The organism is Devosia sp. 63-57 (genome assembly GCF_001899045.1).
GTDB lineage: Bacteria > Pseudomonadota > Alphaproteobacteria > Rhizobiales > Devosiaceae > Devosia > Devosia equisanguinis.
Genome location: NZ_MKUY01000005.1, coordinates 2,216,086 through 2,272,790 on the forward strand (window position 1 = coordinate 2,216,086; position 56,705 = coordinate 2,272,790).

55 protein-coding genes (2 of these 55 only partly in view) are annotated in these 56,705 nt (G+C 61.3%); 33 read left to right on the forward strand and 22 right to left on the reverse strand.

The features are described from left to right. Positions 1 to 447: the 5' end (the start) of a DNA polymerase IV gene (locus tag BGO80_RS18920; RefSeq protein WP_286722932.1), read on the reverse strand. It extends 882 nt beyond the left edge of the window; only the first 447 of its 1,329 coding nucleotides appear in the window; it begins with the start codon at positions 445 to 447; its stop codon lies beyond the left edge, outside the window. A gap of 1 nt (position 448) precedes the next feature. Further along, a complete protein-coding gene (locus BGO80_RS18925) occupies positions 449 to 727 on the reverse strand; it encodes a DUF3572 family protein (RefSeq protein WP_286722933.1) in 279 nt (92 codons plus the stop codon). Between the two features lie 171 nt (positions 728 to 898). Between BGO80_RS18925 and BGO80_RS18930 the strand changes: the two genes are divergently transcribed. Both BGO80_RS18930 and BGO80_RS18935 read left to right on the forward strand, forming a co-directional pair. Next, positions 899 to 1,270, forward strand: a complete 372-nt coding sequence (locus BGO80_RS18930) for a response regulator (protein ID WP_126151563.1) — start codon at positions 899 to 901, stop codon at positions 1,268 to 1,270. Between the two features lie 87 nt (positions 1,271 to 1,357). Then, entirely contained in the window at positions 1,358 to 2,728 is a 1,371-nt protein-coding gene (locus tag BGO80_RS18935; protein ID WP_286722934.1) for a PleD family two-component system response regulator, read from the forward strand. 381 nt (positions 2,729 to 3,109) lie between these two features. On the opposite strand, the gene rpmG is transcribed toward BGO80_RS18935, so the two are convergent. The 4 genes from rpmG to BGO80_RS18955 all read right to left on the reverse strand — a co-directional run bounded on the left by rpmG (position 3,110) and on the right by BGO80_RS18955 (position 6,787). Then, positions 3,110 to 3,277: a 50S ribosomal protein L33 gene (gene rpmG / locus BGO80_RS18940; protein ID WP_046104197.1), complete on the reverse strand. Its 168-nt coding sequence runs from the start codon at positions 3,275 to 3,277 to the stop codon at positions 3,110 to 3,112. Positions 3,278 to 3,373: 96 nt separating this feature from the next. Next, a complete protein-coding gene (locus BGO80_RS18945) occupies positions 3,374 to 3,769 on the reverse strand; it encodes a DUF983 domain-containing protein (protein WP_286722935.1) in 396 nt (131 codons plus the stop codon). Positions 3,770 to 3,772: 3 nt separating this feature from the next. Beyond that, positions 3,773 to 6,052, reverse strand: coding sequence for a ribonuclease R (gene rnr / locus BGO80_RS18950; RefSeq protein WP_286722936.1), 2,280 nt, complete (start codon positions 6,050 to 6,052; stop codon positions 3,773 to 3,775). Between the two features lie 63 nt (positions 6,053 to 6,115). Continuing rightward, positions 6,116 to 6,787, reverse strand: coding sequence for a hypothetical protein (locus BGO80_RS18955; protein ID WP_286722937.1), 672 nt, complete (start codon positions 6,785 to 6,787; stop codon positions 6,116 to 6,118). A 119-nt stretch (positions 6,788 to 6,906) separates the two neighbouring features. Here BGO80_RS18955 and BGO80_RS18960 point away from each other — a divergent pair, with 119 nt between their 5' ends. Next, a complete protein-coding gene (locus BGO80_RS18960; RefSeq protein ID WP_286722938.1) occupies positions 6,907 to 7,950 on the forward strand; it encodes a dipeptidase in 1,044 nt (347 codons plus the stop codon). A 36-nt stretch (positions 7,951 to 7,986) separates the two neighbouring features. Here BGO80_RS18960 and BGO80_RS18965 read toward each other — a convergent pair whose 3' ends face one another. The 7 genes from BGO80_RS18965 to ruvX all read right to left on the reverse strand — a co-directional run bounded on the left by BGO80_RS18965 (position 7,987) and on the right by ruvX (position 16,151). Further along, on the reverse strand, positions 7,987 to 8,688 hold the full coding sequence (locus BGO80_RS18965) for a polysaccharide deacetylase family protein (RefSeq protein WP_126151557.1): 702 nt from the start codon (positions 8,686 to 8,688) through the stop codon (positions 7,987 to 7,989). Positions 8,689 to 8,831: 143 nt separating this feature from the next. Then, a complete protein-coding gene (topA, locus tag BGO80_RS18970) occupies positions 8,832 to 11,468 on the reverse strand; it encodes a type I DNA topoisomerase (RefSeq protein WP_286722939.1) in 2,637 nt (878 codons plus the stop codon). Positions 11,469 to 11,577: 109 nt separating this feature from the next. Next, entirely contained in the window at positions 11,578 to 12,708 is a 1,131-nt protein-coding gene (dprA, locus tag BGO80_RS18975) for a DNA-processing protein DprA (protein WP_502686567.1), read from the reverse strand. Positions 12,709 to 12,710: 2 nt separating this feature from the next. Further along, a complete protein-coding gene (gene plsY / locus BGO80_RS18980) occupies positions 12,711 to 13,319 on the reverse strand; it encodes a glycerol-3-phosphate 1-O-acyltransferase PlsY (protein ID WP_286722941.1) in 609 nt (202 codons plus the stop codon). Positions 13,320 to 13,416: 97 nt separating this feature from the next. Next, positions 13,417 to 14,709: a dihydroorotase gene (gene pyrC / locus BGO80_RS18985; RefSeq protein WP_286722942.1), complete on the reverse strand. Its 1,293-nt coding sequence runs from the start codon at positions 14,707 to 14,709 to the stop codon at positions 13,417 to 13,419. Beyond that, the gene (locus BGO80_RS18990; protein ID WP_286722943.1) at positions 14,706 to 15,677 is read right to left on the reverse strand and encodes an aspartate carbamoyltransferase catalytic subunit; all 972 of its coding nucleotides are present in this window, start codon (positions 15,675 to 15,677) and stop codon (positions 14,706 to 14,708) included. Before BGO80_RS18990 ends, pyrC begins: the two co-directional genes overlap by 4 nt. A gap of 66 nt (positions 15,678 to 15,743) precedes the next feature. Beyond that, positions 15,744 to 16,151 carry a Holliday junction resolvase RuvX gene (gene ruvX / locus BGO80_RS18995; RefSeq protein WP_286723092.1) on the reverse strand — a complete coding sequence of 136 codons (408 nt, stop codon included), beginning with the start codon at positions 16,149 to 16,151 and terminating at the stop codon, positions 15,744 to 15,746. A 119-nt stretch (positions 16,152 to 16,270) separates the two neighbouring features. On the opposite strand from ruvX, the gene BGO80_RS19000 reads away from it, so the two are divergent. From BGO80_RS19000 to BGO80_RS19025, 6 genes are all read left to right on the forward strand, one after another. After that, positions 16,271 to 16,795: a hypothetical protein gene (locus BGO80_RS19000; protein ID WP_286722944.1), complete on the forward strand. Its 525-nt coding sequence runs from the start codon at positions 16,271 to 16,273 to the stop codon at positions 16,793 to 16,795. An 89-nt stretch (positions 16,796 to 16,884) separates the two neighbouring features. Then, positions 16,885 to 17,172 carry an Asp-tRNA(Asn)/Glu-tRNA(Gln) amidotransferase subunit GatC gene (gatC, locus tag BGO80_RS19005; RefSeq protein WP_286722945.1) on the forward strand — a complete coding sequence of 96 codons (288 nt, stop codon included), beginning with the start codon at positions 16,885 to 16,887 and terminating at the stop codon, positions 17,170 to 17,172. Between the two features lie 2 nt (positions 17,173 to 17,174). After that, positions 17,175 to 17,657, forward strand: coding sequence for a GNAT family N-acetyltransferase (locus BGO80_RS19010; protein ID WP_286722946.1), 483 nt, complete (start codon positions 17,175 to 17,177; stop codon positions 17,655 to 17,657). Beyond that, positions 17,654 to 18,112, forward strand: a complete 459-nt coding sequence (locus BGO80_RS19015; protein ID WP_286722947.1) for a hypothetical protein — start codon at positions 17,654 to 17,656, stop codon at positions 18,110 to 18,112. Before BGO80_RS19010 ends, BGO80_RS19015 begins: the two co-directional genes overlap by 4 nt. Further along, entirely contained in the window at positions 18,105 to 19,589 is a 1,485-nt protein-coding gene (gene gatA / locus BGO80_RS19020) for an Asp-tRNA(Asn)/Glu-tRNA(Gln) amidotransferase subunit GatA (RefSeq protein ID WP_286722948.1), read from the forward strand. The genes BGO80_RS19015 and gatA overlap by 8 nt, the downstream gene beginning before the upstream one ends. 120 nt (positions 19,590 to 19,709) lie before the next feature. Then, positions 19,710 to 20,027 carry a hypothetical protein gene (locus tag BGO80_RS19025; RefSeq protein WP_126151545.1) on the forward strand — a complete coding sequence of 106 codons (318 nt, stop codon included), beginning with the start codon at positions 19,710 to 19,712 and terminating at the stop codon, positions 20,025 to 20,027. 7 nt (positions 20,028 to 20,034) lie between these two features. Here BGO80_RS19025 and BGO80_RS19030 read toward each other — a convergent pair whose 3' ends face one another. Both BGO80_RS19030 and BGO80_RS19035 read right to left on the reverse strand, forming a co-directional pair. Next, positions 20,035 to 20,646, reverse strand: a complete 612-nt coding sequence (locus BGO80_RS19030; protein ID WP_286722950.1) for a DUF998 domain-containing protein — start codon at positions 20,644 to 20,646, stop codon at positions 20,035 to 20,037. Positions 20,647 to 20,725: 79 nt separating this feature from the next. Further along, positions 20,726 to 20,983 carry a YjhX family toxin gene (locus BGO80_RS19035; protein WP_286723094.1) on the reverse strand — a complete coding sequence of 86 codons (258 nt, stop codon included), beginning with the start codon at positions 20,981 to 20,983 and terminating at the stop codon, positions 20,726 to 20,728. Between the two features lie 259 nt (positions 20,984 to 21,242). Between BGO80_RS19035 and BGO80_RS19040 the strand changes: the two genes are divergently transcribed. The 3 genes from BGO80_RS19040 to gatB all read left to right on the forward strand — a co-directional run bounded on the left by BGO80_RS19040 (position 21,243) and on the right by gatB (position 23,726). Further along, positions 21,243 to 21,557, forward strand: a complete 315-nt coding sequence (locus BGO80_RS19040; protein ID WP_126151543.1) for a chorismate mutase — start codon at positions 21,243 to 21,245, stop codon at positions 21,555 to 21,557. Positions 21,558 to 21,650: 93 nt separating this feature from the next. Continuing rightward, on the forward strand, positions 21,651 to 22,109 hold the full coding sequence (locus tag BGO80_RS19045) for a GNAT family N-acetyltransferase (RefSeq protein ID WP_286722951.1): 459 nt from the start codon (positions 21,651 to 21,653) through the stop codon (positions 22,107 to 22,109). A gap of 117 nt (positions 22,110 to 22,226) precedes the next feature. Beyond that, positions 22,227 to 23,726, forward strand: a complete 1,500-nt coding sequence (gene gatB, locus BGO80_RS19050; RefSeq protein WP_126151541.1) for an Asp-tRNA(Asn)/Glu-tRNA(Gln) amidotransferase subunit GatB — start codon at positions 22,227 to 22,229, stop codon at positions 23,724 to 23,726. Positions 23,727 to 23,758: 32 nt separating this feature from the next. Here gatB and BGO80_RS19055 read toward each other — a convergent pair whose 3' ends face one another. The 4 genes from BGO80_RS19055 to purM form a co-directional block, all read right to left on the reverse strand. Then, a complete protein-coding gene (locus BGO80_RS19055; RefSeq protein ID WP_126151540.1) occupies positions 23,759 to 23,947 on the reverse strand; it encodes a hypothetical protein in 189 nt (62 codons plus the stop codon). Between the two features lie 93 nt (positions 23,948 to 24,040). Then, the gene (locus tag BGO80_RS19060) at positions 24,041 to 24,934 is read right to left on the reverse strand and encodes a DMT family transporter (protein WP_286722952.1); all 894 of its coding nucleotides are present in this window, start codon (positions 24,932 to 24,934) and stop codon (positions 24,041 to 24,043) included. A 142-nt stretch (positions 24,935 to 25,076) separates the two neighbouring features. Beyond that, positions 25,077 to 25,613: a phosphoribosylglycinamide formyltransferase gene (gene purN / locus BGO80_RS19065; RefSeq protein ID WP_230405486.1), complete on the reverse strand. Its 537-nt coding sequence runs from the start codon at positions 25,611 to 25,613 to the stop codon at positions 25,077 to 25,079. Between the two features lie 44 nt (positions 25,614 to 25,657). Continuing rightward, entirely contained in the window at positions 25,658 to 26,734 is a 1,077-nt protein-coding gene (gene purM / locus BGO80_RS19070; RefSeq protein ID WP_286723095.1) for a phosphoribosylformylglycinamidine cyclo-ligase, read from the reverse strand. Positions 26,735 to 26,868: 134 nt separating this feature from the next. On the opposite strand from purM, the gene BGO80_RS19075 reads away from it, so the two are divergent. The 4 genes from BGO80_RS19075 to BGO80_RS19090 are packed head-to-tail and all read left to right on the forward strand — an operon-like array spanning position 26,869 to position 32,372. Then, positions 26,869 to 27,963, forward strand: coding sequence for an AI-2E family transporter (locus tag BGO80_RS19075; protein WP_126151537.1), 1,095 nt, complete (start codon positions 26,869 to 26,871; stop codon positions 27,961 to 27,963). Then, the gene (locus BGO80_RS19080) at positions 27,947 to 28,672 is read left to right on the forward strand and encodes a P-loop NTPase family protein (protein WP_286722953.1); all 726 of its coding nucleotides are present in this window, start codon (positions 27,947 to 27,949) and stop codon (positions 28,670 to 28,672) included. The genes BGO80_RS19075 and BGO80_RS19080 overlap by 17 nt, the downstream gene beginning before the upstream one ends. Further along, entirely contained in the window at positions 28,669 to 30,834 is a 2,166-nt protein-coding gene (locus tag BGO80_RS19085) for an RNA degradosome polyphosphate kinase (protein ID WP_126151535.1), read from the forward strand. Before BGO80_RS19080 ends, BGO80_RS19085 begins: the two co-directional genes overlap by 4 nt. Before the next feature lie 2 nt (positions 30,835 to 30,836). Next, positions 30,837 to 32,372, forward strand: a complete 1,536-nt coding sequence (locus BGO80_RS19090) for a Ppx/GppA phosphatase family protein (RefSeq protein ID WP_286722954.1) — start codon at positions 30,837 to 30,839, stop codon at positions 32,370 to 32,372. Between the two features lie 6 nt (positions 32,373 to 32,378). Here the strand turns inward: BGO80_RS19090 and rnd are convergent, their stop codons facing one another. Beyond that, positions 32,379 to 33,548, reverse strand: a complete 1,170-nt coding sequence (gene rnd / locus BGO80_RS19095; protein WP_286722955.1) for a ribonuclease D — start codon at positions 33,546 to 33,548, stop codon at positions 32,379 to 32,381. Positions 33,549 to 33,744: 196 nt separating this feature from the next. Between rnd and aspS the strand changes: the two genes are divergently transcribed. From aspS to BGO80_RS19160, 13 genes are all read left to right on the forward strand, one after another. Continuing rightward, positions 33,745 to 35,535 (forward strand): aspartate--tRNA ligase, encoded by a 1,791-nt coding sequence (aspS, locus tag BGO80_RS19100; protein WP_126151532.1) that lies wholly within the window; start codon positions 33,745 to 33,747, stop codon positions 35,533 to 35,535. 131 nt (positions 35,536 to 35,666) lie between these two features. Continuing rightward, positions 35,667 to 37,268 (forward strand): EAL domain-containing protein, encoded by a 1,602-nt coding sequence (locus tag BGO80_RS19105; protein WP_286722956.1) that lies wholly within the window; start codon positions 35,667 to 35,669, stop codon positions 37,266 to 37,268. Between the two features lie 115 nt (positions 37,269 to 37,383). Then, the gene (locus tag BGO80_RS19110; protein WP_286722957.1) at positions 37,384 to 39,669 is read left to right on the forward strand and encodes an NADP-dependent malic enzyme; all 2,286 of its coding nucleotides are present in this window, start codon (positions 37,384 to 37,386) and stop codon (positions 39,667 to 39,669) included. A 109-nt stretch (positions 39,670 to 39,778) separates the two neighbouring features. Then, the gene (locus BGO80_RS19115; protein WP_126151529.1) at positions 39,779 to 40,177 is read left to right on the forward strand and encodes an FtsB family cell division protein; all 399 of its coding nucleotides are present in this window, start codon (positions 39,779 to 39,781) and stop codon (positions 40,175 to 40,177) included. Positions 40,178 to 40,290: 113 nt separating this feature from the next. Then, positions 40,291 to 41,310: a pyruvate dehydrogenase (acetyl-transferring) E1 component subunit alpha gene (gene pdhA / locus BGO80_RS19120; protein ID WP_126151528.1), complete on the forward strand. Its 1,020-nt coding sequence runs from the start codon at positions 40,291 to 40,293 to the stop codon at positions 41,308 to 41,310. A gap of 95 nt (positions 41,311 to 41,405) precedes the next feature. Next, the gene (locus BGO80_RS19125; protein WP_126151527.1) at positions 41,406 to 42,791 is read left to right on the forward strand and encodes a pyruvate dehydrogenase complex E1 component subunit beta; all 1,386 of its coding nucleotides are present in this window, start codon (positions 41,406 to 41,408) and stop codon (positions 42,789 to 42,791) included. Between the two features lie 11 nt (positions 42,792 to 42,802). Then, a complete protein-coding gene (locus BGO80_RS19130) occupies positions 42,803 to 44,200 on the forward strand; it encodes a pyruvate dehydrogenase complex dihydrolipoamide acetyltransferase (protein WP_286722958.1) in 1,398 nt (465 codons plus the stop codon). 11 nt (positions 44,201 to 44,211) lie between these two features. Continuing rightward, a complete protein-coding gene (locus BGO80_RS19135) occupies positions 44,212 to 44,862 on the forward strand; it encodes an SGNH/GDSL hydrolase family protein (protein ID WP_286722959.1) in 651 nt (216 codons plus the stop codon). Between the two features lie 23 nt (positions 44,863 to 44,885). Then, positions 44,886 to 46,325, forward strand: a complete 1,440-nt coding sequence (gene lpdA, locus BGO80_RS19140) for a dihydrolipoyl dehydrogenase (RefSeq protein ID WP_286722960.1) — start codon at positions 44,886 to 44,888, stop codon at positions 46,323 to 46,325. 86 nt (positions 46,326 to 46,411) lie between these two features. Beyond that, positions 46,412 to 47,452, forward strand: coding sequence for a Gfo/Idh/MocA family protein (locus BGO80_RS19145; RefSeq protein ID WP_286722961.1), 1,041 nt, complete (start codon positions 46,412 to 46,414; stop codon positions 47,450 to 47,452). A 77-nt stretch (positions 47,453 to 47,529) separates the two neighbouring features. After that, positions 47,530 to 48,480 carry a lipoyl synthase gene (gene lipA / locus BGO80_RS19150; protein ID WP_126151522.1) on the forward strand — a complete coding sequence of 317 codons (951 nt, stop codon included), beginning with the start codon at positions 47,530 to 47,532 and terminating at the stop codon, positions 48,478 to 48,480. Next, a complete protein-coding gene (locus tag BGO80_RS19155) occupies positions 48,481 to 48,927 on the forward strand; it encodes a type II toxin-antitoxin system RatA family toxin (protein ID WP_286722962.1) in 447 nt (148 codons plus the stop codon). 58 nt (positions 48,928 to 48,985) lie between these two features. Next, on the forward strand, positions 48,986 to 49,234 hold the full coding sequence (locus BGO80_RS19160; RefSeq protein WP_353744220.1) for a putative quinol monooxygenase: 249 nt from the start codon (positions 48,986 to 48,988) through the stop codon (positions 49,232 to 49,234). 13 nt (positions 49,235 to 49,247) lie between these two features. Here BGO80_RS19160 and BGO80_RS19165 read toward each other — a convergent pair whose 3' ends face one another. Continuing rightward, on the reverse strand, positions 49,248 to 49,751 hold the full coding sequence (locus BGO80_RS19165; RefSeq protein ID WP_126151519.1) for a CinA family protein: 504 nt from the start codon (positions 49,749 to 49,751) through the stop codon (positions 49,248 to 49,250). After that, positions 49,752 to 50,948, reverse strand: coding sequence for a bifunctional 2-C-methyl-D-erythritol 4-phosphate cytidylyltransferase/2-C-methyl-D-erythritol 2,4-cyclodiphosphate synthase (locus BGO80_RS19170; RefSeq protein WP_286722963.1), 1,197 nt, complete (start codon positions 50,946 to 50,948; stop codon positions 49,752 to 49,754). Between the two features lie 169 nt (positions 50,949 to 51,117). Between BGO80_RS19170 and dusB the strand changes: the two genes are divergently transcribed. From dusB to BGO80_RS19190, 4 genes are all read left to right on the forward strand, one after another. Then, the gene (gene dusB, locus BGO80_RS19175; protein ID WP_286722964.1) at positions 51,118 to 52,119 is read left to right on the forward strand and encodes a tRNA dihydrouridine synthase DusB; all 1,002 of its coding nucleotides are present in this window, start codon (positions 51,118 to 51,120) and stop codon (positions 52,117 to 52,119) included. Then, positions 52,116 to 53,255, forward strand: coding sequence for a two-component system sensor histidine kinase NtrB (locus BGO80_RS19180; protein WP_126151517.1), 1,140 nt, complete (start codon positions 52,116 to 52,118; stop codon positions 53,253 to 53,255). Before dusB ends, BGO80_RS19180 begins: the two co-directional genes overlap by 4 nt. Further along, positions 53,252 to 54,700: a nitrogen regulation protein NR(I) gene (gene ntrC / locus BGO80_RS19185; protein ID WP_126151516.1), complete on the forward strand. Its 1,449-nt coding sequence runs from the start codon at positions 53,252 to 53,254 to the stop codon at positions 54,698 to 54,700. The genes BGO80_RS19180 and ntrC overlap by 4 nt, the downstream gene beginning before the upstream one ends. A gap of 374 nt (positions 54,701 to 55,074) precedes the next feature. Then, on the forward strand, positions 55,075 to 56,705 hold the 5' portion of the coding sequence (locus tag BGO80_RS19190) for a sensor histidine kinase (protein WP_164550440.1). Its footprint extends 559 nt past the window's final position; 1,631 of the gene's 2,190 nt are visible here — the first part of the coding sequence; it begins with the start codon at positions 55,075 to 55,077; its stop codon lies beyond the right edge, outside the window.

Below are 56,705 nucleotides of genomic sequence, written 5' to 3' on the forward strand. Positions count from 1 at the left end.
CTCCGTACCGGTGAGGTCGAGAAAGGCTTCGTCGATCGAGAGCGGCTCGACCAGCGGCGTCAGCGTTTCCATATGGCGCCTGATCTGCCGGCTCACCTCCACATATTTGCTCATATTGGGCTTGATGATCACGGCCTGGGGACAAAGCTCGCGTGCCTTGAACATCGGCATGGCCGAGCGCACGCCAGATTGCCTGGCAATATAGCAGCAGGTGGACACCACGCCGCGTACCCCGCCGCCAATGATCAGCGGCTTGTTCGCGAGGGAGGGATCATCGCGCTTCTCGACAGATGCGTAAAAGGCGTCGCAGTCCACATGGGCAATGGACAGAGCGAAAAGTTCGGCATGCCAGCGGACACGTGGCGATCCGCAGGATGGACAGCGCGTGGGCGCCGCCGCCGCCGGCGCCGATGAAAGGCAATCGCGGCAGAGCCAGGCCACCTGCATGTCAGCCGGCCGGATTGAGCTTGTGCCAGACGCGCATGAAGGTCTCTGGCGTTAGGCCGCTATTGGCACAAAGAGCGAGTAGAATCCCCTCATTGGCGGCAAAGTGGTCGATGAGGCCCTGCTGCAGCCGACGCGAGCCCAGCGAGGCCCGCAAGGTGTGCGGGTCGAAGCCGGCCTGCTCCATGAAGGCCAGCAATTCTTCAGGATGCTCTGCCAGGTAAGACAGGCAGAGATCCGCAAGTTCGGTAATGTCTGGTGCGGCACGGCTGGACAACGGCAAGACCCGCCCCCATTTGGTGTTTTGTAACGGTTTGAATGCTAAAGCATCGGCAGGAGAATGCGAACTGGTTTCCGGTTCGTTCCGGTGCGAAAAACGCGGAACAGGGTGTTTGACGGCAGGCGTTCGAATCGAACGTCTCGCCGATCTTTCCCGGCGCCGAAGTGAGGAATGATGCCCAAGTCGGTCATGATCGTGGAAGACAACGAGCTGAACATGAAGCTCTTCAACGATCTGCTGGAATCGCGTGGCTATCGCGTCATCCAGACGCGCAATGGCATGGAGGCACTGGATTTGGCCCGGGCGCACATGCCCGACCTGATCCTGATGGATATCCAACTGCCTGAAGTTTCCGGCCTTGTGGTCACCAAGTGGCTCAAGGACGATGACCAGCTTGCCCATATTCCCGTCATCGCCGTCACCGCCTTCGCCATGAAAGGTGATGAGGAGCGGATTTTGCAGGGCGGTTGCGAAGGGTACATCTCCAAGCCGATTTCCGTGTCTCACTTTCTGGAAACCATTGCCCACTATATTGGGCCCGCCTGACCTATCCGGCGCGCCCCGTGGCGCCACAGGCATGCTCGACGCCGGCGATGAGACGCCCGGCGGGCCCACACGTGTCGAGGTATTGGCGTGACCGCCCGCGTATTGATCGTAGACGACATCCCCACCAATATCCGCCTGCTCGAGGTTCGCCTGACCGCGGAATATTTCGAGGTGGTCACTGCCACCTCCGGGCAACAGGCGCTTGAGATATGCCAGACGCAGGACATCGACATCGTCTTGCTCGATGTGATGATGCCGGAAATGGACGGCTTCGAGGTCTGCCGCCGCCTCAAGGCCGATCCGCGCACCCATCACGTGCCGGTGTTGATGGTGACGGCGCTCGATCAGCCCTCCGACCGGGTCAAGGGCCTGGAGGTTGGTGCCGACGACTTCCTGACCAAGCCCGTCGACGACATGCAGCTGATGGCGCGTGTCAAAAGCCTCATCCGCCTCAAGTCGCTCACCGACGAGCTGCGCGCCCGCGCGCTCACCGGCCAGCAAATCGCCATTGAGGATGCATTGCGCGCCATGGACCAGATTTCCGCCAGTGGCGGCTCGGTCCTGATTATTGATACGGATGCGCGCCATGCCGACCGCATCAAGGGCCACCTTGCACCGGAACATCAGGTCGATGTGTTGACCCAACCCGCCGATGCGGTTTTTCAGGTTTCTGGCGCCTCCTACGAGCTGGCCCTGGTCAGCATGAGTCTGACGGATTTCGATCCCCTGCGCGTCTGCTCGCAGATCCGCACACTTGAGCATGCGCGCAACCTGCCCATCATTCTGATGGCCGACGAGGCCGACAAGCCGCGTGTGGTGCGGGCGCTTGACCTGGGCGTCAACGACTTCATCAGCCGTCCGGTCGAGCGCAACGAGCTTGCCGCGCGGGTACGCACGCAGATCCGCCGCTATCGCTATGCCATGGAGTTGCGCGAAAGCGTCAACCACACCATGGCGCTGGCCGTTACCGACGAGCTGACGGGGCTTTACAACCGTCGCTATTTTGATCGTCATCTCAACGTCATGCTCGGCAAGGCGCAGGCCCAGGAACGGGACATGGCGCTGATGATTCTCGATATCGATTACTTCAAGTCGGTGAACGACAATTACGGCCACGACATCGGCGACGCCGTACTGCGCGAGTTCTCGGCCCGGCTGAAGCGCAATATTCGCGGCGTCGATCTTGCCTGCCGCGTCGGCGGCGAAGAATTCGTGGTGCTGATGCCGGACACTGATTGGAGCAATGCTGAAGTGGTCGCTGAGCGGGTGCGGCAGGCCATTGCCGAACGACCGTTCGACGTCGGTCTGCCGCGTCCGCTGTCGATTACGGTGTCCGTCGGTGTGTCGCTCAATGAATCGCTGACGGACACGCCTGAAATGCTGATCAAACGGGCCGATGTGGCGCTGTATCGGGCCAAGCGCGAAGGACGCAACCGCGTGATCTTCGACGCCGCCTAGCCGCCACCGCCGTTAGGGTTATCTGTTATAGTTAACAAAGAGTTGCTTGGCGTTAACCAAGGGAATTGCTTGGTTATGGGCAGGCCCGGACTTAGTGTCTGTTCAGAAGGGGGCAGTTGCTCACCCTTTACAGTTCCCTACGGTCCACCTCAGGTCCGCCGCAACTCCTGAGTTCCGTAGGGCGGTTGGTCCGGATGCGGTTAGAGTGGCCTCTTCGACATGCCGCTCCGGACCAGCCACTCTTTCTTCGACACCATCGCTTGATGACGTTTGGGGTCAAGGCGCAGGCTGGACATCACAACATTCCATCGACAGTTCCGACAAAAACAAAACCCCGCAATCGCTTGCGGGGTTTTATGCATTCAAAGCTGGAAGACCAGATTACTTGATCTTGGCTTCCTTGAACTCGACGTGCTTGCGGACGACCGGGTCGTACTTCTTGAACGCCAGCTTTTCAGTCTGGGTACGGGCGTTCTTCTTGGTCACGTAGAAAAAGCCGGTATCGGCCGTCGACACGAGTTTGATCTTGATAGTGGCGGCCTTGGCCATTTGGGTCGTCCTTCACAAAACGAAAGGCGCTGCATCTGGGGCAGCGCCGGAATTTGAGCGCAAACTACGGATTTGCGCTGGATTGTCAAGCGCGGATCAGTCGGCCTGGCCGGTTCCGAAGCCATACATGCGGTTTGCCCATTGCAGACCGACAATCGCCCCCTTGATCGAGGGCAGGATAGCCAGCGGCAGGACAATGGCCAGCGGGATCATGGTCCAGACATAGGTCATCGGCTCGACCCTGTAGGCCATGTCCATGTGCAGCATCAGGAAGATGATGACGTGCCCGACAATGGTGATGGCGATGTAGGGCGGAAAATCATCGGCGCGATGATGATTGAGTTCCTCGCCGCACACATTGCACTGGTCCGCAACCTTGAGATAGGCGCGAAACATCTTGCCCTGGCCACAATGTGGACAACGGCACAGTGTGCCGCGCCCCATAGCCTGGCCGACGCTGCGATGCTCGAGAACTTGGGTTTGCTCTTCCATAGCTTACCTCTTTCTCCGACCCTTTTGGCCGAAGCTCCTAGATGGGCCCTTCGAGGCCCGGCGGCCAGATGGCGGATTGCCGCGCCTACCTTCGGTCAGGAGCTCGAAGCGGAGTGCCCCGGCTACCGGGGCGGCCTCGAGCAGACGCACCTCGACGCGGTCGCCGAGCGCAAATGTTTCGCCGGAGCGCTCGCCGATCATCGCCTGGCGTTCCTCGACATAGCGATAATAGTCCTGGCCCAGCGTCGAAGCCGGCACAAAGCCATCGGCCCCGGTTTCGATGAGGCGGATGAAGAGGCCCGACCGGGTAACGCCAGAGATCCGGCCGTCGAATCGAGCGCCGATCTTGGTCGCCAGGAACTGCGCCAGCAGACGATCAGAGGTCTCGCGTTCCGCCATCATGGCGCGGCGTTCGGTGGCCGAAATATGCTGGGCAATGCCTGGGAGCTTCGTGGCTTCCTGCTCGCTCAGGCCATCGTCGCCCAATCCGAGTGCCCGGATCAGCGCTCGGTGCACGATGAGGTCGGCATATCGACGAATGGGTGAGGTGAAATGGGCATAGCGGTCGAGATTGAGGCCGAAATGACCATAGTTCTCCGCCGCATACTCGGCCTGCGCTTGGCTTCGCAGGACCATCTCGCTGACCTGCTCGATATTGCCGGCCTTGCGCGCCTGATGAAGAATGCCGTTGAAGTCCGAAGCGCGCACCGCATCAGTTTTCTTGACCGAAATGTCGAGGCTCCCCAGGAAATCGCGCAGGGCCTGCAGCTTTTCCGAGGATGGCTCGTCATGCACGCGATAGAGCAATTCGCTGCGCTTTTGCTCCAGCGTCTCGGCCGCGGCCACATTGGCCAGGATCATCATCTCTTCGATCAGCCTGTGCGCGTCCAGCCGCTCGGGAATGCGGATGTCTGCCACCATGCCCTTGCCATCGAGCACGATCTTGCGTTCCGGCAGGTCGAGATCGAGCGGCCCACGATGGTCGCGCGCCTTTGCCATCGCCGCATAGGCCGCCCAGAGCGGCCGCAGGATAGGCTCCAGCAGTGGTCCTGTCTGATCATCGGGATTGCCGTCGATGGCCGCTTGCGCCTGCTGGTAGCTGAGTTTAGCGGCCGAGCGCATGAGAATGCGGTGGAAAGTGTGGCTGCGTTTGCGGCCATCGGCCCCCAGAACCATACGCACGGCGAGCGCGGCGCGTGCTTCTCCTTGCTTCAGCGAGCACAGATCGTTGGAAATGCGCTCCGGCAGCATCGGCACCACGCGGTCGGGGAAGTAGACCGAATTGCCGCGCAGATAGGCCTCCCGGTCCAGCGCTGTGCCAGGGCGTACATAGGCGGCGACGTCCGCAATGGCGACAGTGACAACGAAACCACCGGGATTGGCTGCATCCTCATCCTTGGCGGCGTGCACGGCGTCATCGTGATCCTTGGCGTCAGGCGGGTCGATCGTCACCAGCGGCAGATCGCGCCAGTCTTCGCGCCCTTTAAGCGTGGCCTCCTTGGCCTCTTCTGCCTCGCGGATGACGCTATTGGGGAACTTGTACGGAATTTCGAGGCTGTGGATGGCAATCAGGGAAACCGCGCCCTCCGAGGCCGGGTTGCCGATCACATTGGTCACCCGAGCGCGCGGGATCATCAGCCGGCCGGACAGCTTCACCTCGACCTCGACCAGATCGCCATCGGCGGCATTGCCAAGATCGCCCAGCGGAATGCGCATTTCCTTCTGCTTGCGATCCACCGGAATGAGGCGTGCGCCCTCATTGTCCATGCGCACGATGCCGATCTGCGCCCGACGTGGCTTGTCGAGCACCTTCATCGGCTTGGCTGAATAGTCCGGAACGGGACCGTCGCCCGCATCGATCCGGGCGAGGATGCGGTCGCCGGGGGCAGGGGCTACCCTGGAATGGGCATCGACCAGGACCCGAACGCGCGGCATCTCGCCTTCTTCAGGATTCCACTGCGCCGGAAAGGCATGCAGATTGTCCGGATCGGCATCGCTGGGAATATCGAGCACAGTCACATGGGGCAGGGCCGCGGTGCGGCGCAGCGCCTTGCGGGTCCGGGTGATCACCCCTTCGCCTTCCAGCTCGGCTAGCATGGCCTTGAATGGCCGGCGCATGTCCCCCCGAATGCCGAACACTTTTGCCAGGTCACGCTTGCCCTTGATGTCGTCCTGTTCAGCCAGGGCAGCGAGGAGCTGCTCGCGGCTCGGGAGTTCCGAGGCGCGCGTCTGCACAGCACGCTTGGGGCCGGAAGTGTTTTTGGATTTTGGTGTTTTGGCCATTATTCGGTTTCTGCGGGATGAGCCCCTTAGATAAGGCACTCGCCCCGCTTTGCCAAATCGAGGTCAGTAACTTTCGGCGACACCGCAGCGCCACTGGCTGTATTCGTCCACGAAGCAATAGAGCTCCCAGTCGTGATCGACGATCTGGGCGGTGGATTGCGATTCCTCCTCACATACTGAAAGCTTAACGCGCATCGGATAAATGACCGCGTTTTCAGGCGCGCCATTGGTCACCAGGGTCGCGCCCTGACCCTCGAGCATCGAGCGCGTATTGTAGAAGGGGTCGCCGTGAACGAGTGAATGGATGGTGACGCTTACGTCATATCCGTCCGTGGCTACCCCGGTGAAGTAGTCGCGGATCAACTGGCGCATCAAGTCATCGGACGCGGTAACGCTGCCATCGACGATCCCGGCATATTGCGTCATTTCGCAGCTTTGCGCCAAGTCATTGACCGGTGTGATGGGGCCTGGCTGTGGGGCAGGGCGAGCCCAGGCGTCCCGCTGCTTGGCGAGATCTTCGTTCCAGCCCTCTATTTCCGGGCCCATCGTGCCGTCCGGATGCTCATAGCGGAAGCTGCATTTGGGGTAGGGCGTGGTCCAGCATGACAGGATGCGGGCCATAGTGCCCTTGTCGTCGATCTGAAAGTGATCGCCTGCCTGAACCTCGGCGGCGGAAGCGTGGCTGCCGGTCAGGGCGAGCACTACAAACGTAACGGCAGTGGTAATGAAGCGCATGGCGAATTCCCAATTGGAACTCGAATATAGCTTTAATAGCTCACTGAGCCAATATTTAAGTTGGGGTTGTGATCGGCATCGGCAGCGGGTTGGATGGAACGCTCAAAGAGAGCGATTCCATGAACATTCCATTTTTCGACGGCCACAATGACACCCTGCTGCGTCTGGTGGATCATGCGCGGCAGGATAAGGCCGCGATGTTCATCGACGGCACGACAGACGGCCATATCGATCTGCCGCGCGCCCGCTCCGCCGGCATGGCTGGGGGCTTTTTCGCAATGTTCCCGCCGCCTCTCGCGACCAGCCTTGCCGGGGTGGCTGCAAACCCCATGGGCGACGGACAATTGCCGCCCGACCTCGATCTCGCTCCGGCGCAGCGCTCGACCTTCGCCATGGCGGCGCTGCTCTATCGCCTCGAGCGCTTGGGCGCACTGTCGGTTTGCCGCTCGGTCGCCGATATCCGTAGCGCTATAGCCGCCGAGCGAATGGCGGCCATTTTTCATATCGAAGGTGCTGAAGCCATCGATCCGGCCTTCGACAGTTTCGAAGTGCTCTATGCGGCGGGCCTGCGGTCCATCGGGATAACCTGGAGCCGCGCCAATGCCTTTGGCACCGGCGTGCCTTTCCGGCACAATGCCGATCCTGAAATCGGCCCGGGTTTGAGCGATGCCGGCAAAGCTTTGGTCCAGCTGTGCAATGAGCGAAACGTGCTCGTCGATCTCAGCCATCTCAACGCTGCCGGGTTCCGCGACGTTGCCGCCATTTCGACGGCGCCGCTCGTTGCGACCCATTCCAATGTCCACGCCATCTGCCCCTCGACTCGCAATCTCATGGATTGGCAGCTTGCCGCCATTCGCGAGAGCAGCGGCATCGTCGGCCTGAACTATGCCACGGGCTTTCTGCGCCCCGATGGACGGTTTGTCGCCGACACGCCCATCGAGCTGATGGTGCGCCATGTCGATGCACTCATCGAGGCCGTAGGCGAAGATGGTGTCGCCCTCGGCAGCGACTTCGACGGCGCCATGGTTCCGGCCGATATCGGCGATGTCACCGGCGTGCCAAGACTACTGCAGGCGCTCATGGACAAAGGCTATGGCGAAACGCTGGTGCGCAAGATCGCACTGGACAACTGGCTGAGCCTGATTGAACGGACCATCGGCTGAGGTGGGCCCGCCGTCCGTGAGGTGTCGCGCAAGGGCTTAAAGGTCGCCCAGCCGAACGAACTGGTAACCACTCCGTTTCAGTTCCATCAGACCCCGAGCAATGCCCTCGCCAGCGGCGCGTTTGGGCTGGTTGATATGGGCGATGATGACATCGCCATCCTTGGCTTTGCGGATTTGCGCCTCCGCCGCTGCCGCCGAGGCGGTCGCGCCGTAGTCGGCATTGAGCGAAAAACCGGCAACGCGAAAGCCGAGACGGCCGATTTCATCCAGCGCGTCCTGGGTATAGAGCGCCGTAGCACCGCGGAACCAACCGGGCTTGGTACCAAAGCTGGCAATGATCGCCTGGGCGCCGCCCAGCACTTCGTCGTCAACCGCGGCCAGGGTGCCGGCGGGGGTGATGCCATAAGGCTTTTCCGTTCCGGTGACCGCCGGAACATGATTGCGACCGTGATTTTCGATGTTGAACAGGTCCGGCCGCCTCGCCAGCACCGCCACAGTCTCGGCATTGACCAGCAGCCAGCGCTCGGTGACGAACAGGGTCACCGGAATGTTCTCAGAGATAATGACGTCAAGGATGCGATGGTCGATATCGCCGGAGCAGGCATCCAGGGTCACCGCCACGCGCGGCACGCTCGACTGCGCCTTTGGAAGGTGCAGGGCCGGTTCGAGCAATGTGCCCGCAATTGCGGGCGCCAGGCTCAACATTGCCGCCACACAGACAGTCACGATCAGCCGCATCGCCATCTCCGCCGGATTTGACCTCAGAGTGGTCAGTCAGGCGACCGAGTCGCAAGCAGATTTGCGCGTTGAGGTCACTGACTGACGGCAGAGACCTCAATGACCAAGCCACACTCGGGCGTACCCGAGTGCGCGTCACACCATTAAAATGGAACGTCTTCGTCGGCCACCTTCTTGGCTGCCGTCTTCTTAGGCGCTGCCTTCTTGGCCGGCGCTTTCTTTGCGGCGGTATCGGTCTTGGCTGCAGCCGCCTTCTTAGCTGGTGCCTTTTTGGCCGGCGCCTTCTTCACTTTGGTGCCGGTCACTTCGGCGCGGGCAGCAATCCACTGCACGGCCTGCTCCAGCGTCACGTCTTCCGGCTTCACATCCTTGGGGATGGTGGCGTTGACCTTGCCCTGGTTGACATAGGGGCCATAGCGGCCGGCGCGCACGGTGATGGCACCGTTGTCGTGCTCAAAAGTCTGAATGGCAGCCACGGCAGCACCGCCACCACGCTTGAACCCACCGGCAGCCTTCTGCGCAATGAGGTCTACGGCGCGGTTCAGCCCGACCGTGAACACCTCTTCGACATCCGGCAGATTGGCATATTTGCCGTCATGCAGGACAAATGGCCCGTACCGTCCGATACCGGCTGATATCGGCAGGCCAGTCTCGGGATGCAGACCCACTTCACGCGGCAGCGACAGCAATTGCAGCGCCTTGTCCAGCGTCAATGCCCCAGTCTCCCAGCCCTTGGGCAGCGAGGAGCGCTTGGGCTCCTTGCCGTCACCGAGCTGCACATAAGGGCCGAAGCGGCCGGTCTTGAGGAAAACCTCCTCGCCGCTTTCCGGATCTGTACCCAGCACGCCATCGCCCGCTGCGGCTTCCGATGACTGGCCCGAGGCCGCATCGGACAGCTGCATGGTATGCTTGCATTCGGGATAATTCGAGCAGCCGATGAAAGCGCCGAACTTGCCCAGTTTCAGAGACAGTGTGCCGGTGCCGCAGGTCGGGCAGCGGCGTGGATCGGAACCATCTTCCTTGGGCGGGAAGATGTGGTCGGCCAGCAGGTCATTGAGCGCGTCGAGCACTTCGGACACGCGAAGGTCCTTGATCTCCTCGACATTGCCCATGAAGTCGCGCCAGAAGTCACGCAGCACCTGCTTGTAGTCGAGGTCGCCTGCCGAGATTTCGTCCAGCTGTTCTTCGAGCCCTGCAGTGAATCCGTACTCTACATAGCGGGTGAAAAAGCTCTCGAGGAAGGCCGTGACGATGCGGCCGCGATCTTCCGGATGCAGCGCCTTGCCTTCCAGGCGCACATAATCGCGGTCTTTGAGCGTCGTCACCGTAGCCGCATAGGTCGAGGGACGGCCGATCCCCAGCTCTTCCATCTTCTTGATCAGGCTCGCCTCGGTATAGCGGGCGGGCGGCTGGGTGAAATGCTGCTCGATCTCGACCTTCTTGAGCTCGGGCTTGTCACCGATTTTCAGCGGGGGCAGCTCGCGGCCATCCTCGTCGTCCTCGCCATCGGTCTTGGCCTCGACGCCATAAAGAGTGAGGAAGCCGGGGAAGGTGACGACGGAGCCGGTGGCGCGCAACATCAGGGCGCGGGCCGGAACATTGACCGCGATATCAACCGTGGTGCGGTCAATTTCGGCGGAAGCCATCTGACTGGCAAGGGTACGCTTCCAGATCAACCCATAGAGCTTGGACTGGTCGGCATCCAGATTGAGCTGCTCGGGCCGCTTGAACATGTCGGTGGGACGGATGGCCTCGTGCGCTTCCTGGGCGTTCTTGGCCTTGGTCTGGTAGATGCGGGCCTTCTCCGGCAGGTATTCCTCGCCGAAGTATTTCCCGATTACCGAACGCGCCATGGCAATGCCTTCAGGCGCCATCTGCACGGCGTCGGTACGCATATAGGTGATGAGACCGTCTTCGTAGAGCCGCTGCGCGATTTGCATGGTGCGGTTCGGCGACAGCCCGAGGCGCGAGGAGGCATCCTGCTGCAGCGAGGAGGTGGTAAACGGGGCGTAGGGATTGCGCTTGGTCGGTTTCTTCTCGACATTGGCGACGTTGAACTGCCCGGCTTCGATCAGCGTCTTCAGCGCCGTCGCGTCCTCGCCGGTCTTGATGTCGAGCTTGTCCGTCTTCTCGCCGTCGACCGAGAAAAGGCGCGCGACAAAATTCTTGCCAGACTGCGCCAGTTGGGCCTCGACCGACCAATATTCATCGGCCTTGAACTTCTCGATCTCGGCTTCGCGGTCAGAGACCAGGCGAAGCGTCACCGATTGCACACGGCCAGCAGAGCGCGAGCCCGGCAGCTTGCGCCAGAGAATGGGGGAGAGCGTGAAGCCGACCAGGTAGTCGAGCGCGCGCCGCGCCAGATAGGCATCGACCAGCGGCATGTCGATGTCGCGGGGCTTGGCCATGGCCGCGGTGACCGCGTCCTTGGTGATGGCGTTGAACACCACGCGCTGCACCGGCGTGTCTTTTTTCAGCGCCTTTTTCTGCCGCAGCACATCCAGGATATGCCAGGAGATCGCCTCGCCCTCGCGATCAGGGTCGGTTGCGAGGATCAATCCGTCGGCGCCCTTGAGCGCACCGGCAATGTCGGAAATGCGCTTCTTGGACGCGGTGTCCACTTCCCAGGACATGGCGAAATCCTCGTCGGGACGCACCGAGCCATCCTTGGCCGGCAGGTCACGAACGTGGCCGAAGCTGGCAAGAACCTCATAGTCCTTGCCCAGATATTTGTTGATTGTCTTGGCTTTAGCCGGACTTTCAACGACGACGACCTTCATTCCGCTATCCGTTCCGCAACGCACTCTCAAAGAGCGCGCAACATGGTGAACGCAAATGCCGGTGTCAACGGGGCGTATTTTCGGCGCGCTGTCCGCTCAGCGCCGTGGCTCAGCTAAACCGCAACGCCACCAACTGACCGCTCGACCACTCGATGCGTCCCCCGAGATCAAGCTCGAGCAGCAGGATCTGCATGGTGGCCGGGGCAATCCCGGTTTGCGCCACCAGTTCATCCACCTCGATCGGTGTCGTCGATAAAGCGGCCAGCAGCCGCTCGCGATCACTTTCTGCCGGCATGGCCTCGTCGGCACCGAATTCGCCATCCGGCAGCCATTCCGGATCGAAGAGGGCGCTGCGGGCAGGGTCGGCGCTGCCCAGCACCTCCACGATGTCCCTCGCACTGGTGATCAGCCGCGCCCCTTGCTGAATCAAGGCGTTTCCACCCTCGGCGCGCGGATCGAGCGGCGACCCGGGAACCGCGAAGACGTCGCGGTTCTGTTCCAATGCCAGCCGGGCAGTGATCAACGAGCCAGATCGCTTTGCGGCCTCGACCACGACAATGCCCAACGATAAGCCAGAAACCAGCCGGTTGCGCCTGGGGAAATCGCGCGCCCGTGGCTCCCAGCCCAGCGGCATTTCGGTCAACAATGTCCCGCCATTATCGAGAATGTCGTGGGCCAGCGGGATGTTTTCGTCGGGATAGATGCGATCGAAGCCGCCCGCCAGTACAGCGACCGTTCCGGTATTGAGGCTGGCACGGTGGGCCGCCGCATCTATGCCGCGTGCCAGGCCCGAAACCACCGTGTAACCCAGCGCGCCCAGTTCTTCAGCCAGCAGCCGTGTCATCTTGACGCCGGCCGAGGACGCGTTGCGCGCTCCGACCACGCCAACCGTTCGCAACCAATCCACCCGATCGCCGCCTGCCATGGTCAAGAGCGGCGGCGATGCAGCGATATGCAGCAGGTGGGGCGGGTAATCACTTTCGCCCTGCGCCACCAGTCGGGCGCCATAGCGGCTCAGCCCGGCCATTTCGTCTTCCGCCTGGGACTGGGAAATGACGCTGAGTGTACGACTCGACTTGCCGGAGAGCGTGGGCAAGGCGGCAATGGCTGCCTCTGCCGAGCCGAAGCGATTGAGCAATTGGCGGAAGGTGACCGGGCCGACATTGTCGGTCCGCAGCAGGCGAAGCCAGGCGATGCGTTGGGCCGGCGTGAGCTCTGTGGTCACCCGGCCCCGAACCATGATCAGGCCGCTTTCCTGCCGCCGCCGATACTGGGCTCAGTGCCCTTGATCAGTCGCGCGATATTTTCCCGATGCTGGAAGAACAGCAATAGAGCGATGCCCGTCACCACCAGCGCCAGGCGTTCGCTGCCCAGCACATAGGCGAAGATCGGCGCGGTTGCGGCAGCTGTGAGCGCGGCCAGCGAGGAAATCTTGCGGGTGAAGGCGATGAGCAGCCAGACGGCGCAGAAAATCAGGCCGACAATCCAGTTGAGCGCCAATAGCGAGCCGATCATGACTGCGACGCCCTTGCCACCCTTGAAGCCGAGCCAGACCGGAAAACAATGTCCCAGAAAGGCACCCAGGGCCGCGACACGAGCGGCGTCTTCGCCCCAGAAGTGACGGGCCAGAAGCACCGGGATGACCGCTTTGAGGGCGTCGAGCACCAGCGTGCCGGCGGCCAGACCCTTATTGCCGGTGCGCAGTACATTGGTGGCCCCGATATTGCCGGAGCCAATGGCGCGGATGTCCCCGAGTCCGGCAGCACGAGTCAGGATCAACCCGAAAGGGATAGACCCGCACAGATAGCCGAGGACCAGCGCGTAAAGCAGCGGCAGGATTTCGGTGGGCATGTTCTGTCTCCCTCGTTAACCAAGAGAACTACCCTCAGCCACCCCGCTTTCACAAGAGGGCCGGCGTGAGGAATGTTGAGAACTGCGGTGCCCCACCTTACTCTGCTAACTGGTAGACGGTTTTGCCACCGACAATGGTGCGCATCACCTTGCCGGCAAGGCGCGCGCCCTCGAAGCTGGTATTACGAGACTTGGAGCGAAGCGAAGCCTCGGTCACCTGCCAGGGATAGTCGAGATCGATCAGGATCAGGTCGGCAGGCGCGCCTCTGGCAATGCGGCCACTCTCGAGTCCGAGAATCTGCGCCGGGCGAATGGTCATGGCCCGCAGCAGTGTGAGCAGGTCGATTTCCTCCGCATGCACCATCCGCAGCGCCGCACTCAGCAGCGTTTCAAGGCCAATGGCGCCGTTGGAAGCCTCGGCAAAGGGCTGGCGCTTTACCTCGGTGTCCTGCGGGTCGTGGTCGGAGTGGATGGTATCGATGACCCCGGCACGCAAGCCATCGACCAAGGCGCGTCGATCGTCCTCGCCTCGTAGCGGCGGGTTGAGCTTGAAATAGGTGCGGTAGCGGCCGATGTCGTTTTCGTTGAGGCAGAGATTGTTGATCGACGCCCCAGCGGTGATCCGGCCATTCCTGGCCTTGGCCGCCTGCACCAGCTCCACCGAAACCGCTGTTGAAATCTGGGCTGCGTGGTAACGCACCTTGGCAAGCGCAGCCAGTTGCAGGTCGCGCGCCAGGGGAATGGTCTCAGCTTCGCGGGGGATGCCCTTGAGCCCGAGAATGGTGGCAAAGAAACCCTCATTCATCACGCCGTCGCCAACCAGTGCCGCGTCGGCAGCCTGATGCACGAAGGCCATGTCGAAATTGGCGGCATAGCTCATCGCCGCCCGCAGCAGCGCGCTGGACTGGATCGATTGCGCACCATCGGTGAGACAAACCGCGCCGGCTTCTTTCAACAAGCCAAACTCCGTCATCTCCTTGCCGGCCAGCCCCTTGGTGATCGCAGCCGCAGGCAGGATGCGGGCAGGGGATTGCGCCTCCGCACGGCGGATAAGGAAGTCCACCAGTGCCCCATCATCCACCACGGGGGTGGTGTCCGGCATCATCACGAACGATGTCACACCACCCGCCACGGCTGCGGCACCGGCCGAAGCGAGCGTCTCTCGATACTCCTTGCCAGGTTCACCCACAAAGACCCGCATGTCGACCAGGCCCGGCGACAACACCAGCCCCTTGGCATTGATCACCTCAGCACCATCCGGCACGCCGACTGGCCCGCCGAGGGCGATATCAGTGATGCGACCATCTTCGATCAGGACGGCGCCCATCTGGTCGGTGGCCGAGGCCGGATCGACGACACGCGCGTTTTCGATAAGCAGGGGCCGGGTCATGCGTCATTCCTCGCAGGAAGCAGGGCATCAAGCACGGCCATGCGCACGGCCACCCCCATTTCGACCTGGTCGGTGATCACCGAGCGGGAACCATCGGCAATGGCGGGATCGATCTCCACGCCGCGGTTCATAGGACCGGGATGCATGACGATGGCATCGGATTTGGCATAGGCCAGCTTGGCCTCGTCGAGCCCATAAAAGCGGTAGTATTCGCGAACCGAGGGGATCATCTTGCCGTTGGCGCGCTCGTGCTGCAGGCGCAGCATCATCACCACGTCGACCCCCTTGAGCCCCGCTTCCATGTCGGTGAACACCTCGGTGGCCAAGTTTTCAATGCCTGCTGGAAGCAGGTTGCGTGGAGCAATGACGCGGGTGCGCACATGCAGCGCGCCTAGCAGCAGCAGGTTTGATCGTGCGACGCGCGAATTGGCGATATCGCCGCAAATGGCGACGGTCAGTCCAGCAAGCGTGCCCTTGTGGTTACGGATTGTCAGGGCATCGAGCAGCGCCTGGGTCGGGTGCTCATGCGCGCCGTCTCCGGCATTGACCACCGAGCAGCCGACCTTCTGGCTCAGCAGTTCGACCGCCCCGGCCGCAGAATGACGCACCACCAGCACGTCCGGCCGCATCGCGTTGAGGGTCGCCGCAGTGTCGATCAGCGTTTCGCCCTTCGAAACCGACGAGGTCTTGACCGACATGTTGACCACCAGCGCGCCCAAGCGCTTTCCGGCGATCTCGAACGAGGACTGGGTGCGCGTCGATGGCTCGAAGAACAGATTGATCTGCGTCTTGCCAGACAGCGTCGGAAGCGACTTCCGCTCCTGCCGAGAAATGGCGATCATTTGCTCGGCGCGATCCAGCAGGTCGATGATTTCGTGCTGCTTCAGATCGGCAATGGAAATGAGGTGTCGCTGGGCGAACGGGGGGAAGTCACCGGATTGCCCGGCGGGAGAATTCTGCTGCGGCATGTCGCATCCCTTGCGATTTGCTGCGGTCTAGCGGAGGGGCGGGCAGGGGGCAAGTCCCATGGACGATTATACTCGCCGTAACCGATCCAAAGCCCCTTGCAGAATGTAGCTGGCAGCGAGCTTGTCGACCACTTCGGCGCGGCGGTCGCGGCGAAGGTCGGCTTCAATCATCATGCGGGTCACAGCCGAGGTCGAGAGGCGTTCATCCCAGAAGGCGATAGGCAGGTTGATCCTGGGCGCGAGATTGCGGGCAAAGGCCCTTGTCGATTGGACGCGCGGTCCCTCCGTCCCATCCATGTTGAGCGGAAGTCCCAGGATCAGGGCAACCACCTGATTTTGCGTGATCAGTTCGAGGATCCGCTCCGCATCCTGCGTGAATTTGGTCCGCTTGATCGTCTCGAGCGGCGTGGCCGAATAGCGCATGCCGTCTGAGATCGCGACCCCAATGGTCTTAGTCCCGAGATCGAGCCCCATGATTTTGCCGGTCTGCGGAATTTCGGCGAGGGGATTGTCGAGGGTCACGTGGGGCTCGCTGAATGGGAAGTAATTGTCCTATAGGCTGTGGCATGTCGGTTGGCGAAGGAAAAGGGCTGATGAAACTTACCTGGTTCGGAAACACCGCCTTTCGCCTGCATATTGGTGGTCAGATCATTGTACTTGATGCTGCTGCAGCCCCGAATGGGGTGGATGCTGCTGAGGTGCTGAGTGGTGCTGATCGGGTAATTGAACGCAACGTGAATGAGCCGCTTCTCGATGCGCGGACATGGAGACCCCGCCCGCGGGAGCGCCTGCTCGATGCCGGTGATCTGCCTCGGCCCGTCGACATCTGGTCGCTCGGGCCCGATTGCATTTTGCTGGATGCCGACGAAGATGCGCCGTTGCTGTTAATCGCCGGTCCCTTGCCGACACTGGGTCGTTGGGCCGAAAAGGCGATCGTCATTCTTGCCGGGCAGCAGTTGATGCGGCGAAGCGAACAGCTGGTTGATGCGGTGATTCCACGCCTCATCGCATTAGCGGGTAGCGACGCCGAGGTCGAGGCAGCCTTTATTCAATTGCCTGCCAAACTCGACGGAGCAGGGCTGTTGGCTCTCTCCCCTGGCCTTGCCGTGGAAGTCTGATCCGACGCATAAGCCATTTTCATTGTCATTATGCCCGGCGCGTTGCTAATAACGCGACGAAGACGCCGTTATCCCAGTTGGAGTTTGCCATGTCCGTCGACGCCGCCACCGTCAAGCGCATCGGGCGCCTCGCGCGCATCCGCATCGAGGAGGAGGAAGTCGCCGGCTACCAGCAGGAGCTCAACGCCATTCTCGGCTTTGTCGAGCAACTGAGCGAAGTCAATGTCGAAGGCGTCGAGCCTATGACCTCGGTGACACCGATGACCCTGCGCCGCCGTGACGACATCATCAGCGACGGTGGCTATGCTGAGAAGATCGTCGCCAACGCGCCGCTCTCGGAAGATAATTTCTTCATGGTGCCGAAGGTGGTCGAATAAAAATGGCGGTGTCGATTGCCATCGAGACCCCGCTGCAGGATGACGTTCGCGCGCTCGTTGCTGCGCTGAATGATCATCTTTTGCCGCTGTCCCCGGAAGAGTTCCAGTTCAAGATGACTGTGGAGCAGATGGCCGGCAGCGATACCACGCTGTTCGTCGCTCGCGACGAGTCGGGGCAGGCGGTGGGCATGGGGGCGCTCAAGGTACACAGCCCCCAATTGGGCGAAGTCAAACGCATGTTTACCTTGCCCGAAGTGCGCGGGCAGCGCGTTGGCCGGCATTTGTTGGAACGCATCATCGAACTGGCCCGCGAGCGCAAGCTGGATGTCGTGATGCTTGAGACCGGCACCGGTGATGGCATGGCCGAGGCGCATCGTCTCTACACCCGCTACGGCTTCGTCCCACGTGGCCCGTTCCTCGACTATCCCGACAGCGAATGGTCCGCCTTTTTCGAATTGCCATTGATGGCGGAGGCGAAAGCATGAAATCGACGGCTCTTCCGCTTCTTCTGCTGCTGGGAGTGGGCGTCGCCCACGCCCAGGAGGACCTCGTCATCGACCAAAGCAAGCTCTACGTCACCGAGCCGAAGGCGTGCCAAGCCATCGAGACGCAGGGCATCGACGCGTTTGTGGAGATGGATTTCCTCAGCCTGACCTTCGACGGCGGTATCCAGTCTCTCGAATTCCACTGCAATTTCTACGACATCAAGAGCCGGCCCAACACGCCGCTCCTGTTTGTCGATGCTGTCTGCTCGCTACCTGGCGAACTCTATCCGGACAGCTTTGCCATCGCGCCCAATGGTGAGGATTCCATCCTCGTTGTCTCCGGCACGGAAACGACTCTGGGTCTGGCAGGAAGCGAAGCACCACCATCCGACTTTCCGGTCGGTACCACGATTTATCACCGCTGCGACAATCTGAGCGAGATACCCATTGACTGACCTGACCAAACTCAGCCTCGCCGATGCCCGCAAGGGCCTCAAGGACAAGAGCTTCACCGCGCTGGAGCTGACCGATGCCTATATCGGCGCCATCGAGGCCGCCAATCCGAGCCTGAATGCCTATGTAGCCACTACGCCGGAACAGGCCCGCGACATGGCCAAGGTCAGCGACGAAAAGCTGAGCAAAGGGCAGGGCGGGTCGCTGGAAGGCATTCCGCTCGGGATCAAGGACCTCTTCGCCACCAAGGGGGTCCACACTCAGGCTGCCAGCCACATTCTCGATGGATTCAAGCCGGAATACGAATCCACCGTCACCGCCAATCTCTGGCGCGATGGCGCAGTCATGTTGGGCAAGCTCAACATGGACGAATTCGCCATGGGCTCGTCTAACGAGACCTCCTACTACGGTCCCGTGATCAGCCCGTTCAGGGCCGATGGCAGCAATGCCAATCTCGTGCCTGGCGGCTCCTCGGGTGGTTCAGCTGCTGCAGTCGCCGCATGGCTTTGCGCTGGCGCGACCGCGACCGATACGGGAGGCTCCATCCGCCAGCCTGCCGCTTTTACGGGCACGGTCGGCATCAAGCCCACTTATGGACGCGCCTCGCGATGGGGCACCGTAGCCTTCGCCTCCTCACTCGACCAGGCCGGCCCCATTGCCCGCACCGTCGAGGATGCGGCAATTCTGATGACATCGATGTCCGGCTTCGATCCCAAGGATTCGACCAGTGTCGATATTCCGGTTCCCGATTTTGCTGCCGCCGTCGAGCGCGGGGTGAAGGGGCTGACCATTGGTGTTCCCAAGGAATATCGTATGGACGGCATGCCCGCGGAGATCGAAAAGCTCTGGAGCCAGGGCCTTGAATGGCTCAAGGCGGAAGGCGCGACGGTCAAGGATATTTCCCTGCCGCACACCAAATACGCGCTGCCTGCTTACTACATCGTCGCTCCTGCCGAAGCCTCGTCCAATCTCGCCCGCTATGACGGCGTGAAATATGGCCTGCGCGTTTCGGGCAAGGACATTACGGACCTCTACGAGCTGACCCGTGCGGCCGGCTTCGGTCGCGAGGTCAAGCGCCGCATCATGATCGGCACCTATGTGCTCTCCGCAGGCTATTTCGACGCATATTACGTCAAGGCGCAGCAGGTCCGCACACTGATCAAGAAGGATTTTGAGGACGCCTTTAATGCCGGCGTCGACGCCATCCTGACTCCTGCCACACCGTCTGCCGCGTTCGGCATTGGCGATGAAGCGCTGGCCGCCGATCCGGTCGCCATGTACCTCAACGACGTCTTCACCGTCACCGTAAACATGGCTGGCCTGCCGGGCATCGCCGTTCCGGCTGGCAAGGACGGGCAGGGGCTTCCCTTGGGCCTGCAGCTTATCGGCAAGCCCTTCGACGAAGAGACCCTGTTTGCTGCCGCGCGCGTCATCGAAAAGAGCGCCGGCGGCGACTTCGCACCCAAGCGCTGGTGGTAAGGCAAATACCGGGCGGCGCTTGATTGCGCCGCCGTTCCGGCCTATTTGCGGCCAATGCACAAGTTTAAACTGGTAGTGACGCGCCCCCTGGCAGCGTCCGGGCCGACAGGGGTTACGCCGATGGCCGTTGATATCTTTACGACGCTGGATTGGTCCGAGCCGCCCAAGGACATGAGCAAGCCGCTGCAGGCGCTGTGGTGGCTGAAGAAGGGCGAACTGCGCGTCGGTCCCGAATGGGAAAAGGCGCATAATATCGTCCAGTCCATGGAAGGCGTTCAGGCCTTCGACTGGGTCCATGCATTAATGCACTGGATCGAAGCCGATATGGGCAATGCCGATTACTGGTACCGCCGCGCCGGCAAGCGCCGCGCCACCGCCAGCGTTTCATCCGAGTGGGAGCACATCGCGGCCGCACTGAGCGAAGTCACGCGACACTGATCCGACATTATCGGGTGGCGCGCGCCTCTATTGTGGCGAGTGCCGCGATCCAGATCAGATAGCTGCCGATGGTCAACCGCTGATATAATCCCATCAGCGGCAGGCTTTGTGCCGACGCCATTGCCGCCAGCGCGCCCGATACCAGCATGACCGCCAATAGCGCCAAGGTTGTTCTGGTGAAGGTGGGATACTGCCGGCGCGCCCGCCAGCCCCAGGCCATGGCGCCAAGGGCGGCTATGCAGGTCAGCACCAGCAATCCTGCCAACACCATGTGGACAATGCCGGGCACCGTAACCGGCGTGCCCTGTGCATCCATAGGTGCCAGTTCGATCAGCACGCCGAAGAGACCGTTGAAAAGGATCATGACTGCGCCGACTTGCAAGATGCGACGATCCATGCGGCCGCTCACCAAAAGGCCCGCTCCAAACACCAGCAGCAGCATATTGTAGGCCACAAATGCCGCCGATATTGGAGTGGCATACACCGCCCCGGTTTCGAAGAGCGCGCTGACCGGCTGGGACAGATGGTCGTATCCTGGGGTTATGGCGCCACCAACCAGGACGGTGGCGACATAGACAATCGGTGCCGCAATTCCGGCGAAAAGCATATATCTGCGCATGGCACCACCAACTGACCGAGTAGTCCCACCATGCGCAGATTTGACGCGTGTGTGTTGATCGACGTCAAGCCGCCATGGCTTACCGATTGTCCACCTGACTGCGGACTAATTCCAGACCACGCCGCGTGATCCTATAGGGGCCTCCGCCTTGCGATCGGATCGCTTTCTTCGCCCTGAGTTTGTCGAAGATCAGCGGCGTCAAGCCGCTCATCAGCCAGCCGTCTCGATTGAAAAACTCGAATTCGGCGATTTTGCCGCGTTGGTCTCGAATGACGGCGATACGGCCACCCTGCGCGAGGGCGTGCAGCACCCGCTGTTCGTTCCGGGAAATATCCATGGAAAAGTCTGAAAGCCTGAATGGCGGCCAAGTGGCCGCAACAAACGGAGCCCTGCCGGCATCACGCGCGGCAGCGGCTTGGTTCACTCATGCCCGCCGCTTTTGGACGGGCTATCAGGCAATCTCAGACTGGCTAGACATGCTGTAGAATTAGGCCTGCACGGCGTTAATGACCAGAGCCTGCGACGCTAGTGGGTTGAATTCAGTACGGTCACGGTGCAAACCAGCAACAGCTTTTTTCTGAGCCGAGGATAGTGCCGTGACCGCTGCCAAAATGCCCGCGCAATGCGAAACCAAGGATGACGTTCGCGCCGAGATCGATCGGATCGACCAGGCTTTGATCGCCCTGTTCGCGGAACGGCACGGTTACGTGACCCGTATGGCAGAGATCAAGACCGACCCGCACGAGGCCTATGACCCGGCGCGCATCGAGGCCATCGTTGCAAAAGTGCGCGCTCGCAGTTTGGACCTTGATCTCGACGAAGATCAGGCCGAACTTATCTGGCGGACCCTGATCGATTGGAACATCAATTACGAGAAGGGCATCATCGCGGCACGTCGCCGCGCAAAATAAGCGGGCCACCCGCCACGCGTGGGTCGTCCCGAAACGGGGGTGATCATGCCGGCTATCTCCATACGCAAGGCCATACAGGCAGACAGACCTGCAATGGCCAGCATTGCCTATCGTGCCTGGGAGAGCGGCATCTTGCCGATCTTGCCGGATAAGCCGGGGCAGGAGGAGGCGGAACGCCATCGCCTGGTCCGCGCAGTGGAGTCTGGCTGGCAACACGCCATCAGCGCCGAAATCGATGGCGTCGTGGTCGGCTGGTGTTCGCGCGCCCCGAGCCGGTCCTATGTCCCGTTTCTTTTCGTCATGCCCGAATTGCAAGGCCACGGCATCGGCGCCCAGCTCCTGTCCCGCATGGAGACCATTCTGGAACTGGAGGGAGCCGAGCGCATCCTGCTCGAAACGCCTGCCGATCATGTTCGGGCCGTCCGTTTTTATGAGCGGCAGGGCTACCATATTCTGGCGCTGAAGGCCGATGCGCGAGCCGGGCACGATCCGTTCGCCAGCGTCCACCTGGAAAAGCGCCTGCGTCCCTATAGCGGCATTATCGAGGGTTAGGTCGGCACTGACGTCTCGCGTCGGCTTTAGGTCGGCGCCAACTGCCGAGCCCTGTTGCAACCCTTGCCCAACATCGCTAAGCACGAACTGAAAAATTCCGACTTTCAGGACTGCCAAGTGACCCTCGTCGATACCCGCACCCCCGACAAGAAGCGCCTGATTTCCGGCTCGACCGGCGATTGGGAAGTGATCATTGGCATGGAAGTGCATGCGCAGGTAACAAGCGAAAGCAAGCTGTTCTCCGGCTCATCGACCGAGTTCGGCAACCCGCCGAATGCCAATGTCAGTTTCGTCGACGCAGCCATGCCCGGCATGCTTCCGGTGATCAACGAGGAATGCATCCGACAGGCCGTGCGCACCGGCCTTGGTCTCAAGGCGCAGATCAACAAGCGCTCGGTGTTCGATCGCAAGAATTACTTCTACCCCGACCAGCCGCCCGGCTACCAGATTTCCCAGTACAAGGACCCGATCGTCGGGGAGGGCAAGGTGCTGCTCGATATCGATGGCGAGCGCGTCGAGATCGGCATCGAGCGCCTGCATCTGGAAACTGATGCCGGCAAGCTTATTCATGACCAGCACCCGAATATGAGCTTCGTCGACCTGAACCGAGCCGGCGTTGCGTTGATGGAAATCGTCTCCAAACCCGACATGCGATCGTCGGAGGAGGCCAAGGCCTATCTCTCAAAGCTGCGTACCATCCTGCGTTATCTTGGCACCTGCGACGGCAATATGGAGCAGGGCTCCATGCGCGCCGACGTCAACGTCTCCGTGCGTCGTCCCGGTGGCGAGTTCGGCACCCGTTGCGAAATCAAGAACGTGAACTCGATCCGCTTTGCTGGCCAGGCAATCGAATACGAAGCCCGCCGACAGATCGATATTCTTGAAGACGGCGGCGAGATCGACCAGGAAACCCGCCTGTTCGACCCCAAGAATGGCGAAACCCGCTCCATGCGCTCCAAGGAAGACGCGCAGGACTATCGCTACTTCCCCGATCCGGACCTGCTGCCGCTCGAGTTCGACGATGCCTTTATTGCTGGACTCGCTGAAAACCTGCCAGAACTGCCCGATGAGAAACAGGCGCGCTTCATCCGCGATTATGGCGTCACTGCCTATGACGCCATGGTGCTGACCCTCGATCGCGAAACCGCCGATTACTACGAGGCCTGCGTCGCCTTTGGTGGCGGCAAGCGTGACGGCAAGGCCGTGGCCAATATTCTCAACGCCGACGTGGCAGCCTTCGCCAATAGCCAAGGTCTCGCCGTCTGGGAAACCCACCTCAAGCCGAGCCAGATTGCCGGCCTGGTCGACCTCATTGCCGGCGGTACCATCTCGTCCAAGGGCGGCAAGGATGTCTTGCAGATTCTCATCGCCGAAGAACCGGAAGGCGAACCCGCCGACATCGTCGAGCGTCGCGGCCTGAAGCAGGTGACCGATCTCGGCGCCATCGAGAAAATCGTCGACGAAATCATCGCCGCCAATCCGGATCAGGTGGAAAAGGTCAAGGCCAAGCCGACCATGATCGGCTGGTTCGTCGGCCAGGCCATGAAGGCCTCGGGTGGAAAGGCCAATCCACAGGCACTGAACGAGCTGATGAAACAAAAGCTCGGCATCGAATAGGAACAGGCGGCCCTAGGGCCGCCTTTTTCATGTCATGGATTGATGTCGTGGCCCGGCTCTGGCGGCAGGTTGGGGTCGAGCGGTTCGGTATCCTGGTCGTTCCGCAGCGGCGAGGTATGGGGGTTCTCCGCATCGCCAGTGGGCAGACCCACGGGCATCGGCGGCACCGGCTCTTGCCGACGATGCGGAGCCTCCGGCTCACGTTTGCGCGGATTGGTCATGGCATCCTCCTGTTGGCTTGGCCGCGACCGCCATTTAGGGCTGGCACGCAGCGTCTGTTAGCCAACGAAAGCGACCGGTCTTATGTTCCGCTTCTAGCCTGGCTGCCCCACCCGCCACATGCGCCGAACGCGGCCATCGATGAACAACAGGCCGAAAAAGATCACCAGCATGCCCAGTACTTGGATGGGCAGTACGGTTTCGCCAAGCGCCGTCACGCCGATCAGCAGCGCGGAAATCGGCGCGATGAAGGTGGTGGTGGCGAAATTGGTCGGACCGACGCGCGGCAGGATGCGGTACATGATCTGGAAGGTGAAAGCGGTCGAGAGCAGGCCGATGGCCAGCGCAGCGCCCCAGGTTTCCGGCCGCGTCATCACCGGTACGCCCTCGGCGAAAAATGCTATCGGGATTGCCACCAGCGCAGCGCCGGTCAGCGCGATCGATGCAAAGGCTGTAGGCTCTACATGCTTGTAGCTGCGGGTAATGTTGAGCGACAGAGCGTAGCACAGCGTTGCCCCCAGGCATGCCGCAATGGCCCAGAGCTGCGAGCTGCCGCCTGACGACAGGGCCGGGGATACCAGGATCGCCGCCCCGACAAAGCCGATGAACACGCCGGTGAATTTGGTCCGCGTTGCCTTCTCGCCGCCAATCCAGAAGTGCGAAACGATCGCTGTAACCATCGGCGTCAGCGCATTGATGATGGCCGCGATGCCGCTGGCGAGATGCGCCTGGGCCAATGGGAAGAGTGCAAAGGGGATCGCATAGGCGATGACGCCGAGGGCACCCAGCTGCAGCCAGAGTTTGGGGTCGCGCGGCACCGGTTTGCGCAGCGCCATGAGGAAAACCCAACAGCCGATCGCGCCGATTCCGACACGCAAAGACGTCACCCAGAGCGGGCCGATCTCGCGAATGAGGATGGCGTTGAAGACGAAGGAACAGCCCCAGATAGCGCCGAGGAGAACAATCAGAAACCAGTCACGCAGACTCATGCGGCACCTCTTGGAAGAGGCGCGACGCTACGCCGACCCGGAACGAAGGTCGAACCGATTTTCACGATGGGCCTGATCAATTGCGGTGATGAGGCCTATCGGCTTGGCAGCAGGTGAGCGGCCGAAATCGAGGCCTTTTACGCTAAGCCCGAACCTCGCCTGATGCCAGCATCCGCAGGGCCTCGGGGTAAATCCGATGCTCCTCGACCAGGATCCGGTCGGCAAGACTTTCCGGCGTATCGCCCGGGAGGACCGGCACCCGCGCCTGGAGGATGGACGGGCCTTCATCGAGCCCCGGGGTCACGAAGTGCACGGTGCAGCCATGTTCGCTAACGCCATCGGCGAGCGCCCGCTCGTGGGTGTGCAGCCCCTTATAGGCGGGAAGGAGGGATGGATGGATGTTGATCATCCGGCCCTGCCAGCGATCGACAAAATCCTCGCCCAGGATGCGCATAAAGCCCGCAAGGCAGACATAGTCCACCTCCCAGCTTTCCAGCACCTGAGTCATGGTGTCTTCAAACATGTCGCGGGTTGGAAACTTGCTCTGCGCTAGTGACGCCGTAGCGATCCCATGGCCGGCCGCAATAGCAAGGCCCGGTGCGGCCGCCCGGTTCGACAAGACCCCCACGATCTCAGCGGGATAGTCCGGCGCTTGCGCCGCAGCAATCAGCGCCGACATGTTTGATCCGCGTCCGGAGATCAGGATGGCAACGCGCTTCCTGCTCACAGGGACAGGGCCCCGCGGAAGGTCACTGGTTCGCCCTGGCGAGCGGTCAACTGGCCGACAATGGCAGCGGTCTCGCCATTGGCGACGAGGCTTTCCACCAGCTTCTCGGCATCTGCCGGCGATACGGCGACCAGCATGCCCACACCGCAATTGAAAGTGCGGAGCATTTCGCGTTCGCTCATTCCGCCCACCTTGCTCAGCCAGCCGAATACGGCCGGCACCGAAATAGCGCCAAGGTCGATATCCGCCGCCAGCTGCTCGGGCAGCACACGTGGAATATTGTCGATGAAGCCACCGCCGGTGATATGCGCCAGCGCCTTGATCCCAAGCCCGGCCTTGAGCGCCGCCAGCAGCGGCTTCACATAGATACGGGTGGGCTCGAGCAGTGCGTCGGCCAGCGTCTTGCCGGTCGCAAATGGTGCAGTGGCATCCCAGCCGAGGCCCGAGAGCTCGACGATCTTGCGGACCAGCGAATAACCGTTGGAATGCACGCCCGAGGAGGCAATGGCCACCAGCACATCGCCTGCGGCAATATCAGGCCGCGGCAACAGCGCACCGCGCTCGACGGCGCCCACTGCAAAACCGGCGAGATCGTAGTCATTTCCGTGGTACATGCCCGGCATTTCGGCGGTTTCCCCGCCGATAAGCGCACAACCTGCCAGCCGGCAACCATGGGCTATGCCTTCGACGATAGCCGTGCCCTGCGCGACGTCGAGCTTGCCTGTGGCAAAATAGTCGAGGAAGAACAGCGGCTCGGCGCCTTGCACCACAAGATCGTTGACGCACATGGCCACCAGGTCCTGCCCGATCGTATCGTGCTTGCCGGTGTCGATGGCGATCTTGAGTTTGGTGCCGACCCCATCATTGGCGGCCACCAGCACGGGATCGACAAAGCCTGCGGCCTTCAGATCGAACAATCCGCCAAAGCCGCCGATCTCGCCATCGGCGCCGGGACGCCGAGTGGAGCGGACGGCGGGCTTGATGGCTTCGACAAGCGCATTGCCAGCGTCGATGTCGACACCGGCCTGCTTGTAAGACAGACCGTTTGGTGGCAGGTTTTGGGCGTCGGACATGAGCGTGGTGCCAATGCTGGGGATATCGGGCACATACTAATGCCCAAGACCCGGGTTGGTTGAACTTTTCGGTGCTGGCCGTTAGAGGGCCTGATAGCTTCTTGGATACACAGACGCAAGGGCCGCCCGGCACCATGAACCTTAGAAATCAAGTGCTGGTCTGGATCGGCTTCTTCCTGGTGCTGATCCTGCTGTTGTGGGTTTTCCGCGGCATCCTGCTGCCCTTCGTGGTCGGTTCGGCGCTCGCCTACCTGCTCAATCCAATCGTAAACCAGCTGCAACGCTGGAAAATCGGTCGCGCCTGGGGCACTGCCCTCGTGCTGCTTGGTGTTGTCGCCATCGTTGTCAGCATTTTCGTCATGCTGCTGCCACTGGTGATACAGCAGGTGATCGGTCTTATTCAGCGTCTCCCTGGTTACGCTGCCGATCTGCAGGCACTCGCCCGCCGTTGGGCGCCGGAGCTCAACCAGTGGCTTGGCCCGGAGCGCGCCGCCCAGGTCGAACGCAGCGTGTCCGATCTTTTGGGGCAGATGGTGGGTCTGGTCGGCGTGGTCACCACCGAGATCGTCAATTCCAGTATCACCGTGATCAGCGTCATCGGTTTTGTCATCGTCACCCCGGTGGTCGCCTTCTATCTGCTGCTCGATTGGGACGGCATGGTACGTGGGCTGCATGGCTTGCTGCCACGTCGCCACAAGGCCGAAATCCTGGGTATTTTCCGCGATATCGACAGCTCCATGGCCGGTGTGATCCGCGGGCAGGGCGGTGTATTGTTGATCGACGCCGCCTACTATGCCACCGCGCTATCGCTGATCGGGCTCAATTTCGGCCTCGCGGTCGGTTTGATCGCCGGGCTTTTGAGCTTTATTCCCTTCGTGGGCTTCGGCTTCGGTTTTACGCTCTCGGTGGGCATCGCCATCGTGCAGTTTTGGCCGAACTGGTGGATGGTTGCCGCCGTGGCCGGCATTTTCCTGGTCTGGCAGTTCATCGAGGGCAACATCCTTTATCCCAAGCTGGTTGGGTCTTCGATCAACATCAATCCCGTCTGGCTGATGTTCGCCCTGTTGGCCTTTGGCACCTTGTTCGGCTTCCTTGGCTTGTTGCTGGCGGTGCCGCTGGCGGCCATTGGCGGGGTGCTGGTGCGCTATGGCGTGCGCAAGTACAAGGCCAGTTCGCTCTATCTGGGGCCGGGACGCGGGACGGGAACTAGCGATGTCACCCTTGACTAGCAGCGCCCGGCAACTGCCGCTCGACCTTGGTCATGAGCCATCGCATGGCGAGGATGATTTCCTGGTTGGCGAAGGTAATGCGCTGGCCTATGGCCGCATCACCACATGGCCAGATTGGTCCGATGCGACCACCGTCCTTCTCGGTCCCGCAGCCTCGGGAAAGTCGCACCTGGCCCGCATCTTTGCCGATCGCAGTCAGGCCATCGTCACCGGTCCGGAAACGCTGGGTCGTTTCGCAGGCGGCACCGGTGGCGAAAACCTGATCGTTGAAGATGTCGACCGAGCCGGTTTTGATGAGCACGACCTGTTCCATGTGCTCAACCAGGCCATGCGAGGGCAGCGCGCTTTGTTGCTCACGGCACGGGCCGAGCCACAGAATTGGCCATTCACGACCGCAGATGTGCTTTCGCGGATCCGCCGTGCGCCGATTTTTCGGCTGGAGAGCAGCGATGACATTGAGTTGTCACACATTTTCGTAAAACTGTTCGGTGATCGACAAATCAAGGTCGATCCGAAGGTTATCGGCTATCTTGTCGCGCGCATGGAGCGCAGCCAGCAAGAAGCCGCAATCCTGGTCGATCTGATGGACAGGCTGGCCCTTGCCAAAGGGTCGGCCATTACCCGCATAATAGCTGCGGAGGCACTGGCGCTCCGGCAGGAGGCCGAAACGCCCGGGCAGCTTCAGAATTTGGACCCGACAAGCCGATGAACGATATGAGCGAGATTGCCGAAGCCGAGGGTGCCGTTCCCGATGTCGAGGCGCTGCGCACCAGCCCGGCCCGCTTCGTCAATCGCGAGGTCAGTTGGCTCCAGTTCAACATGCGTGTTCTGGAAGAGGCCGGTAACGAAAATCACCCGCTCTTGGAGCGGCTGCGGTTTGTGTCGATTTCGGCCAACAATCTCGACGAGTTCTACATGGTGCGCGTCGCCGGCCTTAAGGGCCAGATTCGCGCCGGCTTGACCAAACAAAGTGCCGATGGCCTGTCGCCGGCCGAGCAACTCGATGAGATCGCTACCCTGGCGCAGCACCTGCAGCTCGAGCAGCAGGATCACTGGCAGAATCTGCGTGAGGAGCTGTTCGCGCAGAATGTGGTTATCCACGAGACCAATGACCTCAGCACCGAGCAGGTAGCCTATCTGCAAAAGCTGTTCCGTGAGGAAATCTTTCCGGTCCTGACGCCGATTGCGGTCGATCCCGCGCATCCGTTTCCGTTCATTCCCAATCTCGGATTGGCGCTCGCGTTCGAGCTCAAGCGACCGAACAGCGACCAGCCATTGACGGCCCTGGTGCGTATTCCGGGCAATCTCGACCGCTTCATCAATCTCCCCAGCGCATTGGCCTCGGAAGGACGCACGGAAGTCGTCACCATCGATACGCTGGTGAAACTCTTCTTCCACAAGATGTTCCCCAGCCACGAAGTGGTCGGGTCAGGCGCTTTCCGTATCATTCGCGACAGCGAGATCGAAATCGACGACGAGGCCGCCGACCTGGTGGTGGAGTTCGAAAGCGCCTTGCGTCAGCGTCGCCGCGGCCAGGTGATCCGCCTCGAAATCGAGCGGTCCATGCCGCGCGCGCTGAAACGCCAGATCGGCGAACAGCTGGGCGTCAAGGAAGCCGAAGTCTTCGAGGTCCAGGGTTTTCTCGGCCTCGCTGACGCGCGCAAGATTTGCGACGTCGACCGTGCAGATCTCAAGTTCCAGCCCTATCACGCGCGCTTCCCCGAGCGTATCCGCGATTACAATGGCGACAGTTTTGCCGCTATTCGCGCCAAGGACATCCTGGTGCACCATCCGTTCGAGAGCTTCGACGTGGTTGCCCAGTTCCTCATGCAGGCGGCGCGCGATCCCGATGTCGTGGCCATCAAGCAAACGCTCTATCGCACCTCCTCGGACAGCCCCATCGTCAAAGCGCTGATCATGGCCGCGGAGGCCGGCAAGTCTGTGACTTGCCTTGTGGAGCTTAAGGCGCGCTTCGATGAGGAAGCCAATATCCGCTGGGCCCGCGATCTGGAACGGGCAGGGGCGCAGGTTGTATTCGGCTTTATCGAGCTCAAGACCCATGCCAAACTCAGCCAGGTGGTCCGGCGCGAAAAGGGCAAGCTGGTGAGCTACTGCCATATCGGTACTGGCAATTATCACCCGATTACTGCCAAGATTTACACCGACCTCAGCTACTTTACCATCGATCCCTCGATCACCCGCGACGTGGCCCGCGTGTTCAATTTCATCACCGGCTATGCCCGCCCAACCGAGCTTGAGACCATTGCGGTGTCGCCGGTCAATTTGCGCGAAACGCTGTTGCAAAACATCGCGCGCGAGATCGAATTTGCGCGCACCGGTCAGCCGGCCTCGATTCTTTTGAAAATGAATTCCCTGGTCGATCCGCAGGTTATCGACGCGCTCTACGACGCAAGCCAGGCGGGAGTTAGGGTCGACCTGATCGTCCGCGGCATTTGCTGCCTGCGACCCGGAATTCCTGGTTTTTCCGACAATATTCGCGTGAAATCCATCGTCGGCCGCTTCCTGGAACATAGCCGCATCTATTGTTTCGGCAATGGTGAGGCCATGCCGTCCACCCGTGCCATGGTCTATATCTCGTCGGCCGATATCATGGGGCGCAACCTTGATGGACGCGTCGAGGTGATGGTGCCCATCCTCAACAAGACGGTGCACAAGCAGATTTTGGATCAAATCCTGGTTGCCTATCTCCGGGACAATCAGCAGAGTTGGGAAGTGCTGCCGGATGGTAGCTCCCACCGTGTGCGGCTGAGCGAGGGCGAGGAGCCTTTCAACGCCCACAACTACTTCATGACCAATCCCTCGCTCTCGGGACGCGGCAGCGCTGGGGCTCGTGAGGGAGAAGAGGCCTGAATTTGACTCAGTTCTGGGGCGTTGACGCCGATCCAACTGCGCAGGGACGTCTCAAGGGCGCGCGCCCTGTTGCGGTACTCGACATCGGATCCAACTCCGTCCGTCTGGTTGTCTACGAGCGTCATGCGCGCTCTCTGACGCCGCTTTACAATGAGAAGTCCGCTTGTGCGCTCGGGCGAGGCATCGCCCAGAGCGGGCGGCTGGCCGAAGCCAATATGGAAAAGGCCCTTGAGGCGATGAAGCGCTTTGCGCTCGTCGCGCGCATGATGCGCGTCGGCAAGATCCACGTTCTCGCCACCTCTGCCGTTCGTGACGCCGCCAACCGCGCCCAGTTCGTCTCCGCGGTCGAGGCCATTATGGAAACCCGGGTGAGGGTGCTCACCGGCGAGGAAGAGGCGCATTTCGCCGCTCTCGGCGTCGTCGCCGGTATCCCCGGTTTTGAAGGTATTGTCGGCGACCTGGGCGGCGGCAGCCTCGAATTGTCCTCCGTGTCTCATGGTGCCGATACCAATGGCCAGTCCTACGAGCTGGGTGTCATTCGCCTCCAGGACGATGGCGATGGTTCGCCGGTCAAGGCGGTCAACATCGTCCGCAAGCGTCTCGCCGATTCCCTGGTCAGTGCTGCCGAACCCGGGGGCCAGTTCGTGGCCATCGGGGGCACCTGGCGCTCCCTTGCCAAGCTGCACCAGGCCAAACGGCAGTACCCGCTTCACATGGTTCAGGACTATGTGGTCGGCGCAGCCGACATGATCGCATTCTGCGACGAGATTGTCGCCGCCGACTCGCTGAAATCCTATCCCGGCGCGTCCAGTGTCAGCAGTTCGCGCCGCGACCTCGTGCCATTCGGTGCGGCGGCGATGGCCGAATTGCTCCGCATCGGGCGTTTCGCCAGTGTTGTGTTCTCGGCACTGGGTGTGCGCGAGGGCTATCTCTACGGCCTGCTCAGCCCCCAGGAAAAGGCGGTCGATCCGTTGATCCAGGGTGCGGAGGAATTATCCATTCTGCGCTCGCGCTCCCCGGCGCACGCCAATGATCTCATAGAGTTTACCAGCCAATATATGGCTATAGCAGGCATAACCGAGACACAGGATGAGCAGCGGCTGCGGGTTGTTTCCAGCCTTCTCGCCGACATTGGCTGGCGCTCGCACCCCGACTATCGCGGCCCGCAGAGCGTCGACGCCGTCGCTTATGGATCGCTGACCGGCGTCGATCATCCCGGTCGCTCTTTCCTCGCCCAGGCCCTGGCCATTCGTTATGACGGGCTCAAGAGCAAGGCGGCGCAAACACTTGTCGGATTGGGCAGTGAGCATCTCACGGCCCGGGCGCGCCTGCTTGGCACCCTGTTCCGCGTCGCCTATCCGATGACCGCGGCTATGCCCGGCATTCTGGCTCGGACCCGTTTCGGCATCGATGGCAACACCCTGGTGCTGCATCTGCCCACCGATCTTGCCTTCCTCAATGGCGACCATTTGCGGAACCGGCTACGCCAGTTCGCCGATTGCGCCGGCCACGCCGACGCCAAGGTTCAGGTCGGATAGAGGCCTCTACTCGGCCGGTTCTTCGCGCTGCACCGCAATTTCGATAACGCCGTTGCGCGTGGCGACGAGCCCGATACGGCCATGCTTGATGGCCAGGGCCTTATCGCCGAACAGCTTGCGCCGCCAGCCCTTGAGCGCCGGCACATCGGCGTCGTCGTCCAGGACCAGCGCGTCGATTTCGTCTGAAGTCGCGATGATTCGCGCCGCCACGCCCTGCTGCTCGGCCACAGCCTTGAGCAATACCCGCACCAGGTCTCCGACCGCGCCCTTGGGCGACGGGCCACGATAGCGTTCCGGCATCGCCGGAAGCTCTGATTTCGGCAGCGCCTCGACATCCTTGAGCAAAGAGATGATATCGGCGGCGGCACTTGAGCGTCCGAAACCGCGCGGCACGGCACGTAGTTTTTCGAAAGCCTCGGCGCTCAAAGGCCGCTGCATCGCAAGCTCATACAGCACGTCATCCTTGAGAATGCGGCTGCGCGGCTGGTCGGTTTCCTGCGCCTTGCGCTCGCGCCACTCGGCCAACACCTTGAGGGCCGCCAGTTCGCGGGCGCGGTTGAATTTCATCTTCAACCGTTCCCAGGCCTGTTCGGGTTGCACCACATAGGTGTCGATGCTGCGCAATGTGGTCAACTCGTCTTCGACCCAGTCCCAACGGCGGGTGCGATCCACCTGCTGGCGCAGTTCGCGGTAGATGTCGCGCAGATAGGTGACGTCAGCGAGCGCATAAAGACGCTGCTTCTCGCTCAGCGGCCGGGCCGACCAGTCGGTGAAGCGCGAGGACTTGTCGAGATCGACCTTGCAGATCGCCCGCACGAGGCTGTCATAAGAGGCGCTGTCGCCAAAACCGCAGACGCTGGCCGCGATCTGGGTGTCGAAGATATTGTGCGGCACCGAACCCGTCAGCTTGACGAAAATTTCGATATCCTGCCTCGCGGCATGAAAAACCTTGGTCACCGACGGATTGGCCAGCAAGGCGAAAAACGGCGCCAGCTTGATATCGGGCGCCAGCGGATCGATCAGCACCGCCTCGTCATTGGTCGCCACCTGAATGAGGCAGAGGCGGGGCCAATAGGTAGTCTCGCGCAAAAACTCGGTATCGACCGTTACAAAGTCATATTGGGCAGCGCGCTCACAAAAAGCGGCGAGCGCGTCTGTGGAAACAATCAGGTCCATCCGGGCTACCGTCTTAAAATAGTCAACATTCTCCCTAGCAGGTCATTGGCCTTAGCTCCACCATCGATTTCCGTGTTTGGGGGGCTAAGTGCCTTCGGAACCGCGCAATTCGGCCGCCGCTTGACAAGTGGGGGCGGCCATGCGCTTTTCCCGCGCAAGATTCAGGTCTTTTTCCCAAGCATTCCGAGCAGAAATCATGAGCACACATCGTTACCGCACGCATACCTGTGGCGCACTCACGGCGACCGATGCTGGCAATAATGTGCGCCTCTCCGGCTGGGTCCATCGTGTCCGTGACCACGGCGGGCTTCTGTTCATCGACCTGCGCGACAATTACGGCCTGACCCAGTGCGTCGTCGACCCCGATTCCCCGGCTTTCTCGGCCGTTGAAAAGGTGCGCTCCGAATGGGTCGTGCGCATCGATGGCGAGGTCAAGCTGCGCGATGCCTCGGCCGTGAACCCGAACCTGCCCACCGGCGAAATCGAAATCTTCATCCGCGAGATCGAAACGCTCTCGGTGGCCAAGGAGCTGCCGCTGCCCGTATTCGGCGATCAGGAGTATCCTGAGGACGTGCGCCTGCGCTATCGCTTCCTCGACCTGCGCCGCGAAAAGCTGCACGCTAACATCCTCAAGCGCACCAAGATCATTTCGGCCATGCGTGCCGGCATGGGCGATGCTGGCTTCACCGAATTCTCCACCCCGATCCTGACGGCCTCGTCGCCGGAAGGCGCGCGCGATTTCCTGGTGCCCAGCCGTATCCATCCCGGCAAGTTCTTCGCGCTGCCCCAGGCGCCCCAGCAGTATAAGCAACTGCTGATGGTGGCTGGGTTTGACCGCTACTTCCAGGTCGCACCCTGTTTCCGCGATGAAGACCCGCGTGCCGATCGCCTGCCGGGCGAATTCTACCAGCTCGACCTTGAAATGAGCTTTGTGACTCAGGAAGACGTCTGGAACACAGTCCAGCCGGTGATCACCTCGGTGTTCGAGAAGTTCGCCGATGGCAAGCGCGTCACCAAGGACTGGCCACGCATTCCTTACGACACCGCGATCCGCAAATACGGCTCGGACAAGCCGGACCTGCGCAATCCCATCGAGATCCAGGGTGTTACCGAACACTTCGCTGGTTCCGGCTTCAAGGTCTTCGCCAACCAGATCGAGGCCGATCCCAAGGTCGAAGTCTGGGCGATCCCGGCCAAGAACAAGGCTGGTGCCGAGCCGATCGGCCGCGCCTTCTGTGATCGCATGAATGGCTGGGCTCAGGGCGAAGGCCAGCCCGGTCTTGGCTATATCTTCTTCAAGGACGGCGCCGGCTCCGGTCCGATCGCGAAGAATATCGGCGAAGAGCGCACTGCGGCTCTCAAGGCCCAGCTTGGCCTCGATGATGGTGACGCCGTGTTCTTCGTCGCCGGTCGTCCGGACAAGTTCTACAAGTTCGCCGGCGAAGCCCGCACCAAGGTTGGTACCGACCTCGGCGTCATCGATACCGAACAGTATGCACTGTGCTGGATCGTAGATTTCCCATTCTACGAATGGAGCGAGGAAGAAAAGCGCATCGACTTCGCGCACAATCCCTTCTCGATGCCGCAGGGTGGTTTTGAGGCTCTCAACTCCGCCGATCCCCTGTCGCTTAAGGCATATCAGTACGACGCGGTCTGCAATGGCTATGAGATCGCCTCCGGCTCGATCCGTAACCAGGAGCCCGAGACCATGGTCAAGGCTTTCGAGTTGACGGGCAAGTCGCGCCAGGAAGTCGAAGAGCAGTTCGGCGGCCTTTACCGTGCCTTCCAGTATGGCGCTCCGCCCCATGGTGGCGCTGCCTTCGGTATCGACCGCATTGTCATGCTGCTCTGCGGTGTCGCCAATCTGCGCGAAATCACCGCTTTCCCGATGAACCAGCAGGCCGAAGATCTGCTGATGGGTGCTCCCAGCCCCGCCGACAACAAGCAACTGCGCGAGTTGAGCATTCGCCTGAACGTGCAGAGCTGATCTCTGGGCGAGGGTGGCTGTGGTCACTCTCGCCCTTATCTCCGCCGTCTTGGTTAACCGCCTGTTAGGGCGCCGTTAAACGCTTCATTGCTATTGCTGAATTCGTCATTCCGACGAGGCGGATTCGCAGCGTGAAGTCCAACATTATCCATGTGCTGATGCTGGTGGGCGCAATTCTTGCGTTCGTGCCCATCCTGGCCGTGGACTATTTCCTGGACGGCTATGCGCTTTATCGCGAACGCGCCGTAGTCCAGCGTCATGTCGACGAAATCGCCGCCACTATAGATGCTAATGCCCTCGAGGGGGCCGATGTGTTGCGCAAGGTGGTGTCGGCTGTGCCGTCTCTATGCACCCCGACCTTTGTCGCTGCCGCGCAGGATGCAATCGAATCCAGCCTCAATGTCAGGCAGATCCTGGTCGAAAATCTCGACGGCGTACAATATTGCGATGCCTTTGGCCGTAATGTCCGCAATTCGCCGCTCACCCAGGCCTTGCCGGTGCCTGGCCTGGCGGACACTATCTCCATTGTCCAGTTGGGCGATCTCTCGACGCCAGCGATCAAGGTCACCCAGAATTTCGGTGAAATGCGGCGCATCTCGGCCTTCGTTCCGCTGCTTGTGCAGCCCGAGGCGGCCCTGCTCAGCACCATGCAAGATGGCGCCATGGTCCGTATTTCGCTCACCAATGGTCTGTCCATGGTGGCATTGGGGGACACCGATGGCTTTGATGCGCGCACCAGCAGCTCGGCCTATGTCGGCGCCCAAGGCTATGCCGGGCAGTTTCCGATCAAGGTCGAATATGCCGTCCCCTTTGCCTTGGTCAGGGCGAACTATGCCGATCTGGACATTATCTTCACGATCCTTGCCGGTATCGGCAGCTCGATGTTCCTGCTTTATAGCCTGGCCTATGTCCGTCGCTCCCGCGTGCCAGCCTTCGGTCTCGAGCGCGCCATAGGCCGCAACGAAATCAAGCCTTACTACCAGCCGGTAATCAACCTCCGCACCGGCGAACTGGTCGGGTGCGAAGTGCTGTGCCGCTGGGAAAAGCGCAATGGGCAAACCGTGCCGCCCGGCGCCTTCATCGACTATGCCGAGGCGACCGGTCTTGCTATTCCAATGACCCTGTCGCTGATGCAGCAGGTTAAGAACGACCTCAGCGAATTGTGCAAGACGCTGCCCGACATGAAGATCGCCATCAACTTGTTCGAGGGCCACTTCCGCGACTCGGGGATTGTCGAGGATGTGCAGGCGATTTTCACCAATTCGCCCATTGGCTTCCATCAATTGGTGTTTGAAATCACCGAGCGCCGCCCGCTCGGCAATTCTGCTGCCACCACCAGCGTCATTTCTGGCCTGCATGCCCTCGGCTCGCGCCTCGCCATGGACGATGTGGGAACCGGCCATTCCAATCTGGCCTATCTGGCAACTCTGGGTGTCGACATCATCAAGATCGACCGTATCTTCGTCGATATGATCAAGCCGGGAACGACCCAGGTGCCCGTGCTCGACGGCCTCATCGCCATGGGCAAGGACCTGGATTGCGAAATCGTCGCCGAAGGCGTCGAAACCGAAGAGCAAGCGCTTTATCTGCGCGCCCACGGCGTCCTGCACGCCCAGGGATATATCTTTGCCCCCGCATTGAAGGTCGGCCCGTTCAAGGAGCTGGCTCTCGCCCTCAACTCAGCAAGCTTTGGTGATGAAGCGCCGGTTGAATTGGTCAGCAACGCTGCCTGATTTGTGCCGCAACTGACTGCCAGAGGCCTTGCGGGGCACCGGCATAGCCTTCGCCCCTTTTCATTCGGCGCGTTTGGTGGCACCAACGCGGCCAGAAAGCCAGCGGAGGGAAAGCGTGTCTACCGACATCACTGAACAACGAAAAGCACTGCGCGAGGCCGCCCTGCATTTCCACGAGTTTCCCAAGCCGGGCAAACTCGAAATCCAGCCGCTGAAGCCCCTCGGTAACCAGCGCGATCTGGCGCTGGCCTATTCCCCCGGTGTTGCTGCACCCTGCGAAGAAATTGCCGAGAACCCGGATGCGGTCGCGCGCTACACTTCGCGCCAGAATCTGGTTGCGGTGATATCGAACGGCACCGCCGTGCTCGGCCTGGGCAATATCGGCGCGCTGGCCAGTAAGCCGGTGATGGAAGGCAAGGCCGTTCTGTTCAAGAAATTCGCCGGTATCGACGTCTTCGACCTGGAAGTCGATGAAATCGACCCGCAAAAATTCATCAATGCGGTGACGCCCCTTTGGCCCACATTCGGCGGCATCAACCTTGAGGACATTCGCGCGCCGGATTGCTTTGAGATTGAAGAAGCGCTGCGCGAGCGCATGCCGATTCCTGTCTTTCATGACGATCAGCACGGCACCGCCATTATCGTCGGCGCCGCAGTGCTGAATGGGTTGGAACTCTCTGGCAAGAAGATCGACGAGGTCAAGATTTGCGCCTCGGGGGCAGGGGCCGCCGCCATTGCCTGCCTTAACGTCCTGGTGGCGCTCGGCGCCAAATATGAAAATATCTGGGTTGCCGACAAGGATGGCCTGGTCACCCACAAGCGGAACGACGTCAATGACAAGTGGCGCGGCCAGTTCCGCCGCACCAGTGAGGCCACGACCTTGGCCGAGGTCATCGATGGTGCCGACGTTTTCCTCGGGCTTTCAGCCGCTGGCGCGCTGAAGCCGGAAATGCTTGCCAAAATGGCGCCGAAGCCGCTGATCCTGGCGCTTGCCAACCCCAATCCGGAAATCATGCCGGAACTGGCCAAGGAAACCCGTGCCGACGCGATCGTCTGCACCGGACGCTCGGATTATCCCAACCAGGTCAACAACGTCCTCTGCTTCCCCTTCATTTTCCGCGGCGCGCTCGACGTCCACGCGACCACCATCAATGAAGAGATGAAGCTGGCAGCCGTGCGCGCCATCGCCAAGCTGGCGCATGAGCCTGGCCTGGAAGTCTCGCCTTCCGGCGCACCCGCCGTTTTCGGTCCCGAGCACGTCATTCCCAATCCGTTCGACCAGCGCCTGATGCTGCGCATCGCCCCCGCCGTGGCCCGTGCTGCCATGGAAAGTGGCGTCGCCAAGAGGCCGATCGAGAATTGGGAGGCCTATTACGACAGCCTCAACCGCTTCGTGTTCCGTTCCGGCCTGGTCATGAAGCCGATGATCGACCGGGCTCAGGGGCAGGGCAAGCGCATCGCCTTTGCCGATGGCGAAGACGAACGCGTGCTGCGCGCTGCTCAGGTGCTGCTGGAAGAGCGCATTGCCCGTCCGATCCTCATCGGCCGCCCGGCCGTTATCGAGGCGCGCATCGAGCGCTTCGGCCTCAGCATCAAGCCGGGCGTCGACTTCGAGGTGATCAACCCCGAAGACGATCCGCGCTATCGCGACTATGTCAGCCTCTTCCACGCGCTGGTGGGCCGCAATGGCGTCACCCCCGACACCGCCCGCACCATCGTGCGCACCAATACCACCGTGATCGCTGCCTTGGCGGTAAAGCGTGGTGAAGCCGATGGCATGATCTGCGGCCTGCAGGGGCGCTACATCAAGCACGTTCGCGATGTACGTTCGATTATCGGTCTGCAGGATGGCATCAAGGACGTTTCGGCGCTTTCCATGCTGATCCTGCCGCGCGGCGCCTTCTTCCTCACCGACACCTATGTCAACCAGAACCCCAGCGCCGACGAGCTGGTTTCTATCGCCCTGCAGGCGCGCGACCATCTCAAGCTGTTCAACATCGAGGCGCGCGCCGCCTTGCTGAGCTATTCCAACTTCGGTTCGCGTGACGGCGACAGCGCCTTCAAGATGCGTGAGGTCTATGCCAAGCTCCAGGCCGTGGCCCCCGACTTGATCGTCGAAGGCGAAATGCAGGGCGATCTGGCCCTCAACCCGGCGCTGCGCGAGCGCTACGTGCCGGAAACCGTTCTCAAGGGCGAAGCCAACCTGCTGATTTTCCCCGATCTCGATGCGGCGAACCTCTCCATGACACTGCTCAAGGAAATGAACAACGCGCTCGCCGTCGGCCCCATCCTGATGGGCACCAAGGCGCCGGCGCACATTCTGGCGCCCTCGGTCACCAGCCGCGGCATCGTCAATATGGCGGCGATCGCCGCCAACGAGGCCGTAGCCACCCAGTCCTGAGCGGGAACCGGCTGATCACGATACACGCGAAGGCGGGCCTTGGCGCCCGCCTTCAACTCCATATTAATCCCCTGTCAGCCATATTGGGTCGTCTCCTTTTGGACTGCCCATGCCCACCCGTCTCAAACGCCCACCGTTCTGGCGCCCTCTTGGCCTGACCGTGGCCCTTTTGGCCTTTCAGGGCTATCTGGGCTACTCGGCCATTTCGGGCCAATTCGGTATTGAGAGTCGCGAGCAAATCCTGGCCGATATTCGCGTGCTCAAGGATCGCTCCTCGGCTCTGCAGGCAGAGATCGACGCGTTCGAGCACCGGGTTTCGCTGATGAATCCGCGTCACCTCGATCCTGACCTCGTGGTCGAGCGCGCCCGGGCCCTGCTCAACATGGCCAATGCCGACGACATTCTCGTCATGGTCGAGCCAGGAACAGGTAAACCAATTTCCGGTAAATTCGTAGAATTAATCGATAACGAGTTAATCTCGATTATCGAAGCGGATTCAACGCTTTAGATCAATATGTGCACCCTGTGGTCGGCAATGTTATTGCGCGGTCGCTTGCAGTATAGTGCGCGCCATGGCCTGATGGCCACGCGGTAAATTCCCAATTCCACCCGGAGCGAAGCATGGCGCGCAAGGCAACGGCCCCCAAGGCTACGACGCAGTCCAATGTCCCCCAGTTCACCCAAGAGCAGGATCTGGAAGCGTTCCGGGAAATGTTGCTCATTCGCCGTTTCGAGGAAAAGGCCGGCCAGCTGTATGGCATGGGCCTGATCGGCGGCTTCTGCCACCTCTATATCGGCCAGGAAGCCGTGGTCACCGGCATCACCATGGCTTCCGAGAAGGGCAGCGACGCCCAGATCACCGGCTATCGCGACCACGGTCACATGCTGGTCATGGGCCTTGACCCAAAGGGCGTCATGGCCGAGCTCACTGGCCGTCAGGGCGGCTTGTCCAAGGGCAAGGGCGGCTCGATGCACATGTTCTCCAATGAGCACCGCTTCTATGGCGGTAACGGCATTGTTGGTGCCCAGGCCTCGCTCGGTACCGGCCTGGCCTTCGCCAGCAAGTACAAGGGGGACGGCTCGGTCTCCATCACATATTTCGGTGACGGCGCCGCCAATCAAGGCCAGGTCTATGAGAGCTTCAACATGGCCAAGCTCTGGAACCTGCCGGTCGTCTACATCATCGAGAACAACAAATACGCCATGGGCACGTCGATCGAGCGTGCTGCCGCCACCACCGACTTCTCCAAGCGCGGCGCGTCGTTTGACATTCCCGGCGAGCAGGTCGATGGCATGGACGTGCGCATGGTCTATGACGCTGCCCAGCGCGCCATCGAGCATGCTCGCTCCGGCAAGGGTCCCTACATTCTAGAAATGCTGACCTATCGCTATCGCGGCCATTCCATGTCCGACCCGGCGAAGTATCGCAGCAAGGAAGAGGTGACCAAGTACCGCCAGGAGCGCGACCCGATCGAGCAGGTCCGGGCGCGGCTTCTCGAAGCCGGTGTCGTCACCGAGGACGACCTCAAGGCCATCGAAACCGACATTCGCGCCATCGTCACCGAAGCGGCCGATTTTGCCACCAATGATCCCGAGCCGGATGCATCCGAGCTCTGGACCGACATCATTATCGAGGCCTGATCGAGGCCGGCCCCAAGGGGTCGGGTTTCACACCGCTTTTGTTGAGTTTCGCCGTGTGGCCGCAGAGCCCGGCGTCGAATTGCTGGAGAGCAGATATGCCCCAAATCCTCATGCCCGCTTTGTCTCCCACCATGGAAGAAGGCAAGCTGGCCAAGTGGCTGGTCAAGGTCGGCGACGTGGTCAAGTCCGGTGACGTTCTCGCCGAGATCGAAACCGACAAGGCGACAATGGAAGTCGAGTCGGTCGATGAAGGCACGGTCGCAGAAATCCTGGTTGCCGAAGGCACTGAGGGCGTGAAGGTGAATGCGCCTATCGCGCTTATTCTAGCCGAAGGCGAAAGTGCCGGTGAGGCGCCTGCCGCTGCCCCGGCTGCGGCCGAAGCGCCGGCGCCGAGCATGGTCGAGGCCGAGGCTCCTGCGCCTGCTGCTGCAGCACCCGTCGCCGCCGCTCCCAAATTCGAGCCTCAGAACGATCCCGACCTGCCCGAGGGCGTCGAGATGGTCGAAATGACGGTCCGCCAGGCCCTCAACGAGGCCATGGCTGAAGAGCTGCGCCGCGACAAGGACGTCTTCATCATCGGTGAAGAGGTCGCCGAATATCAGGGCGCCTATAAGATCACCCAGGGCCTGCTGCAGGAATTCGGCCCCGAGCGCGTCATCGACACGCCAATCACCGAGCATGGCTTTGCCGGCCTTGCCGTCGGTGCTGCCTTTGCTGGCCTCAAGCCAATTGTAGAGTTCATGACCTGGAACTTTGCCATGCAGGCAATCGACCAGATCATCAATTCCGCCGCCAAGCAGCTCTATATGTCTGGTGGCCAGGTGCAGGCGCCGATGGTGTTCCGTGGCCCGAACGGACCTGCCGCCCGCGTGGGTGCGCAGCACAGCCAGGACTATTCGGCCTGGTATAGTCACGTCCCCGGTCTCACCGTTGTCGCGCCCTATAGCGCCGCCGACGCCAAGGGGCTCCTCAAGGCGGCGATCCGGTCGCCCAATCCGGTGGTGTTCCTCGAGAACGAAATCCTCTACGGCTCCACCGGCCTCGTACCCAAGGTGGACGATTTCGTGCTGCCGATCGGCAAGGCGCGCATCGCCCGCAAGGGTGCCGATGTCACCATCGTCTCCTTCTCCATGGGCATGCGCTACGCCACCCAGGCTACCGAAAAGCTGGTTGCTGCCGGCGTCGATGTCGAGCTGATCGATCTGCGCACCCTGCGCCCGCTCGATAGCGACACCGTCATCGAGTCGGTCAAGAAGACAGGCCGCCTCGTCACCGTCGAGGAAGGCTGGCCGCAGGGCGGCATTGGCGCCGAGCTTTCGGCGCGCGTCATGGAGCAGGCCTTTGACTACCTCGATGCGCCTGTTATCCGCGTCACCGGCAAGGATGTCCCCATGCCCTATGCCGCCAACCTCGAGAAGCTGGCGCTGCCGAACGTCGATGAAGTGATCGCGGCCGTCAATGCCGTGACCTACCGCTCGTAAGGAGACCCGGGATGCCAATCGATATCACCATGCCGGCGCTCTCTCCGACGATGGAAGAGGGCAAGCTCGCCAAGTGGCACGTCAAGGAGGGCGACAGCGTCTCCTCCGGTGACGTGATCGCCGAAATCGAAACCGACAAGGCCACGATGGAAGTCGAGGCCGTAGACGAGGGCAAGATCGGCAAGATCCTCGTTGCCGAAGGCACCGACAACGTGAAGGTCAATGCGGTCATTGCCGTGCTGCTGCAGGACGGTGAAGAGGCAAGCGCTATTGGCTCGGCTCCGGCCCCGAAAGCCGAGGCGCCAAAGAGCGACGCCAAGGCGGACGCCGGCACCGTAGAGCGCGCCGATGCTGCCACCCAGACCGCGCCGACCGCCAAGGCCGACCCGGCACCAGCCAAGTCCGCGCCTGTTGCGAACAGCAATACCGGATCGAGCGCTCCGGCAAAATCCGCACCCGCCAAATCTAAGGGCGGCCGCGTTTTTGCCTCGCCGCTTGCCAAGCGTCTTGCCAAGGAAGCCGGTATCGACCTGGCGGCTATTTCCGGCACTGGGCCGAAGGGCCGGGTAATCAAGTCGGACGTCGAGGCCGCCAAGTCAGGCAAAAGTCCGCTCAAGGCCACGGCTTCGGCCTCCGCGCCATCCGCTTCCGCCGCTCCGGCGGCCGGCATGAGCAAGAACCAGGTCATGGCGCTCTATGAGGAAGGCACCTACGATGTCGTTCCGAATGACGGCATGCGCAAGGTCGTGGCCGCCCGCCTGACAGAGAGCAAGCAGACTGTTCCGCACTTCTACCTGACGCTCGATTGCAAGATCGATGCGCTGATGGCCGCGCGTGAGCAGATCAATGCTTCTGCACCCAAGGGCAAGGACGGCAAGCCGGCTTTCAAGCTCTCGGTCAATGACTTCATTATGAAAGCCTGGGCCATCGCCCTGCAGCGCGTCCCCACTGCAAACGCAACCTGGGCCGGCGACTCAATCCTCTATCACAAGCGTTCCGACGTGGCGGTTGCTGTCTCGGTGCCCGGCGGTCTCTTCACACCGGTCGTCAAATCCTGCGACACCAAGACCCTGCGTGAAATTTCCGAAGAGGTGAAGGACCTGGCAACCCGCGCCAAGTCCAAGAAGCTCGCTCCGCATGAATATCAGGGCGGCTCGTCGTCGGTTTCCAACCTGGGCATGTTCGGCATCAAGCACTTCGCCGCCGTTATCAATCCGCCGCATGGCACGATCCTGGCTGTGGGCGCCGGTGAAGAACGCGTCTATCCTGAAAATGGCCAGATCAAGATCGGCCAATTCATGACCGCCACGCTCTCCTGCGACCACCGTGCCGTCGACGGCGCCCTGGGCGCCGAAGTGCTCGGCGTGTTCAAAGGGCTCATTGAAAACCCGGTGATGATGCTGGCTTAGGGGGCAGGGTGATGAAAACCATCCTCGCCTATGGCGATAGCCTGACCTATGGCGCCAATCCCAGGCAGGGCGGCCCTCGCCATGCCTATGAGGATCGCTGGCCGACCTCGCTCGAAAAGGCGCTCGGCGGCAAGGCACGCGTGATTGCCGAAGGCTTGGGTGGGCGTACCACCGCGGCTGACGACTGGCACGCTGCCGCCGACCGCAACGGCGCCCGCATTCTGCCGACGCTGCTCGAAAGCCATAGCCCGCTCGACATGGTGATCATCATGCTGGGTACCAACGATCTCAAGCCTTCAGTATGCGGCTCCGCGCTCGAGGCCTCTTTTGGCATCCGGCGCCTCGTGCATCTTGTTCGCGGTGTTTCCGCAGGCAAGGGTGAGACCCCGCCGCAGATCATCATTGTGTCGCCGCCGCTGCTATGCGATGGCGAAAACGCCGACATGATGGGCCACTTTGGCGGCGCTGCTTACGGCATCGCCCAGTCGCGCGAATTTGCCGGACACTATGCCCGTCGCGCCGAGGAACTGGGCACCGGCTTTTTCGACGCGTCCACCGTTTCCGTGGCTTCGCCGCTCGACGGCGTCCATCTCGACGCGACCAATACCCGCGCTATCGGCGACGGTCTTGCGCCGCTTGTCAGCAAAATTCTGGGTCTCTGACCCAAACCAATCTGGAGGCCCTTATGGCTGACCAATACGATCTTCTCGTCATCGGCGCCGGTCCCGGCGGTTACGTTGCCGCCATCCGCGGCGCGCAGCTGGGCATGAAGGTGGCCATTGTCGAGCGCGAGCACATGGCCGGTATCTGCTCGAACTGGGGTTGCATCCCCACCAAGGCGCTGCTGCGTTCGGCCGAAATCTACGGCCATATGGGCCATGCCAAGGACTATGGCCTAACCGCCGAAAAGTTCGGCTTCGACCTCGACGGCATCGTCAAGCGTTCGCGCGCCATTGCCGCGCAGATGAACAATGGCGTCCAGTTCCTCATGAAGAAGAACAAGATCGACATCATCTGGGGCGAAGCGACCATCACCAAGCCGGGTGAGATCAAGGTCGCGCCCACCAAAAAGAAGATCGTCGAGCCGCAGGGCCCCATTCCCAAGAACGCCCTGGGCGAGGGCACTTACAAGGCCAAGAACATCATTATCGCTACGGGTGCTCGTCCTCGTGTGCTGCCGGGGATCGAGCCTGATGGCGACAAGATATGGACCTATTTCGAAGCACTCAAGCCAGCCGAAATGCCCAAGTCGCTCGTCGTCATGGGCTCGGGCGCCATCGGCATCGAATTCGCGTCCTTCTATCGCTCGCTGGGCGCAGAGGTGACGGTGATCGAACTCTTGCCGCAAATCCTGCCGGTCGAAGACGCGGAGATTTCCGGCCTCGCCCGCAAGCGCCTGGAAAAGCGCGGCATCAAGTTCCTCACCGAAGCCAAGGTCGCCAAGGTCGAAAAGACCGGTAACGGCATTGTTGCCCATGTTGAAACCAAGGACGGCAAGACCCAGCAGATCGCTGGCGACAAGCTGATCTCGGCGGTCGGCGTCATGTGCAATATCGAAGGCCTCGGCCTCGAAACCGTCGGCGTCAAAACCGAGCGCGGCGCCATCGTCATCGACCATTATGGCAAGACCAATGTCGACGGTATCTGGGCCATCGGCGACGTCGCTGGCCCGCCCATGCTGGCGCACAAGGCCGAGCACGAAGCCGTCATCACCGTCGAAAAGATCGCCGGCCTCAAGGTCCATGGCCTCGACAAGACCAAGGTGCCCGGCTGCACCTATTGCGAGCCCCAGGTTGCCTCTGTCGGTCTCACCGAAGCCAAGGCCAAGGAAGCTGGGCGCGAAATCAAGGTCGGCCGCTTCCCCTTTGTCGGCAATGGCAAGGCGATTGCGCTGGGCGAGCCCGACGGCCTCGTAAAGACCATTTTTGACGCCAAGACCGGCGAACTGCTCGGCGCACACATGGTCGGCGCCGAAGTCACCGAGCTGATCCAGGGTTTTGTGGTCGCCATGAACCTCGAAACCACCGAGGAAGAGCTGATCCACACCATCTTCCCGCATCCCACGCTTTCCGAGTCCATGAAGGAAAGCGTGCTTGATGCATATGGTCGCGCCCTGAACATCTAGCCGATCTCAATCGTTGGTCCGGGTGAAAGCCCGGGCCATTCCCTTTCGCCCGCGCTCAGGAACGTACAACCAAAGGAGTTTTCCACATGGTCAAGGCAATCCAGATCGGTCTGGGACATTGGGGTTTCAGCTGGACCCGAGACGTTATCCCCAAAGTTCCCACTGTCGAGGTGGTGGGTTATGTGGATACCAATCCCCAGGCGACCGCCCGCGTACAGAACGAATTGGGCATTGACCCGAAACTCTGCTTCACCAGCCTCGAAGACGCAGCTCATCACACCGATGCCACTCTGGCTATCTGCACCTTGCGCACTGAAGCCCACTATCCCGTGGTCAAGCGCTGCCTCGAGCTCGGCTATAATGTGTTGGTCGAAAAGCCTTTCACCAGCACCATTGCCCAGGGCAAGGAACTGGTTGCCCTTGCCAAGGCACAGGGCAGGGTGCTCATGGTCAGCCAGAACTACCGTCACCAGCCGGCGCCTATCGCCGCGGCCCGGCTGATCGCCGAAGGCAAGTTCGGCGCGCTCAACATGGTCTCGATAGACTTCCGCCGCCACGGCCCCAGCCAGGGCTATCGTTATTGGGACATGCCCGATCCGCTGCTGGCCGACATGTCCATCCACCATTTCGACCTCATGCGCTTTGTGCTCGGCGACGAGCCGGTACGGCTATCCTGCCGTACCTGGAATCCGCCCGGGAGCCCCTTCCGCTATGATCCGAGTGGTGTCGCAACGATCGAATTTGCCAGGGGCACGATCGTTTCCTACCGCGCTAGCTGGATGAATTCCGGGCCGGTGACGCCTTGGGCCGGCGAATGGGTCATGGATGGCGCCGAAGGGCAGATCGCCTGGAGCTCACGCGATCACTTCCGCGACCGTACCGGCCCCGACCAGGTCAGCCTGCTTGCGCTCGATGGCAAGCCGGAACCGGTCAAGCTCGATCCCGTCGCGTTTCCGGACCGGACCGGCACGCTCAACGCCATGGCCACGGCGCTCGAAACCGGCATCATTCCGCCCGGCTTCAGCTCGGGTGAAGACAATCTCGGCTCACTGGCGCTGGTCCGCGCAACCATCCTTTCTGCGAGCCACGGTGGCGACTGGGTGGATATTGCCGACGTCATGCACTGAACGCATACAAGACCAGGCACGGGTTGAACCGGCCGCCTTTGGGAGCGATATAGGGGCTAGCCCCAGACAGGACTGATATGGTCACGCTTATCGATAATGCGGCCCGCCCGCGTCACCCGGAAAAAGCCAACCGGCCCGAAAGCATCGTGCTGCGCAAGCCCGACTGGATTCGCGTCAAGGCGCCGGGCTCCCCAGTCTACAAGGAAACCCAGCAGATCGTGCGCGAGAACAATCTCGTCACCGTGTGCGAGGAAGCCGGCTGCCCCAATATCGGTGAGTGCTGGTCCAAGAAGCACGCCACCATGATGATCATGGGCGAGATCTGTACCCGCGCCTGCGCCTTCTGCAATGTGCGCACCGGCTTGCCGACTGCCCTCGATCCCAACGAGCCCGAAAATGTGGCCAATGCTGTGGCCAAGCTCGGTCTCGAGCATGTCGTCATCACCTCGGTGGATCGCGACGATCTGGCTGATGGCGGTGCGCAGCACTTCGCCGACGTCATTCTGGCGATCCGTGCTCGCAACCCCAGGACCACTATCGAAATCCTGACGCCCGATTTCCTCCGTAAGGACGGCGCTCTCGAAATCGTGGTGGCGGCCAAGCCGGATGTGTTCAACCACAATCTGGAAACCGTGCCCTCCAAGTACCTGAAGGTGCGTCCTGGCGCCCGCTATTTCCATTCGATCCGGCTGCTGCAGCGGGTCAAGGAACTCGATCCTACCATCTTCACAAAGTCCGGCATCATGGTCGGGCTCGGTGAAGAGCGGAACGAAGTGCTCCAGCTCATGGACGACCTGCGCTCCGCCGATGTCGATTTTCTCACTATCGGGCAATACCTGCAGCCGACCAAGAAGCACTACCCGCTCCAGCGTTTCGTCACGCCGGAGGAGTTCAAGTCTTTTGCCACCGTGGCAACGGCCAAGGGGTTCCTGCTGGTGTCGTCGAGCCCGTTGACGCGGTCGTCCCATCATGCCGGCGAAGACTTCGCCCGCCTTAGGGCCAACCGGCTGGCAAGGCTCGGCCACTGAATGAAGCGTTTCTATGAACGGCATGTGCCGCATCTGCCGCAGCGCATGTTCGATGTCGTCTCGGACCTCTCCAACTATCCGCGCTTCATTCCCAACTGCCAGGCCATGCAGGTTCGATCCGACCCGGCCGCGCCCGCCGGCGGCAATGTGCTGCTGGCCCGCATGACCATCGCCTTTGGTCCGATTACTCAGGCCTATACCAGCCGGGTAACCCTGGATGCGGAGCGGCTGACCGTTCGCGCCAAGGCCGTCGATGGGCCCTTTTCCTACCTCGACAGCATTTGGAGTTTTGAGCCCGAAGGGCAGGGCACGAGGGTCCGCTTTGAGATCGACTTCAAGATTTCCAATCCGCTGATCTCAGCGGTAGCGGAGCCCGCCTTCGCCGCCAAGCAGGAAGAAATCATGCGCGCTTTCTGCGACGAGGCCGATCGTCGCTTCGGAGTTTGATCCTCTGACAGCCAAGCTCCGCCTGACCGGTCGCCTTGTCTGCGCCTCGCAGGCGGAGGTGGATGTCGTCCTCCGCTATCTGCCGGAACACGTTCGCCTCACCCGCGCCGAACCCGGTTGTCTCTCATTCGAGGTGACAAAGACCGACGACCCCATGGTCTGGCGGGTCGAAGAGCTGTTCATCGACCAGGCAGCCTTCGATGCCCATCAGATGCGGACCAAAGCCTCAGCTTGGGCGCGCACGACCGCAGGCATTCGACGCGACTATGAGGTCAGCATCATTGTGGACGGACCGGGCAAGGCATAGGTTGAAGATCGACTTATTGCGGCGGATCGCTCGTCAGCACCTGCAGCACCAGATCAAGCGCTGCCTCCACGGTCGCCTTGCGGATCGCATCACGGCCTATGTCGCCGAAGCGATGCTCGATCACCACCGTCGCAAGGTCTGAGGATACGGCCACATAGACGAGCCCCACCGGCTTTTTGTCACTGCCGCCATCCGGACCGGCAATGCCGGTTGCCGCCACGGCAAAATCGGCACGGGCCGTGTTGCGAGCGCCGTCGGCCATGGCGCGGGCTACCTGGTTGCTGACCGCGCCATAGTCGCGAATCAGTCGCGATTGAACGTGGATCATCTTGGATTTGGCGGCATTGGCGTAGGTCACATAGCCGCCATAGAGCGCGGCGGATGCTCCGGGAATATCCGTCAGCGCCGCCGCAATCATGCCGCCCGTGCAGCTTTCGGCGGTGACGATGGTCTTGTTGGTCTGGGAGAGGAGGTCGATGATCTGTTTGCCCACGCTGGGCGGAGTCTGTTTGGCCATTCAGTCGATCCTCGGCACTTCCACGCTTGCGCTTGCCATTGCCACGATGCCTTCCTCCCGCCCGATAAACCCGAGCTTCTCATTGGTCGTCGCCTTCACCGCCACACGGCTCGCCGAAATCCCCAATGTTTCGGCAATGACCGCGCGCATGGCAGAGGCGTGAGGGCCGATCTTCGGCGCTTCGGCAACGATTGTCACGTCGCAATTGACGATCCGTCCACCGAGCCGCGCGACTAATTCGCTGGCGTGGCGCAGAAAGATGGTCGAGGCTGCGCCTTTCCATTGCATGTCGCTGGGCGGGAAGTGCACCCCGATATCGCCTTCACCAATGGCCCCCAGAATGGCGTCGGTAAGCGCATGCAGCGCGACATCCGCGTCGGAATGGCCGTTGAGCTTGGCCTTGTAGGGAATGCGAACGCCACAAAGCCAGACGGCATCGCCCGGCTCGAAGGAATGCACGTCATAGCCAGTGCCAATGCGGGTTTCCATCTGCTTTGCTCCTGTCAGGATGTGCTCGGCGCGCACAAAGTCTTCCGGATAGGTGAGCTTGAAATTTTCAACATCACCCATGACCATTCCGACCCGCAAACCCGCCCATTCGGCAATTTCGGCATCGTCGGTGAATTCGCGCCGAACATTCACGGCGCGCATATGGGCAGAGAGAATTTGCCCGAAACGGAAGCCCTGTGGTGTCTGCGCGGCTGAAAGCTGCCGACGATCTTCCGTTGCCGCGACCTGCCTGCCGTCGATCGAGCGCTTGATTGTGTCGGTAAGCGGCAAGGCGGGTAGGGCGCCGTCAAAATTCTGCAACACCGCGATGACATCACCGATCACCTCCAGCGAGACCATTGGTCTCGCGGCATCGTGAATGAGCACCAGATCGGGCCGTAAGGGGCCGAGCGCCATGAGACCGGCAAGAACGGATGCCTGCCGGTTGGCGCCACCGCCGATTGCCGGCAGCAGCCGCGGGTCGCCAAGTCCCAGATTATCGAAGCGTTCCCGATGCTGCTCGTTGATCACGGGCAAGACATGAGTGACCTGCGGATGGTCGAGAAAAGCCTTGATCGAGCGGGAGAGAACCGGGGTGCCGGCTACAAGGCGATACTGCTTGGGCACCTCATTGCCATCAACGCCGACGCGTTCGCCTTTTCCTGCAGCGACGATGATGACGGCTATGGATTTTGAACGTTCAGACATATACGCACTTCGCGAAAACCGCCGACACGCCCCGTCTAGCCTTCACCCTGCCATGCGGCAAGAGCAGGGCTGATTTCCGACCAATGTCCTATGCGAAGCTGTTGCGCGCGCAGGTAAAATGATTATTGTGCGGGCACCTTATCGTATTTGAACATTTCTGGGGCAATTCGTGACGGCTAGTGCCTGCGCTTTGAGCATTGGAGGCCATGCGGTACGCAATCGCGCGTTTCTCGCCCCCATGGCCGGCATTACCGATCGACCCTTCCGCGAGATCGCCGAACGCTATGGCGCAGGTCTTGTCGTGTCAGAGATGATTGCCAGCGCCGCGCTCACCACCGGCCATGATGACATGGTGCGCAAGCTCGGCCGGGCAGGGACCTTGCCGCATATGGTGCAGCTCGCTGGCTGCGAGCCACGCTGGATGGCTGAAGGCGCCCGTATCGCCGAAGATGCCGGCGCCGATATCATCGACATCAATTTTGGCTGCCCCGCCAAACGCGTTACCACCGGCTATGCCGGGTCAGCGCTGATGCGTGTGCCGGACCAGGCCCTGGCCATTGTCGAGGCGGTCGTGGCCGCCACATCACGCCCGGTCACGGTCAAGATGCGGCTCGGCTGGGATGACGATAGCCTCAACGCGCCGCAGATTGCGCGCTTGGCCGTGTCCGCTGGAGCCCAGATGATCACCGTCCACGGTCGCACCCGACAGCAGTTCTACAAGGGCCACGCACGCTGGAGTCTCGTGCGCGAAGTGGTCGAAACAGTGGATGTGCCGGTTGTGGTCAATGGCGATATTGTCGATGCCGTCGCAGCCGTCGAGGCGCTCAAGGCGTCTGGCGCTGCCGCTGTCATGCTCGGCCGAGGTGCCCAGGGGCGCCCATGGCGCGTGGGTGAAATCGGTGCCGCACTGGCCGGTGAAGTGCCAGCCTCTGCCCCTGCACGTGCAGAGCTCGTCTCGCTGATCCAGAACCACTACGAAGACATGCTCATCGAATATGGCACCGAGGTCGGGCTGCGCGCTGCCCGCAAGCATCTCGACTGGTATGCCGAGGCCGCAGGTCTGGCGCTCGACAAGCCCACCCGCAAGTCGCTCCTCGACAATGATCAGCCCGCCGACGTCCTCAAGCTGATCGCTACCCTGTTTTCCGACGATTGGAGGGCAGCCGCATGAACGCCGCTCTGTCTGCCGACTTGGCCGCCGTTCCATCGACCGCCGTGCTCCAGGCACTACCGCAGCCGATCATCGTCCTCGACGAAACCCGGCAGATTCTGTTCGTCAACTACGCGGCAGAAGCATTTTTCGGCGCCTCGCTGGGCGTTTTGACCCGCCAGCGGCTAGATGATCTCATCGCCTTCGGCTCGCCGATCATTTCCCTCGTGGAAACCGTGGTTCAGCGCCGGGCGCCGATGACCGAGTATCGCGTTCGTATCGGTTCCTCTCGCTTCGGCGATGAGCGTATTGCCGACGTATTCGCCACCCCGCTGACCGATGCCGACCACCGTGTTGCCGTGCTCATTCAGGAGCGCACCATGGCCGACAAGATCGACCGCCAGATGGTGTCGCGCGGCGCGGCGCGCTCCGTCACCGGGCTGGCCTCCATGCTGGCTCACGAGATCAAGAACCCGCTCTCTGGCATTCGCGGTGCCGCGCAATTGCTTGAGCAATCCGTGCCGGCCGACGAAATCCCGCTGGCTCGCCTTATTCGCGAGGAGACCGATCGTATCGTCGGGCTGATCGATCGGGTCGAGGTGTTTGGCGATGAGCGCCCGATGGAGCGCGAGCCGATCAACATTCATATTGTGTTGGATCGCGTTAAGCTTCTGGCAAGGAATGGGGTCGCACGCGGCATTGTCTTCTACGAAGAATACGACCCGTCGCTGCCGCCGGTCTTTGGCAATCGCGATCAGCTCATCCAGGTTTTCCTGAACTTGATTAAGAACGCCTCAGAAGCGCTTGAAAGAACTCAGAAACCTGAAATTCGGATAACCACAGCTTTCCGCCCTGGCATTCGCATCAGCGTCGCCGGCGTCGCCGAGCGCATTTCCCTGCCGCTTGAAATTGTCATCGAAGACAACGGCCCCGGCGTCCCCCCCGACATCCTCCCCTTCCTGTTTGATCCCTTCGTGACCACTAAAACCAACGGTTCCGGCCTCGGTCTGGCTCTGGTCGCCAAGATCGTGGGAGACCATGGCGGCGTCATCGATTGTGATAGCCGCCCGGGCCGCACGCGCTTCCGTATCCTGCTGCCGGTTGCCAGCGGCGCCTTTCTGACACCTGTCGATGCCGAAGAGGGTTCCCCCAAATGAGCCATGTCGTTCTGCTTGCCGATGACGATGCCGCCATCCGCATGGTTCTCAACCAGGCCCTGACCCGCGCCGGCTACGAAGTGCGGCCCACCGGCAATATCTCGACCATGTGGAACTGGGTGAGCCGCGGCGAAGGCGATATTCTTATCACAGACGTGGCCATGCCCGACGGCAATGCCTTCGAGGTTATGCCCAAGATCAAGAAGCTGCGCCCCGACCTGCCGATGATCGTCATGAGCGCCCAGAACACCTTCATGACCGCTATCCGCGCGTCCGAGGTCGGGGCTTACGAGTATCTGCCAAAACCCTTCGATATTACCGAAGTGCTTTCGGTGGTTTCGCGCGCCCTTTCCGATGCCAAAAAGCCGTCCAAGACAGAGCGCACCGATGACGAGCCCGGCGAGGCCATGCCCCTTGTTGGCCGCTCCACTGCGATGCAGGACATCTACCGTGCTCTGGCGCGGCTGATGCAGACGGATTTGACGGTGATGATCACCGGTGAAAGCGGCACCGGCAAGGAGTTGGTGGCTCGGGCCCTGCACGACTTCGGTAAGCGCCGCAATGGTCCCTTCGTGGCCATCAACATGGCCGCCATTCCCCGCGACCTGATCGAGGCTGAGCTTTTTGGCCATGAGAAGGGGGCTTTCACCGGCGCCAATACCCGTTCATCGGGCCGCTTCGAGCAGGCAGAGGGTGGCACGCTCTTCCTCGACGAAATCGGCGACATGCCAATGGATGCGCAGACGCGTTTGCTGCGCGTGCTGCAGGAGGGCGAATACACCATGGTCGGCGGCCGAAGTGCCATCAAGACCAATGTCCGTATTGTCGCGGCTACCCACCGCGATCTCAGCCAGATGATCCGCCAGGGTTTGTTCCGCGAAGATCTTTACTATCGCCTCAATGTCGTGCCCATCCGTTTGCCGCCGCTGCGCGAGCGCATCGATGACATTTCCGACCTGACCCAGCATTTCCTGCGCGCCGCTCAGCGCGACGGCGAGCCGATCAAGACGGTGTCGCCCGAAGCCATCCGTTTGATGCAGAACTATTCCTGGCCCGGCAATATCCGCGAGTTGGAGAACCTGGTCCGCCGTCTCTCAGCGCTCTATGCGGACGAACAGATCTCGGCTGAGATCGTCCAGAACGAGCTCAACATTGCCGATCGACCGCAGGTTTCGGCCGCTTCGGGCCCCATCGACCTGTCGACGGCGGTGGAAACCCATGTGAGCCAGCTGCTGCGCGAATATGAGCCCAATCTGCCCCCGCCGGGTCTCTACGAGCGAGTCATTGATCGCGTCGAGGCGCCCTTGATCGCCATGGCGCTCAACGCCTGTGGTGGCAACCAGATCAAGGCCGCTGACCTTCTCGGCCTCAATCGCAACACCTTGCGCAAGAAGATCCGCACTCACAGCATCGAGATCATCAAGCACAGTCGTCGCGGTAGTTAAGGCCGCTCGGTTCTCCCAGGCGGCTGATTTCTAAGCCTCAGCCCGTATGGCGACCCGGTCCGCTCCGTTCAAGATCAAGTGGTGTCACATTTTGGCAACATTTATCTTGAAGGGTCGACCGAATTGGGTCAGGTTTCGCCTTCCCTTTGACCCCCGTCCGTTTGAGCGGTGGCTTAGTTAGGGAAATTATGGGCTTTTGCCCTGCGGTGAAGCCAGAAGACGGGCGGTGCATGACCGAATTGGTCGCAGCCACAGAACCGGACGATAGACAGGGAGCGGTGCCGCCGCAGCCCGTGCGTCGTTCTGTGCTTGGCATTCAGCAGAACCGGCCCCTTCGCCTCCTCGGGTTTATCGTGGTGTCGGCATCCGTGCTGATGTCGTCGATTTCATTCCTGATTCTTTCGGGTGCGACCAATATCCAGCCCTCCGCTACCGTCTGGACGATTATCTGGATCGTCACCGGAATTTTGGTGCTGTTGGTTATTGCCCTGGTTGTCACCGAGTCCGTGCTGCTTTTCCAGGCGCGGATGCGTCGTCTGCCGGGCGCGGGACTGCAGCTGCGCATCGTAGCGATGTTCGCCTTCGTGGCAGCCGTACCAGCGGCCCTGGTGGCTGTGGTGGCGACCATTGCCCTCAACCAGGGTCTCGATCAGTGGTTTTCCGAGCGGACGCGCGCCATGGTGGAAAGTTCTCGCCTCGTCGCGCGCTCCTACATGCTCGAACATGCGCAGGTGCTGCGCGACGACATCATCTGGGTCGCCACCGAACTCGAGCAGGCGCACAGCACTTTCGTCGACGACCCGACGCGCTTCGAGCGCATCCTGACTGCCCTCGCCATCACGCGCTCGCTTCCGTTCACCTCGCTTATTGATCGCGGCGGCACTGAAATCATGCGAGCGCAGATCAATGTCGCGGGGTCCTATCCGCGCCTTCCGGCTGGCGTCACCGATGGGGTGGTCGAGGGTGTTCCCACTCAAATTGCTCCTGGCTCAACCCAATTCGTGGGGTCAATCGTCAAGCTGCGTGGCTATGACGATACCTATCTCTTCGTTGCCCGTCCGGTCGATGCCGAAGTGCTCGAATATATGCGTCTAACCGACGAGAATATAACGGAATATCGCCAGTACGCCTCTAATCGTCTCGTCTTCCAGATCACCTTCACCATCATGTATGTGGGGCTGGCGGTGGTTCTACTTCTCGCCGCCCTCTGGGTGGGTATTGCCTTGGCCAATCGCTTTGTCGACCCGATCCGCAACCTCATGGTTGCCTCGCGCCGCGTCAGCGCCGGCGATCTGGACGTACAGGTGCCGGTGCAGGAGGGGCGGGGCGATCTGCGCGACCTTTCCAACGGCTTCAACCGCATGACGCAGCAGTTGAAGAACCAGCGTGAGGCCCTGCTCATGGCCAACGAGGTCAACGAAAAGCGGCGCCAGTTCACCGAGGCGGTGGTGGAGGGCGTGTCGGCCGGCATCATAGGTCTTGATCCATTTGGCGCCGTGACACTGGTCAATGCACGCGCATGCGAAATGCTGGGCAAGACGGAAATCGAACTCATGGGTGAGCGGATGGAAGGCATCATGCCCGAAATCGCCCCCACCATGGAAAAGGCCCGCTCGGCCCGCCGCGGTCAGGTGCGCGACCAGATTCACCTCGGCAACGAAACCGACCGCCGGATTTACCAGGTTCAACTGACGCGTGAAGGCTCCATCACGGAATCCAAGGGCTACGTGCTGACCTTCGACGACATCACCGATCTTGAATCGGCGCAGCGCACCAGCGCCTGGGCGGACGTGGCGCGGCGCATTGCCCACGAAATCAAGAATCCTCTCACCCCGATCCAGCTCTCGGCGGAGCGCCTGCGCCGCCGCTATGGCAACAAGCTCGACGACGACCGCGAAGTCTTCGACAAGTGCATTAATACCATCGTCCGCCAGGTGGGCGATATCGGTCGCATGGTCGATGAATTCTCGGCCTTTGCACGCATGCCTGAATCGGCCCCGGAAAT

What these genes read in the sequence shown, in the direction of transcription:
- BGO80_RS18930 (WP_126151563.1), top strand. Translation starts at nt 899, where the DNA reads ATGCCCAAGTCGGTCATGATCGTGGAAGACAACGAGCTGAACATGAAG.
- rpmG (WP_046104197.1), bottom strand. Translation starts at nt 3,277, where the DNA reads ATGGCCAAGGCCGCCACTATCAAGATCAAACTCGTGTCGACGGCCGAT.
- BGO80_RS18945 (WP_286722935.1), bottom strand. Translation starts at nt 3,769, where the DNA reads ATGGAAGAGCAAACCCAAGTTCTCGAGCATCGCAGCGTCGGCCAGGCT.
- rnr (WP_286722936.1), bottom strand. Translation starts at nt 6,052, where the DNA reads ATGGCCAAAACACCAAAATCCAAAAACACTTCCGGCCCCAAGCGTGCT.
- BGO80_RS18955 (WP_286722937.1), bottom strand. Translation starts at nt 6,787, where the DNA reads ATGCGCTTCATTACCACTGCCGTTACGTTTGTAGTGCTCGCCCTGACC.
- BGO80_RS18960 (WP_286722938.1), top strand. Translation starts at nt 6,907, where the DNA reads ATGAACATTCCATTTTTCGACGGCCACAATGACACCCTGCTGCGTCTG.
- BGO80_RS18965 (WP_126151557.1), bottom strand. Translation starts at nt 8,688, where the DNA reads ATGCGGCTGATCGTGACTGTCTGTGTGGCGGCAATGTTGAGCCTGGCG.
- topA (WP_286722939.1), bottom strand. Translation starts at nt 11,468, where the DNA reads ATGAAGGTCGTCGTCGTTGAAAGTCCGGCTAAAGCCAAGACAATCAAC.
- dprA (WP_502686567.1), bottom strand. Translation starts at nt 12,708, where the DNA reads ATGGTTCGGGGCCGGGTGACCACAGAGCTCACGCCGGCCCAACGCATC.
- plsY (WP_286722941.1), bottom strand. Translation starts at nt 13,319, where the DNA reads ATGCCCACCGAAATCCTGCCGCTGCTTTACGCGCTGGTCCTCGGCTAT.
- pyrC (WP_286722942.1), bottom strand. Translation starts at nt 14,709, where the DNA reads ATGACCCGGCCCCTGCTTATCGAAAACGCGCGTGTCGTCGATCCGGCC.
- BGO80_RS18990 (WP_286722943.1), bottom strand. Translation starts at nt 15,677, where the DNA reads ATGCCGCAGCAGAATTCTCCCGCCGGGCAATCCGGTGACTTCCCCCCG.
- ruvX (WP_286723092.1), bottom strand. Translation starts at nt 16,151, where the DNA reads ATGGGGCTCGATCTCGGGACTAAGACCATTGGGGTCGCGATCTCAGAC.
- BGO80_RS19000 (WP_286722944.1), top strand. Translation starts at nt 16,271, where the DNA reads ATGAAACTTACCTGGTTCGGAAACACCGCCTTTCGCCTGCATATTGGT.
- gatC (WP_286722945.1), top strand. Translation starts at nt 16,885, where the DNA reads ATGTCCGTCGACGCCGCCACCGTCAAGCGCATCGGGCGCCTCGCGCGC.
- BGO80_RS19010 (WP_286722946.1), top strand. Translation starts at nt 17,175, where the DNA reads ATGGCGGTGTCGATTGCCATCGAGACCCCGCTGCAGGATGACGTTCGC.
- BGO80_RS19015 (WP_286722947.1), top strand. Translation starts at nt 17,654, where the DNA reads ATGAAATCGACGGCTCTTCCGCTTCTTCTGCTGCTGGGAGTGGGCGTC.
- BGO80_RS19025 (WP_126151545.1), top strand. Translation starts at nt 19,710, where the DNA reads ATGGCCGTTGATATCTTTACGACGCTGGATTGGTCCGAGCCGCCCAAG.
- BGO80_RS19030 (WP_286722950.1), bottom strand. Translation starts at nt 20,646, where the DNA reads ATGCGCAGATATATGCTTTTCGCCGGAATTGCGGCACCGATTGTCTAT.
- BGO80_RS19035 (WP_286723094.1), bottom strand. Translation starts at nt 20,983, where the DNA reads ATGGATATTTCCCGGAACGAACAGCGGGTGCTGCACGCCCTCGCGCAG.
- BGO80_RS19045 (WP_286722951.1), top strand. Translation starts at nt 21,651, where the DNA reads ATGGCCAGCATTGCCTATCGTGCCTGGGAGAGCGGCATCTTGCCGATC.
- BGO80_RS19055 (WP_126151540.1), bottom strand. Translation starts at nt 23,947, where the DNA reads ATGACCAATCCGCGCAAACGTGAGCCGGAGGCTCCGCATCGTCGGCAA.
- BGO80_RS19060 (WP_286722952.1), bottom strand. Translation starts at nt 24,934, where the DNA reads ATGAGTCTGCGTGACTGGTTTCTGATTGTTCTCCTCGGCGCTATCTGG.
- purN (WP_230405486.1), bottom strand. Translation starts at nt 25,613, where the DNA reads ATGTCGGCGCTGATTGCTGCGGCGCAAGCGCCGGACTATCCCGCTGAG.
- purM (WP_286723095.1), bottom strand. Translation starts at nt 26,734, where the DNA reads ATGTCCGACGCCCAAAACCTGCCACCAAACGGTCTGTCTTACAAGCAG.
- BGO80_RS19075 (WP_126151537.1), top strand. Translation starts at nt 26,869, where the DNA reads ATGAACCTTAGAAATCAAGTGCTGGTCTGGATCGGCTTCTTCCTGGTG.
- BGO80_RS19080 (WP_286722953.1), top strand. Translation starts at nt 27,947, where the DNA reads ATGTCACCCTTGACTAGCAGCGCCCGGCAACTGCCGCTCGACCTTGGT.
- BGO80_RS19085 (WP_126151535.1), top strand. Translation starts at nt 28,669, where the DNA reads ATGAACGATATGAGCGAGATTGCCGAAGCCGAGGGTGCCGTTCCCGAT.
- rnd (WP_286722955.1), bottom strand. Translation starts at nt 33,548, where the DNA reads ATGGACCTGATTGTTTCCACAGACGCGCTCGCCGCTTTTTGTGAGCGC.
- aspS (WP_126151532.1), top strand. Translation starts at nt 33,745, where the DNA reads ATGAGCACACATCGTTACCGCACGCATACCTGTGGCGCACTCACGGCG.
- BGO80_RS19115 (WP_126151529.1), top strand. Translation starts at nt 39,779, where the DNA reads ATGCCCACCCGTCTCAAACGCCCACCGTTCTGGCGCCCTCTTGGCCTG.
- pdhA (WP_126151528.1), top strand. Translation starts at nt 40,291, where the DNA reads ATGGCGCGCAAGGCAACGGCCCCCAAGGCTACGACGCAGTCCAATGTC.
- BGO80_RS19125 (WP_126151527.1), top strand. Translation starts at nt 41,406, where the DNA reads ATGCCCCAAATCCTCATGCCCGCTTTGTCTCCCACCATGGAAGAAGGC.
- BGO80_RS19130 (WP_286722958.1), top strand. Translation starts at nt 42,803, where the DNA reads ATGCCAATCGATATCACCATGCCGGCGCTCTCTCCGACGATGGAAGAG.
- BGO80_RS19135 (WP_286722959.1), top strand. Translation starts at nt 44,212, where the DNA reads ATGAAAACCATCCTCGCCTATGGCGATAGCCTGACCTATGGCGCCAAT.
- lpdA (WP_286722960.1), top strand. Translation starts at nt 44,886, where the DNA reads ATGGCTGACCAATACGATCTTCTCGTCATCGGCGCCGGTCCCGGCGGT.
- BGO80_RS19145 (WP_286722961.1), top strand. Translation starts at nt 46,412, where the DNA reads ATGGTCAAGGCAATCCAGATCGGTCTGGGACATTGGGGTTTCAGCTGG.
- lipA (WP_126151522.1), top strand. Translation starts at nt 47,530, where the DNA reads ATGGTCACGCTTATCGATAATGCGGCCCGCCCGCGTCACCCGGAAAAA.
- BGO80_RS19155 (WP_286722962.1), top strand. Translation starts at nt 48,481, where the DNA reads ATGAAGCGTTTCTATGAACGGCATGTGCCGCATCTGCCGCAGCGCATG.
- BGO80_RS19165 (WP_126151519.1), bottom strand. Translation starts at nt 49,751, where the DNA reads ATGGCCAAACAGACTCCGCCCAGCGTGGGCAAACAGATCATCGACCTC.
- BGO80_RS19170 (WP_286722963.1), bottom strand. Translation starts at nt 50,948, where the DNA reads ATGTCTGAACGTTCAAAATCCATAGCCGTCATCATCGTCGCTGCAGGA.
- BGO80_RS19180 (WP_126151517.1), top strand. Translation starts at nt 52,116, where the DNA reads ATGAACGCCGCTCTGTCTGCCGACTTGGCCGCCGTTCCATCGACCGCC.
- ntrC (WP_126151516.1), top strand. Translation starts at nt 53,252, where the DNA reads ATGAGCCATGTCGTTCTGCTTGCCGATGACGATGCCGCCATCCGCATG.